This is a genomic window from Vibrio sp. Vb0888, assembly GCF_033338835.1.
Taxonomy (GTDB): domain Bacteria; phylum Pseudomonadota; class Gammaproteobacteria; order Enterobacterales; family Vibrionaceae; genus Vibrio; species Vibrio alginolyticus.
Genome location: NZ_JAWOTL010000022.1, coordinates 1 through 54,857 on the forward strand (window position 1 = coordinate 1; position 54,857 = coordinate 54,857).

Below are 54,857 nucleotides of genomic sequence, written 5' to 3' on the forward strand. Positions count from 1 at the left end.
GCGGGGTGGAGCAGCTTGGTAGCTCGTCGGGCTCATAACCCGAAGGTCGTCGGTTCAAATCCGGCCCCCGCAACCAAATACAAGACGATAGATTGAGTACTTATTTAGTATACAATTGTTAAGTCGTCTACGGATGCGCCGCTTGATTCAACGCCTGCTTCTCGCAACCAATCACATCGCTCTTTTCATAATGCTGCGAAGCATGAATCCCCAAAAGCTAAACTTTTATCCGCATCATATGATGTCGGACGATTTCGTTTGTGTTTAAAACACGATATGAATCGGCTGACGTACAGTATGATGAGGCTTCGCGTGTTTTATCTACTTTAATTAACAGAGTTATCCACATACGTCGTTCTGTGGATAAGTTGGTTGATAAAGTGTTTTTAGCTTGACTTTTTATGATGGGGAAGAAAGATCTTTTCTCTAAAATGAAGTTGAAACAACAAAGAAATACCAATTAAATCTTTGTTATATAAAGAAAAAATAAGTTTTTTGTCGGATCGAGTACGTTAAAATACGATCATTAACTGGTATTTTTTTGATCCTAGTCATTTCTCCGAGCTGTGTTTAACTTTTTTCTGTTAGCTTGTTTTTCTTGAATCTCAAATTTTTTTCCACATTACAAAATTGAGAACAAGGTCATGAATTGAACATGCAAAAGTACTTTCAATCTCTTGCATATAGACTACGCTCTATGCGTCTCTCGGCAGTCCCTTCTCGACTATCCTTATTAAGCGTTGCTTTTTCGTCTCTATAGATGAATTACTCTCAGTGGGGAGTTGATTCAGTTGCTCTGTCAAAGCCCATTTAATGTGCTCATCAAGTAATTTATTTTCACCTTGCCGACTTTCCAGCGCATCTATGATTCGCTGACTATATTCTGCATTACCAAGTGCGACAGCGATGTTACGTAGCCACTGTATATGACCAATACGACGGATAGCGGAGCCTTCCATATTTTTTAGAAAAGTCGCTTCATCCCAGTTAAACATGTCGACGAGGTCAGGGTTTTTGAAACTGTCACGACGGTGGAAATCATCTTGCTCCGTTATGTCGGCGTAGCGGTTCCATGGGCAAACCAATTGACAGTCGTCACAACCATAAATGCGGTTACCCATTGGCTTTCGAAACTCTTCAGGAATCACGCCATCGAACTCGATGGTGAGATAAGAGATACAACGCCTGGCATCGACAACTTTGTCTTCAACGATGGCTTGTGTTGGGCATGATGTAATGCATGCTTTGCATTTACCGCACTGATCAACGCTTGGCTCATCTACGGGTAGTGGTAAGTCGATAAGTAGTTCACCTAAAAAGAACCACGATCCACAGTCTTGATCTAAAATCAGGGAATGTTTCCCGGTCCAACCTAAGCCCGCTTTTTGGGCGAGAGGTCGCTCTAATATTGGTGCGGAATCAACGAAAGGTCGGTAACCATATTGACCAACCTCTTGTTCAATAAGTTTGCCGAGCTTATTTAGCTGCTTTCTGACGAGCTTGTGATAATCACGCCCTAGTGCGTAGCGGCTAATATAGGCATGACTTTTATTCGCGAGGTTTGAAGCGAATTGAGCCTCTGGTGGCAGATAGTCCATCCGGACGCTGATAACACGAACGGTTCCCGGGAGTAGCTCATGGGGTCTAGCACGCATCATGCCGTGACGAGCCATCCAATCCATTGAGCCATGATAGCCTGCATCAAGCCATTTTTGTAGTGCTGCTTCATGTTCACTCAGATCAACGTCGCAGATCCCAACTTTTTGGAAGCCGAGTTCTTTTCCCCAAACTTTGATTTGTTGTGCGAGTTGTTCGTAGTTCATGTTAACCACCGGAATAAAGGGGGGCGGATCTTAACGGATCTCTGGCTTTGGTGCTACCCAGTTAGGTACGTTTTTGATGTTGTGAATACTGCTTATTGAAGTCATTTGCATATATTCTAAATCTAGGTCGATACTAAGATGATTAAGATACCGTTTATTGGATACTTTTTTCGCACATATGACATTTGAAAGCTTGTCTCTCAAAACCAACACGGTTTACTATTCCTGTTCTTTTGATTTTTATATAGTCAACGATCATTAGTTAGAGAAGCATCAATGAGCACGAAACAATTCAATTTAAAAGATGAGCATGAAACGGTTGCACTAGGCACCGCTCTGGCTCAGCTTTGTTCCCAGCAAACCACAATTTATCTGCATGGTGATTTGGGTGCAGGTAAAACAACCTTTAGTCGTGGTTTTGTCCGTGCTCTTGGTCATCAAGGTAACGTGAAAAGTCCAACTTATACTCTAGTCGAACCGTACCAGTTGGATCAGTGGCAAGTATATCACTTCGACCTTTATCGTCTTGCGGATCCTGAAGAGCTTGAGTTTATGGGGATTCGAGACTATTTCACAGACGATGCGATTTGCTTGGTTGAATGGCCTGAAAAAGGGCATGGCTTACTGCCACAACCGGATCTTGATGTAAACATTCGCTACCAAGGTGAGCAACGTGTAGCCGAACTAACAGCTAATAATGATTATGGTGTGCAGTTACTCAGTCGATTGGAGCTATGTTGAGTTTTTCAAATTTTAGAGTGGTGGCGACGTTTGTCGCCACTTTTCTCCTTCTCATCCCCAATTTAGCATTTGCTAACGTCGTTAAGAGTTTTCGAGTTTGGCCTTCACCTGATGAAACGCGTGTTGTCATCGATTTAGGCTCGGAAGCTGACTATTCCTATTTCTCTTTATCAGGGCCGGATCGCCTTGTCGTGGATTTAAAAAGCACGACGATGCAGGCCAAACTACCTGTTACTGTTACGGATAGCCCTGTTTTAAAACTGGTACGAAAAAGCTCGCCTCCAGAGAAGGGCACTTATCGTTTGGTGTTTGAACTAAAAAAGAGCGTTCAAGCGGAGTTATTTAAATTAAGCCCAACACCAGGTGGGCAGTATGGTCACCGCTTGGTGATTGATTTACCGCACGGTAAGAAGGCATCGACCTCTAAACCGAGTAAGCCAGCTGCGGCCAGCAAAGACATGAGCTCAGTTCAACGAGCTCAAGAAGTGTTAATTGTTATCGACCCTGGTCACGGTGGGGAAGACCCTGGCTCTATTGGCCCTTCACGTCGTAAGTACGAGAAAGATGCGGTATTGAGTATCTCAAGAAAAATTGCTGCTCAGCTCGATGCGACTCCTGGTATTAAAACGCGCATGACTCGTACGGGAGATTACTTTGTAAACTTAAACCGTCGTGTCGCGATTGCTCGTGAAAATGATGCACACTTACTGATCTCCATTCACGCTGATGCGTTTACCTCACCGAAGCCTCGCGGTGGTTCGGTCTTCGTACTAAATACTCGTCGTGCAAATACCGAAATTGCTCGTTGGGTCGAGAACCATGAGAAACAGTCTGAGTTATTGGGCGGCTCGGGTAATGCGTTCTTCACGAAGACAAAAGATCGTAATGTGAACCAAACTTTGCTGGACTTGCAGTTTAGTCACTCACAAAAAGAAGGCTATAAACTGGCAACAGAAATCCTAGGTGAGATGGGACGTGTTGCGCACCTGCATAACACCAAACCGATCAACACCAGCCTTGCGGTTTTACGCTCTCCACAGATTCCGTCTGTGCTAGTGGAAACGGGCTTTATTTCTAACCCAACAGAAGAGCGTTTACTGTTTCAACGAGCGCACCAAGATAAGTTAGCTCAGGCTATCACTAAGGCGGTCGTCAAGTACTTAAAAGATAACCCACCAGAGGGTACGGTGTTCTCGCCTTCAGCGAAGCCAATGGTACATATTGTAAAGCGTGGCGAGTCATTATCGGTGATCGCGAACAAATATGGGCTTAGCTCTAAAGCGCTGATGTCGGCAAACAACTTGAAGTCGACAGGCTTGGCAATTGGTCAGAAGCTCAACATTCCTTCTGCTGGTACGATTAAAGTGCCAAGTAAACCGATTACTGTTGAGACAGAAACCATTACGCACAAGGTTAAGTCTGGTGAGTTCTTAGGTAAGATTGCGAATCACTATAAAGTGAAGGTTTCAGATATCCGCCGAGAGAATAACTTGAAGTCAGATACCTTGTGGGTAGGGCAAAAGTTGAAGATAACGGTCGCGGTAAAAGATAAACCGATTCGTAAGCACAAGGTTTCTCGGGGTGAGTTCCTTGGCAAAATAGCGTCCAAATACGGCGTTAGCGTATCGAGCATTCGTAAAGCGAATAACTTACGCTCTGATCAGCTAGCGGTTGGGCAAGTCCTGATCATTCCAAACAAGTAGGTGAGCTTCTAACTCATTATGACGATTAAAATTTTGCCAGCCAGACTTGCAAACCAAATCGCCGCAGGGGAAGTGGTCGAAAGACCTGCTTCTGTGATTAAAGAGCTGGTTGAAAATAGTCTTGATTCTGGCGCAACTCGAATCGATATCGATATCGAGAAAGGAGGCGCAAAGCTGATTCGTGTTCGTGATAACGGAAAAGGTATCGCGAAAGATGAACTCGGCTTAGCGCTCAGTCGTCATGCGACATCTAAGATACATACCTTAGATGATCTCGAAGCCATTATGAGTCTAGGTTTTCGCGGTGAAGCGTTAGCCAGTATTAGCTCAGTCTCGCGTTTGACGCTCACGTCGCGTCCTGCGGCACAAGAAGAAGCCTGGAGTGCCTACTCCGAAGGGCGTGATATGCAGGTGAAGCTTAAGCCAGCAGCTCACCCGATTGGCACTACCGTTGAGGTGTTGGACTTATTTTTTAATACTCCAGCGCGTCGCAAGTTTCTTCGTACGGAGAAAACCGAATTTGCTCATATTGATGAGTTATTGAAACGCATTGCGTTAAGCCGCTTTGATGTCACCATCAATGTGCGTCATAACGGCAAGATCATCCGTCAATATCGCGCGGCGAAAAATCAGCTTCAAACCGAAAAGCGTATTGCTGCTGTCTGCGGTAATGCGTTTGTGCGGCATATGCTCAGAATCGAGCTTGAGCATCAAGGGTTAAAGTTACATGGGTGGATTACCACACCAGAGGGAGCAAGGCAGCAAAGCGATTTACAATATTGCTATGTGAATGGCCGAATGATGCGTGACAAATTAATCAATCACGCGATTCGTCAAAGCTATGAAATGAGCTTAAAGCCAGATCAGTTTGCTGCGTATGTGCTCTTTATTGAGCTAGATCCGCACCAAGTAGATGTGAATGTTCACCCTGCTAAGCATGAAGTGCGTTTCCACCAAGCTCGTTTGGTGCATGATTTCATCTATCAAGCTTTGACGGATGCACTTTCACAAAGCGCTGTGATTGATAAACCACAGGTGAATGAATCGGCATTTCATCGCGTGGAACCGACTGAATCCGAAGAGATTGAGCATTCGCCAGAGCCTGAAAAAGTACAAGAGCCAGCATCTTCACCAGTACCAGAGCGGGTTTATCAAGCGATAGAGAGTACACCGGCTTATCCTGGACGCAGTGATTATGAAGTGAAGCCTCGTAATAGCGGTCCTAGTGAAACCTCCGTGCGAGAGGCGCGCGTAGTGGAGTCATTCAAACGTAATGATTGGGTGGAATCCAAACCTGCACCAAAGCCAAGTCACAGTAAAGAGCGCCACGTAGAACCAGCGCCAACTAAACAAGAAGTACGCGCTTATCACGAGCTGTTGAAAACGCTAGAGTTTGAGGCTCAGGCAGTCACTCCAATAGCGCCCCAAACGATAACTTCGCACACATCAATGCCATCGATTACTGCATTAGGCAAAGCGCTGATGGTGGTCGATGAACAATTTGTTTTGATGAGCAGTGACAGTGGGGCGGCGTTAGTCTCGTTACCTAGAGCAGAATTTTATCGTGTAAAAGGCCAGCTTTCTCCAAGCGATGGTGCACTCAAGGCACAACCTCTGCTTGTTCCTCTATCTATTAAGTTAGAGGCCGAATTAGTGAGACTGGCCCAAGATTATCAACAAGATTTGGCATTGCTTGGTATTCAATTGAAAGCGAGAAACGAGCACGCCTTAATGGTGATGGGCGTCCCAGCTCCGCTGCGTCAACAAAACTTACAAAATTTAGTACCAGATCTGTTATCTTACGCGCAATCTTGTGTGAACGAAGGTATAGCAGCGGCTCAGATGCTGTCTGAGTTGATAGATTGGCTCGCATTACAGGTCACGACAGTGAAGAGTCACTATACTTTTTCTGAAGCCATTCAAATTATTGCGGAACTTGAACAGCTAAGACATGGTCAATTGCCATTAGAAGATACAAAATTCGTATCCGCTGTTGATTTCTCTGCCACGATAGCCAAATTAAAACCATGACAGATAAACTACCTTTGGCGCTATTTTTAATGGGGCCAACTGCATCAGGCAAAACTGAGCTGGCGATTCGTCTTCGTCAAAAATTTCCGATTGAGATCATCAGTGTTGATTCTGCTTTGATCTACAAAGGGATGGATATCGGTACGGCGAAACCGGATGAAAAAGAGTTAAGTTTGGCGCCTCATCGCTTGATAGATATTTTGGATCCAAGTGAATCTTACTCTGTCGCCGACTTTCGTCGAGATGCATTGAAAGCGATGGATGATATTGTTGCAGAAGGAAAAATTCCACTTCTTGTGGGTGGAACAATGCTGTATTACAAGGCGTTACTTGAAGGTTTATCACCACTTCCTGCTGCAAATCCTGAAATTCGTCAGCAAATTGAACAAGAGGCATTGACTAAAGGTTGGTCAGTGTTGCACGATGAACTCAAAGAGGTTGATCCTGTGTCAGCAGCGAGAATCCATCCCAATGATCCCCAACGTTTATCTCGGGCATTGGAAGTTTTTCGCATTTCAGGTAAAACTTTGACTGAATTGACTCAAACGAAAGGTGAAAGCCTACCATACCGAGTCAAGCAGTTTGCAATAGCTCCCAAGGATAGGGCAGAGCTTCACCGTCGGATTGAACTCCGTTTCGAGAAGATGATGGAAGCGGGCTTTGAAGAAGAAATGAAAGCGTTACATTCGCGAAAAGATCTTCACCCCGATCTTCCTTCCATACGATGCGTCGGTTACCGACAGATGTGGGAGTATTTAGATGGGGAGTGTACACGTGACGAAGCGGTATTTCGTGGCGTATGCGCGACTCGTCAATTGGCCAAGCGTCAAATCACCTGGTTACGCAGCTGGGATGATTTAACTTGGTTGGATAGCGAGAACATTGAACAGGCATTAGAAACGATGTCGGAAGCAATAGCATCTGATTGACATAGCTGTGTATAATGTGATCGTTTTTGCGTGAACGCACTCTCAAAGGATCTGTTGTTGGCGGTTTTTATACTATGCTGCTAATTACTTAGAGTGCATTTTTGATTCGTTTAGCTCAGATGCAAAAGCCGTATCTTTTGCATTGCACCACTAGCTAAATAATTACAACTACAAATTAAATAAGGAAAATAAAAATGGCTAAGGGGCAATCTCTACAAGACCCATTTCTAAACGCGCTACGTCGTGAGCGTATCCCGGTATCTATCTACCTTGTGAATGGTATTAAACTACAAGGTCAGATCGAATCATTCGATCAATTTGTGATCCTGCTGAAGAATACTGTTAACCAAATGGTGTACAAGCACGCGATCTCAACAGTTGTGCCGGCTCGTCCAGTGAGCCATCACAGCGGTGAACGTCCACAAGGTGAGCGTCCACAAGAGAAATCTGAAGATTAATTCTTCATCGAGTATTTTTAAAATAAGGAGTTGATTGCTTGTTTGACCGTTATGAATCCGGTGAGCGAGCCGTACTTGTTCATATCAACTTCACGCAAGAAGGTGAATGGGAAGATCTGGCTGAGTTCGAAATGCTGGTTTCTTCTGCTGGGGTAGAGGCGCTACAAGTGGTAACTGGTAGTCGTCAATCCCCACACCCGAAATACTATGTCGGAGAGGGTAAGGCCCAAGAGATTGCTACAGCGGTACAATCAACTGGTGCCGAAATTGTGATTTTTAATCACGCCCTCTCTCCTGCCCAAGAACGTAACCTCGAAGCACTGTGCCAATGTCGAGTTCTCGACCGCACTGGTCTTATTCTCGATATCTTTGCTCAACGAGCTCGAACACACGAAGGTAAGCTACAGGTAGAGCTGGCTCAACTTCGTCATATCTCTACTCGTTTGATTCGTGGTTGGACACACCTTGAAAGGCAGAAAGGTGGTATCGGTTTACGTGGCCCGGGTGAAACCCAGCTGGAAACCGACCGTCGCTTATTGCGTGACAGAATCAAAGCCATCCTGCGACGCTTAGACAAAGTAGCGAAGCAGCGTGAACAAGGGCGCCGCGCCCGAAATCGAGCTGAAATCCCAACGGTTTCACTTGTGGGTTACACCAACGCGGGTAAGTCGACACTCTTCAACCGTATTACAGAAGCTGGCGTGTACGCGGCTGATCAATTATTTGCTACTTTGGACCCGACTTTACGTAAGATAGAGTTAGCAGATGTTGGTCCTGCCATCTTGGCAGACACGGTTGGTTTTATTCGACATTTGCCACACGACTTGGTTGCGGCCTTCAAGGCAACCTTGCAGGAAACGCAAGAAGCTGACATTTTGTTACATGTTGTTGATGCCAGTGATGAGCGTTTTCGTGAGAATATTCAAGCTGTTCATGAAGTACTAGAAGAGATCGACGCGCATGAAGTGCCGACTCTGGTTGTCATGAACAAAATCGACAATCTAGATTCGCAGAAACCACGTATAGAACGAGACGAGGAAGGCGTACCTCGCGCAGTTTGGGTTTCAGCAATGGATGGGTTGGGCATTGATGTCCTGTTTGAGGCGCTGACGGAACGTCTGGCGTCACAAATGGTCGAGCATCAGTTGCGAATTCCTCCACAGTATCAAGGACGATTCCGTAGTACCTTCTTCCAAATGAAGTGTATTCAACGTGAGGAATATGACCAGGATGGTAACTTGTTGATCGATATTCGAATGCAGCAAGTAGATTGGTCTAGACTTGAAAAAAGAGAAGGGGCAGTTTTGACTGGCTTTATAGTCACTTAAAGGACTGCTACAGTATAACGTCATATCAAATGATGGAGCTTTCTAATGGCGTGGAATGAGCCTGGAAATAACAACGGCAACAATGGCCGCGATAATGACCCTTGGGGTAATAATAATCGTGGTGGCCAGCGTCCTGGTGGCCGAGATCAAGGTCCGCCAGATTTAGATGAAGTGTTCAACAAACTGAGTCAAAAGCTGGGCGGCAAGTTTGGTAAAAAAGGCGGCGGTGGTTCTCCAATCGGCGGCGGTGGTGGTAGTGCAATTGGCTTTGGCGTGATTGCTCTGATTGCTGTTGCAGTTTGGTTCTTCGCTGGTTTTTACACCATCGGTGAAGCAGAGCGTGGTGTTGTACTGCGTTTAGGTAAATACGATCGTATCGTAGACCCAGGTCTTAACTGGCGTCCTCGCTTTATTGATGAGTACGAAGCGGTAAACGTACAAGCGATTCGTTCACTACGTGCATCTGGTCTAATGCTGACCAAAGATGAAAACGTTGTAACAGTTGCGATGGATGTGCAGTACCGAGTGACTGACCCATACAAATACTTGTACCGTGTAACCAATGCAGACGACAGCTTGCGTCAAGCAACGGATTCTGCACTACGTGCAGTAATTGGTGACTCATTGATGGATAGCATTCTAACCAGTGGTCGTCAGCAAATTCGTCAAACTACGCAAGAAACACTGAACCAAATCATTGATAGCTATGATATGGGTCTGGTACTTGTTGATGTGAACTTCCAGTCTGCTCGTCCACCAGAGCAAGTGAAAGATGCGTTTGATGATGCAATCGCAGCACGTGAGGATGAAGAGCGTTTCATTCGTGAAGCTGAAGCATACAAGAACGAAATCTTGCCTAAGGCAACGGGTCGAGCAGAGCGTTTGAAGAAAGAAGCACAAGGTTACAATGAGCGTGTCACTAACGAGGCTCTTGGTCAGGTAGCACAGTTCGAAAAACTATTACCAGAATACCAAGCAGCGCCTGGTGTAACGCGTGATCGTCTGTACATTGACGCAATGGAAGAGGTGTACTCAAGTACTTCGAAAGTGTTGATTGACTCGGAATCAAGCGGCAATCTTCTTTACCTTCCAATTGATAAGTTGGCGGGACAAGAGGGTAAAGCAGATACCAAACGTAAATCGAAGTCATCTTCAACCTATGATCAAATTCAACTTGAGTCTGATCGTACACAAGAAGACACTTCGAACTCGCAGTCTCGTTCAACAGGTTCACGTCAAGGGAGATACTAAGAATGCGTAAGTTAATGATCCCTGTACTGGTAATCGCACTGGCATTAATGTTGATGTCTTTGTTTGTGATTCCTGAAGGTGAGCGCGGTATCGTGGTTCGATTTGGTCGTGTCTTGAAAGACAACAACGACATCACTCGAATTTACGAGCCTGGTCTGCATTTCAAGATGCCTTTGTTTGACCGTGTGAAACAACTTGATGCACGTATCCAAACAATGGATGGCCGTGCAGACCGTTTCGTAACGTCTGAGAAAAAAGACGTTATCATTGATACCTACGTGAAGTGGCGTATTGAAGATTTTGGTCGCTACTACCTCGCGACAGGCGGTGGTAACTCGCTAACGGCAGAGGCACTACTTGAGCGTAAAGTGACGGACGTGCTTCGTTCTGAAATCGGTGCTCGTGAAATCAAACAGATCGTATCTGGTCCACGTAACGATGATGTGCTACCAGAAGACGCAAGTGCCGATGTTGTCGCAACTGAAGCGGCTCGTGAGGCGCTTGAGATTGATGGTGAACGCGACCTAATCATGTCTGAAGTATTGAAAGACACGCGTGAAAGCGCAATGAAAGACTTGGGTGTTCGTGTCGTTGATTTCCGAATGAAGAAAATCAACCTGCCTGATGAAATCAGTGAGTCTATCTACCGTCGTATGCGTGCGGAGCGTGAGTCCGTTGCTCGTAAGCACCGTTCTCAAGGTCGTGAAAAAGCGGAAGTTATTCGTGCTCAAGCAGAACTAGAAGTAGCAACTATTCTAGCTGAAGCTGATAAAACTGCGCGTGTGACACGAGGTGAGGCGGATGCTGAAGCTGCGAAGATTTATGCTGAAGCGTACAACAAAGACCCTGAGTTCTTTAGCTTCCTACGCTCGCTACGTGCGTATGAGAAGTCCTTCAGCTCTAAGAGCGATATTCTGGTGCTTGATCCGAAGAGTGAGTTCTTCCAATACATGAACCAGTCGAAGGGCAGCATGGAGAAATAATCTCCGCTTCTCATTGAAATAAAAGGCTCCTTAGGGAGCCTTTTTTGTATCTGATGCTAAGTGCTAGCTCATCATGATGGCGATTACGGCTCCAGCAACTACTAGGCAGCCACCGATGCGTCGTAGCTGATTGTTGGGTTGTTCACTTAATTGAGCCACCATATTCCGCCAACCGTTAGGAGCAATCAGTGGCCCAATGCCTTCCACGATCAAGACGAGCCCAATCGCCAACCATATGGATTCAGACATAGCGCTTTCCAGTCGAATAGAGAAAGCTAAATACTATCAGTGATATGCTGATTTCAAAATGAACAAAGCGGCAAGATGACATTCTGGTAGCAACTCTGTGAACAAAAAATGACTGCAAGAAGCGTGATTCGGTGCTAGAATCCATTTTTAACTAGCAATCAGACTTGGAAAGATGGGAAATAACGTAGTCGTTCTAGGCACCCAATGGGGTGACGAAGGTAAAGGTAAAATCGTAGACCTTTTAACTGAAGATGCAAAATACGTGGTACGCTACCAAGGCGGTCACAACGCAGGTCACACTCTCGTAATTGACGGTGAAAAAACCGTTCTTCACTTAATTCCATCAGGTATCCTTCGCGATAACGTAAAATGTGTTATCGGTAACGGTGTTGTACTATCACCTGAAGCTCTACTTAAAGAAATGAAGCCTCTTGAAGAGCGCGGTATTCCAGTACGCGAGCGTCTTTTCATTTCTGAAGCATGTCCGCTAATTCTTCCTTACCACGTTGCAATGGACCAAGCTCGCGAAATCGCTCGCGGTAAAAAAGCTATCGGTACTACTGGTCGTGGTATCGGTCCAGCATACGAAGATAAAGTTGCTCGTCGCGGTCTACGCGTTGGCGACCTATTCGATATGGCGACTTTCGCAGAGAAGCTAAAAGAAGTCATGGAGTTCCATAACTTCCAACTAGTTAACTTCTACAAAGCGGAACCAGTAAGCTACGAAGAAGTACTTGAGCAAGCGAAAGGCTACGCTGAACTACTAACGTCAATGGTTATCGACGTAACTGACGAACTAGACGCAGCACGTAAGCGCGGCGACAAGATCATGTTCGAAGGTGCACAAGGTACACTACTTGATATCGACCACGGTACTTACCCGTACGTAACGTCTTCTAACACGACTGCTGGTGGTGTTGCTGCAGGTTCTGGTTTTGGTCCTCGTCACATCGGTTACATCTTGGGTATCGCAAAAGCGTACTGTACTCGCGTTGGTGCTGGTCCATTCCCGACTGAACTATACGACGGTTTAGATAAGCAAGATCCAATTGGTAAGCACTTAGGTGAAGTTGGCCACGAGTTCGGTGCGACAACTGGTCGTCTACGTCGTACAGGTTGGTTCGATGCTGTTGCTATGCGTCGTGCAATCCAAATCAACTCTGTATCTGGTTTCTGTCTAACTAAACTAGACGTACTAGATGGTCTAGAAGAGCTAAAAATCTGTACTGGTTACAAGATGGAAGATGGCTCTGTGCTAGAAGTTTCTCCGATGGCTGCTGAAGCATTCGAAAAAGCAACGCCAATCTACGAAACAATGCCTGGTTGGTCTGAGAACACATTTGGTGCTAAGTCACTAGATGCTCTACCACAAGCCGCTCTTGACTACATCAAGCGTATTGAAGAGCTAACTGGCGTTCCAGTAGACATCATCTCTACAGGTCCTGACCGTAACGAAACTATCATCAAAGTTCACCCATTCGAAGCTTAATTGATAGCCGTTAAAGATTGCAAAAGCCGACCTTCTGGTCGGCTTTTTTGTATCTGAACAAAAACAGCGTGACTCTCATATGGCAAGCTTTTGCCGCTGAGCCTAAATCAGAGGCAAAAATTGTCTAAAGCTTAGCTGTTTTTTGCCGATAAGGTTATCAAGCAGAGGAGATCCTTCACCGATCTTTGGTTTCTTAGATACCTTAAGGGTACGTTTATGAAGTTACGAACAGTGGCTGCTTCACTGTTGTTGACCTTGGTTGCTACCACAGTGAAAGCCAATGTTGCTGATGTGGGGGCACCAGTTCCGATCTATACCGAAGCAGAGCTGATAAAGCTTATTGAGCAAAATAAGCACTTACAACGTGTGCGCGCTGATAACTGCCAGCTGGTGGAGGATATCGTAGCTCGTGCGACTCGAATTAACTTACCCGCTTATGAATTTCTGTACGGAGATATGTTGGCTTGGGGGGTGTGTGTCGAGCAAGATGTCGAACTGGGTCTTTACTACATCGAAAATGCAGCGCATCAGGGGTTACCAGCTGCACTAGAGCAGATTGGCCGATACTATTCGCGTGGCACTTTAGTACAGCAAGATAAAGAACGTGCAATTCCATATTTGCGAGAAGCTGCGTCAATGGGAAACCTAAACGCGCGTATTCATCTGGCCGAGTTGCTTTTACGTGATTATGGCAGTCCACTCGATTACGAAGATGCGTATCGTTGGTTATATAACTCTGTCACAGCAGATAAGCGGCAGCATAAGCGCATAACTGTATTGAGAAACGGCCTTGAACAGCGCATGCCACAAAACGTTATTGCTCGAGCTAAACGGCGAGACACCTTTTGGTAACGCTTCAATATTGCAAACAACTTCATACAACAAAGCCCACGTCACGTGGGCTTTGTTGTTTTCCCGATAGTTGGTAGCGCTTAAACCACTTTGTGTGGACCGAAGCATTCGTAATGGAATTGCTCTTCTGGTACGCCAAGTTCTAATAGCTGTTTCGCTACGTGCTGCATAAATCCTACAGGACCACAGAAGTATACCTGCACGTTATCTTGCTTTAATGCAGCTTCAATTTCATACAGATTGACAAAGCCCGTGAAGTGGAAGTCTTCGCCTAGCTTGTCTTCTGCCGTTGGTTGGTTATACCAAACGAGCGCGTTCATATTTTCTTTTTCTGCAACGAGTTGGTTTACGTGTTGCTTGAAAGCATGCTGTTGGCCATTTTCTGTTGCATGAACCCAAGTTACAGGTGCTTGATGTGCTGAGAGACTTTCTAGCATTGACAGCGTTGGAGTAAGTCCCACACCAGCAGAAATTAGAACAACGGGTGTTTGTGGTTCGGCATCCATAAAGAAATCACCGGCAGGGGCCGCAAGCTGCACTTTTTCGCCAATGTTCAGGCTATCGTGCAGGTAGTTCGACACTTTTCCGCCTTCTTCACGTTTTACTGAGATACGGTAGGTGTTCTCTTGGACCGCAGAAGACAGGCTATATTGGCGAATTTCTTGGTTTTCTAACTGGTCACTGTTGATGTAGATGCCAAGGTATTGTCCCGGTTTATACGGCGCCACTTTTTGGCCATCGGTTGGCTTGAACACAAAGCTGCAAATGTGTTCGCTCTCAATCTTTTTATCGACTAATTCAAATTCGCGTAGACCGCGCCAGCCGCCTTCCAAAGCTTCATTTTGTTGGTAAATTTGTTCTTCGCGCTGAATAAATACATTCGCAAGTACGCCGTAAGCCTCAGCCCAAGCATCCAACACTTCTTGACCTGGATTAAAAAGCTCATCGATTGTCGCAAGTAAATGCTTACCAACGATTTGGTACTGATCTTCTGTGATCAAAAAGCTCGTGTGCTTATGCGCAATTTTCTCTACTGCGCCAAGCAGAGCTGGCAAATTTTCAATATTGGCAGCATAGGCACAGATAGCGTTGAATAATGCTTCACGCTGATCGCCGTTACGCTGGTTACTCATGTTAAAAATATCTTTCAACTCAGGGTTATGAGTAAACATACGCTCGTAAAAGTGCGCGGTCAGTTTTGGTCCTGTTTCGGCGATGAGTGGTGCGGTCGCTTTGACGATCTCGATAGTTTGATTGCTGAGCATAAGGGCTTCCTACTTTAAGTTGTATTTATAATGCATGTTTAAAGTTGTATCTCAAATGTATCTTTCGATCAAGAAAAGATTTACACTTTTATCGATAGCTCAAGTTTGGGGTTTTAGCATCACCAGCGGGTTATTGAGTCGCACTTTGGGAGAGAATATGCAGTTAACTAGTTTCACTGATTATGCGTTGAGAACCTTAATTTTCTTGGCTTCGTTGCCGGAAGATGAGTTAACCAGCATTACCGAAGTGACGGATTTATTTGGTGTGTCGCGCAACCATATGGTTAAAGTTATCAATCGGTTAGGGCAGTTGGGTTATGTCCATACCGTGCGCGGAAAAAACGGTGGTATCCGGCTGATGAAGCCAGCGTCTGAAATCACAGTCGGTGGTGTTGTGCGCGATTTAGAGCCGTTAGATTTAGTCAACTGTGGTGTGGATTTTTGCCATATTACCCCTGCTTGCCGCCTCAAAGATAAATTGGCGAAAGCAAAAAGTGCCTTTCTGGCGGAGTTGGATGACTGCACGATTGAATCCTTGCTCAGTGACAATTCTGAACTTTTGATCTTGCTGGCTCGTCCTTAACTCATTTGCATGCCTAGAGTCGATCTCGATCATTCTTTTTTCAAAGCAATTCTGTAGCTTATCGAGAGACTCAGATATACTAGCCATATACCTTCCTTGCTAGATAGGCGTGCCTATGTCAGACAATATTCCAAACGATCCTTTTGCAGATCGTGAATCCAAAAATTACGAAAATCCAATTCCAAGCCGAGAGTTTATCATCGAGTTTCTAGAGCAAGCGGGCGTTCCAATGAATCGTAACGACTTGTTTGAGGCACTAAAGCTTGAGGGCGAAGAGCAATACGAAGGGTTGCGTCGTCGGCTACGTGCGATGGAGCGAGATGGCCAACTGGTGTTTACCCGCCGTCAGTGCTATGCATTGCCTGAAAAACTTGAAATGGTGAAAGGTTACGTGATTGGTCATCGTGATGGCCATGGTTGGGTACGTCCAGAAGGCAGCGTCGGCAAGGATGATGATATTCTGTTACCGCACCATCAGATGAAGAACATCATCCACGGTGATTTTGTCTTAGTGCAACCGACAGACAACAGCAAGCGCGGCCGCCGTGAAGGACGTTTGGTGCGTGTGCTAGAGGAGCGCAATGATCAAATCGTTGGTCGTTTCTTCCTTGAATATGGATACTCCTATGTTGTCCCAGATGACTCGCGTATCAGCCAAGATATCCTGATCCCAAATGAGCACAAAGCGGGTGCACGCATGGGTAACGTAGTCGTAATTGAAATTACTGATCGTGGCTCACGCTCACGCGGCATGATGGGTAAAGTGGTTGAAGTCCTTGGTGAAAACATGGCACCAGGTATGGAAACACAAATTGCGATTCGTACACACCAAATCCCTCACGAATGGCCAGAAGCCGTCGATAAACAAATCGAAAACTTAGGCGAAGAAGTACCAGAAGAAGCGAAAGTTGGTCGTGTGGATCTACGTGATTTGCCACTAGTGACCATTGACGGCGAAGACGCACGAGACTTTGATGATGCCGTTTACTGTGAAAAGAACAAAGAAGGTGGTTGGCGTTTATGGGTAGCGATTGCTGACGTCAGTTACTACGTTCGTCCTGACTCTGCGTTGGACAAAGAAGCGATCAATCGTGGTAACTCAGTATATTTCCCGTCGCAAGTTGTGCCGATGTTGCCAGAAGTACTATCGAACGGCCTATGTTCGCTCAACCCGCAAGTAGATCGCTTGTGTATGGTGTGCGAAATGACCATTTCTGATACCGGTAAGCTGTCTGGTTACAAGCATTACGAGGCGGTGATGAACTCGCACGCTCGTCTCACATATAGCAAAGTGAGCGCGATTCTAGAAGGGGATGAAGAACTACGTGAGCGCTACCAGCCGCTTGTTTCTCATCTAGAAGAGTTGCACAAGATGTACAAAGTGCTGAAAGAAGCACGAGATCAACGCGGTGCAATCGAATTTGAAACCGTTGAAACCAAATTTATTTTCAATGCGGAACGTAAAATCGAAAGCATTGAGCCAGTAATTCGTAATGACGCGCATAAGATCATCGAAGAATGTATGATTTTAGCCAACATTGCTTCGGCATCGCTGGTAGAAAAAACGAAAGAGCCCGCGCTTTATCGTATCCACGAATCTCCAGGTGAATTACGTCTGCAAGGTTTCCGTGACTTCTTAAGTGAACTTGGTCTTGAGCTAAAAGGTGGTTTAGAGCCTTCACCAACGGACTATGCTGATCTCGCACGTCAAATCTCCGGGCGTCAAGATCAAGAGTTGATTCAGACCATGCTGCTACGCTCAATGAAGCAAGCGGTATACAACGCAGATAACGCGGGGCACTTTGGGTTGGCATTGAAACGCTATGCACACTTTACGTCGCCAATTCGTCGTTACCCTGACTTGTTACTTCACCGTGCAATCAAGTATCTGATTGCTAAAGAAGAAGGTCGTAATCAAGATCGCTGGACACCAACAGGTGGCTATCATTACTCGTTTGACGACATGGATTTTTACGGCGAACAATGTTCGATGACAGAGCGCCGTGCTGATGATGCAACACGTGATGTTGCGGATTGGCTGAAGTGTGAATATATGCAAGACCACGTCGGTGACGAACTAGACGGTGTTATTGCTAATGTCACTAGCTTTGGCTTCTTTGTACGTTTAACGGATTTGCACATCGATGGTTTGGTACATATTTCTACCCTTGCGAACGACTACTATCAATTTGACCCGATTGGTCAACGACTTATTGGTGAAAGTTTCGGTAACATCTACCGCTTAGGTGATGCAGTAAAAGTAAAAGTACTGGCTGTTAACCTCGATGATAAGCAAATTGACTTTGAATTGGTCGAAACAAGTCGTAAGCTACGCGGCGAAGGTAAGACTGCGAAGAAACGCGCAGCGGAAGCAAAACGCAAAGCGAAAGATAAAAAACGCGCTGCGACTCGCTCTTCATCGAAGGAAGGTGGCGCGGCTCGTGCAGTTCCTGCGATAGAGCCAACTAAACGCCCAGAAGAAACGGGCGCAACGAGTAAGCGTAATGGCCCAAAACGTGGTGACGCTGAAGGCAACGAGAAGCCTAAAGTGAAAAAAGCACGTAAAAAGAAGCCGCACAGTAAGCCGAAGAAAACCAAGCGCACTAAAAAAGAAGCGCAGTAGGTTGAAGCGCCAACTTAGTTCAAACTTGGTTGGCGCAGGCAATACGACCAGAACAACAGGTTAAACAATGAGTAACGAATTTATCTACGGCATTCACGCAGTGAAGGCGGTATTGGAGCGCGAACCAGAGCGTTTTATCGAGGCGTACGTTTTAAAAGGTCGTCAAGATGATCGCCTAATGCCAATCCTAAATGATCTTCAGGTTTGTGGTGTTTCTATTCAGCAGATGACACGTAAAACCTTGGATGACAAAGCGCGCGGTGCAAATCACCAAGGCATCATCGCTCGTGTGAAACCAGCGAAGCAGCTGAATGAGAACGATATAGATGACATCCTGGCGCAGCACGAATCACCACTGCTATTAGTGTTAGACGGAGTGACCGATCCACACAATCTTGGTGCGTGTTTACGTAACGCAGATGCGGCAGGTGCTGCGGCGATCATCGTACCGAAAGATCGTTCTGCACCGATGAACGCAACCGTAAGCAAAGTGGCTTGTGGTGCAGCTGAAGTCGTGCCATTGATCCGAGTGACTAACTTGGCTCGTACTATGCGTACATTGCAAGAGAAAGGCATCTGGTTTGTTGGTACTGCGGGCGAAGCAACGCACGACATCTACCAAGCAAAACTGACTGGACCCCTTGCTATCGTAATGGGGGCAGAAGGTGATGGTATGCGTCGTCTGACTCGTGAAACCTGCGACGATTTGATTAAGATCCCAATGGCTGGTAGCGTTTCAAGCTTGAACGTATCTGTGGCATCCGGCATCTGTTTGTTTGAGGCAGTTCGTCAGCGTATTGCTGCAAAGTAACGACGAAACAAACAGTTACTGTAGAATCAGACATAATGATAAAAACAAAGGATGGGGTGCCATCCTTTGTCGTTTTCACCGATTTATAAATAAAAATCCTCAGGGAAGTTATGACTCAACAAGACATTAAATTCATCGCCTTCGATCTAGATGGTACTTTGCTTGATAGCGTGCCAGATCTAGCTGTCGCGGCAGACCAAGCGGTACAGGCGCTTGGCTTTCCATCGGTTTCAGAAGAACAAGTTCGTGATTATGTGGGTAACGGCGCAGACGTGCTTATTGGTCGCTCATTAAGCCAAAGCCTGAGCATCAACCCGGAGCTGAGTGAAGAGCTTCGTGCTAAAGCGCGTGTATTGTTTGATGATTACTACGAGCAAAGCGGTCACAAGCTAAGTCATCTTTACCCAACGGTAAAAGAGACACTAGCAGAGCTGCACAAAGCGGGCTTTGTTATGGCGTTGGTGACCAACAAACCTTCAAAGTTTGTGCCTGACGTTTTGGAAAAGCACGACATCGCAAAATACTTCGTTGATGTCCTTGGCGGTGATGCATTCCCAGAGAAAAAACCAAACCCAGTAGCATTGAACTGGCTAATGGAAAAACACCAAATCCAACCAAGTGAAATGCTGATGGTTGGCGACTCGAAAAACGATATTCTCGCAGCAAAGAATGCAGGCTGTGCCTCATTTGGTCTGACATATGGTTACAACCACGGTGAACCTATTTCAGCATCAAATCCAGATTTCGTCGCTGACAGTTTGGCAGAATTATTGGACGTTGTAGCGGTTTCTGCATAACGGCTACAAAAGAGCTTCCAAAATACTCGTTAATGAGTACACTGAGTAAACCGTGCACCTATTACTGCACGGTTTTTTTCATTTAATTAGATTAAGAAGTCAAAGGAATCATTCTAATGAGCAAACCCATTGTATTGAGTGGTGTTCAACCTTCAGGTGAACTAAGTATCGGTAACTACTTGGGTGCTCTACGTCAATGGCAGCAGATGCAAGACGATTATGATTGCCAATATTGTGTGGTAGACCTTCACGCGATTACGGTTCGTCAGGACCCTAAAGCGCTGCATGAAGCAACTCTAGACGCACTGGCAATTTGTCTGGCAGTTGGTGTTGACCCGAAGAAGAGCACGCTATTTGTTCAGTCACATGTACCAGAGCATGCTCAATTAGGTTGGCTTCTTAACTGCTACACTCAAATGGGTGAGCTGAGCCGTATGACTCAGTTTAAAGACAAATCGGCACGTTACGCGAATGACGTAAACGTCGGTCTATTTGACTACCCGGTGTTGATGGCGGCTGACATTTTGCTTTACGGTGCACACCAAGTACCTGTAGGCAGTGACCAGAAGCAACATCTAGAATTAGCGCGCGATATCGCAACGCGTTTCAACAATATTTACTCGCCAGAGCAGCCAATCTTCCAAGTTCCAGAGCCTTACATTCCGACAGTAAATGCGCGTGTAATGAGCCTTCAAGATGCAACGAAGAAGATGTCTAAATCTGATGACAACCGTAAGAACGTTATCACGCTGCTGGAAGAGCCTAAGTCGATCCTTAAGAAGATCAACAAAGCGCAAACCGATACCGAAACGCCACCAAGTATCCGTCATGATATCGAGAACAAGGCGGGCATTGCTAACCTAATGGGTTTGTACTCCGCGGCGACAGGCATGAGCTTCGAAGAGATTGAAGCGAAGTACCAAGGCGTAGAAATGTATGGCCCATTTAAGAAAGATGTTGGTGAGGCAGTTGTAGCAATGCTTGAGCCAATTCAAGCAGAATATCACCGTATTCGCGCTGATCGTGCTTACATGGACGAGGTAATGCAGCAAGGCGCTGAGAAAGCCTCGGCACGAGCGGCTGAAACGCTTAAGAAAGCATACGAAGCAGTAGGTTTTGTAGCTCGCCCATAGTTGCTAAGAACGAATACGAAAAAGCTCCACTTTGGTGGAGCTTTTTTTATGCCTGTATTACTGAAATGGTGTGTCTTTCATACAGCGTTCCATGTCGTAATATTCAACACGTCCTCGAGCCCCTAGAAAGGCAGACTTCACAACCATGCCTCTATCAATGAAGTAACTAAGCTGTACGCATGATATATCGTAGCTGAGTTCTTTAATTCTCGCTGGAATCCAGTAGGTTCCTGGCGTTCTTAGACGCTGAGTAAAGGTAATAACACCCTCGTCACTGACTTCTAGCTCTTCAATACCATCCAGTTCATTTTTGGCTGATTCGATGATGTCTTGATTCGCCGTAGGTTGAAGTGGCTCACTGGCGGTCAACTGACACCCCGCTATCAAGCCAAGTAGGGAGAGAGCTAGCACACTGCGTTGAATTTTTTTCATTTGTCGTTCCTGGGTTTACAGCTAATGAGATCTTATTGTCTCGCGCAGGTGTTATATCTTTTGTGTATGTTTTTGGCTAGTGAGTAATGAAAAGTTATTGAATAAATCATGAAAACTTTGAAGTATGAGGGGCCTGTATAAGAGAGAACGAAGCGAGTAATAGATTCTTGGGCTTGAACAGTGATACAAGTGAAAATTAAAGCATTCTAAATTAGTGACTAATTATATTTTTTATTTGTAACGGAACGGTTGGGTTAATAAGCAACTCAACAAGTGATGTATTTTCTACTCCTTAACATGAAGTGAAAAAGTAAACTGAGTAATCAATCTAAATTCTGACTTGTTTATCAATAGCGCTCTGTATTTATTACAAAAAATGTTTGAATGGGATGCTCTGGCATATTTTCTTATATTCACATGTGATTCATTTCACGGCTTTAATTACTCATTCTTATTTATTTCATAAATAAACCTGATAGTAGACGCAAATGGCAGGCTCTAACCAGAGCTAAGTTTGCATTTACATAAATATCAGGTATGACAATGGACACGTTAATCAAACCCTCAATACTCGCATTAACCATCGCCAGTGCACTTAGTGCAAACGCGAACGCAGAGATTATTATTTCCCAATACGTAGAAGGCGGCGCTTATAATAAAGCGGTAGAGATCGCTAATACGGGTGATACTGCGGTGACACTCACTGGCTACGAGTTGGCGAAATCATCAAACGGTGGTGGTACTTGGGGCAGCACATTCGACCTTAGCCAAGTGACGATACAAGCTAACCAAGTGTATGTACTGGCGCATGGTGACGCGAGCGATGCCATCAAAGCTGTCGCCGATATCACAGATAAAAGCGTTGCGAACTTTAACGGTGACGACCCGATCGCACTGCTTAAAGATGGTGAAGTGCACGACATCATCGGTATGATGGGTGACGTAGATTTTGGTAAAGACACCACATTAGTTCGTAACAGTGATGCACTAACCCCTTCTGCTACTTATGATGCATCTCAGTGGACGGCATTTGAGAAAGACAACATTGACGGCCTTGGTGAGCTAAATGCGACTGAGCCACCAGCACCATTCGCTTGTGAAGTCGACGGTCAGCAACCTAACTTCACTACCATCCAAGATATTCAAGGTGAAGGCGATACGTCTCCATTCATTGATGGTTACCCATACATTACTGACGAAGATCATTTCGTAACTGGTGTCGTGACTGCTGTTACCACTGGCCTAACCAAAGGTTTCTACCTACAAGCATTAGAAAGCGACAACAACGACAAGACCTCAGAAGGCTTGTTCATTCATACCGACGCGGCGGACACGGCGCTGAAAGCTGGTGATGTTGTTTGTGTGAAAGGTAAAGTTCAAGAGTATTACAGCAATACTCAGCTTGCTTCTGATGCTAACAGCTATGTGAAAACAGGCACCTCTGAAACCTCTCGAGTTACCGATCTTGTTATCAAAGAAGGTGAGACACTACGTGATGCGCTTGAGCGTCATGAAGGGATGCAAGTTGAGTTAACCTCGGCAAGTGACTTGTTTGTAACTCGCAACTTCTCTTACGACTACGATTCACGTCGTAACAATATGATGCTCTCTCATGAAGCGCCATTGTTAAAGCCGACTCAATTACACGCGGCAGAGAGCGATGCAGCCGTTGAGCTAGCAAAAGACAACGCAGCAAACCGCGTATACCTAGAATCAGATGGCAAAGCACCAAACGGCCAAATCCCATACTACCCAGATTTTGCTAAAGATGCAGACCAAGATGGCTCTTCAGAGCAGCACATTCGCCTTGGTTCTCGAGTAGAAGGTCTTCAGGGTGTCGTGGCTTACAGCTACAACGAATACCGCCTGATTGCGACCAATGAAGTCGATAACACCAACTTTGTGACTTCAGGTGAAGGCTTCGATGTGGCTCGTAAAGATGCCCCAGCGATTGCGGACTCAGATTTGCGTATTGCAAGCTTCAACGTACTGAACTACTTCAACTCCGTGGCTGACAGTGGCCATGAAAACCCAACCGGACAAAACCGTGGTGCGACTAACCTAGATGAGTTCCTGATCCAACAAGCGAAAATCGTTGCAGCGATGAACAAGATGGACGCTGACATCATTGGTTTGATGGAAGTGGAAAACAACGGCTTTGGTGATGGCAGTGCTATCCAAAACTTAGTTGATGCCCTAAATGCTGAGATTGATGACGCTGAGGATCATTACACGTATGTCGAAATCGAAGAGCAAGACAAATACCAAGACGAATACTTTGGCAGTGATGCGATCATGGTGGCGATTTTATATCGTGCTAACACAGTAACGCCAAAAGACGCTGCAAAAGTGATCATCACGCCAGAGCAGCACATTGCAGAAAACACAATTACTCGTAAAGAGGGCACAGAAAGTAACCCTGCTTACGATAAGTACCAACGCCACAGTCTACTTCAGACCTTTACGGTGAAAGAGACGGGTGAAGATTTGTCTATTGTCGTAAACCACTTTAAGTCGAAAGGCTCTGAGTGTATTGAAGAGTGGATTGCTGGTGTAGAAGATTCTGAGCCAGCGGATCTGCAAGGCAACTGTAACAACTTCCGCGTTTCTGCTGCGCACGCAGTGGGTGAAGCGTTGAAAGAGGTGAAAGGCGATGTATTGCTCATGGGCGACCTCAATGCTTATGGCATGGAAGACCCACTTCTGACACTGACTGATTACTCGAAAGAGAAATACGGCCGTGACATTTATACTGCTGCTTACACAACCATTGGTGATGGTGAACTTCAAGTAGAGAAGACCAAAATTGAAAAAGGTTACGGTCTGCACAACTTAAACACGTTGCTGCACGGCACTGATACGTTTTCTTACACCTATTCGGGCGAGCTGGGTAATTTGGACCACGCATTGGCAAGCAGTAGCCTAGCGCAAAAAGTGGTAGCAATTGAAGATTGGCACATCAACTCTCTAGAAAGTAACTTGTTTGAATACAGCAGCAAATACACGGGTGACATGCCGAAGTACAAAGATGCGTTCTCAGCGTCTGATCATGATCCAGTGATTATTGCTATTGATTTGCCAGATGATGATATCTATTTACCGAAAGCGGGTGAAAACTTAGCTATTGATGTACGTCTACCACCAACTGCGGTTGCGGGCGATATTGTGACAGTGAACTTAACAGCATCCACACAAGCGGCCGCGACAAGCAGTGATGCAAAAGTTTACTCGGCTAGCCAAACCTTGACTCAAACTGACATTGACGCACGCAGCGTGAATATTGAGTTTGAACAAGCGCCAGAACAAGGTAATTACCAGTTAGAAGAGAAAGTGACAGACTCGACAGGTAATATCGTGAAGTTTAGCTCTGTTCGTGATGTTTCAATGACGCAAACTGAAACTGGAACAGAAGGGTCGAAGGATTCAGATGGTGGTTCGTTTGGTTTTGGCGCGCTATTTGCGCTGCTAGGTCTCGGCTTATTCCGTCGTCGCCGCTAAGCGAATTTACTTCCTGACAAACAGTTCCTAAATAACTGTAAAGACCAAAGGCCAGCCTATGCTGGCCTTTATGTTCAGAAAAAATATAGAAATGGATAATCATATTGACGTATTAGTTACCAAGTTTGGGTATACTTTTTCAGCAGAGCAAAGGGTGAGACTACTAAATGGACATTAGCTATCGTCAGCTCAAAGCTTTTATCGCCTTGGCTGAGGAACAAAATTTTACTTATGCCGCTGAAAAGGTGCACATCACCCAGTCTGCGTTGAGCCAGATGATGAAAAAGCTGACCCAGCAACTTACCAGCGAACTCTATCAGCGCCAAGGCAGGAAAATCATCCTCACCGAAGCGGGCGAGCAGTTGTATCAGGAAGCGCGATTTATCGTTAATCGCTTGGATAAACTAGTTCAGCAAAACAAAGACCGCCAACACGGCTACAACAAGTCGCTGGTGGTTTCGTCGCTATATACGTTGTGTGCATCCTTAGCGCCGAAAACCCTCAATGACCTGAAAAAGCGCTATCCAGATTTTACTTTTCGCTTAATTGAAGAACGGGTTGATGACATTACCCATTCAGTACTACAAGGGCAGGCAGACATCGGCATCAACACCAATCCGAATCACCCAGAATTGAACTTTGATTTACTGTTTCGCGATTACCTGTGCTTTGTTTGCCGGCAAGACCATCCGCTCGCCGAGCATAAGCAAGTCAGTTGGGAACAAGCGCATCAATACGCGTCGATTGGTGTCAGCCCTGGGAACAGTTTACGCACACTTGCTGACGAAGCGTTTCAACGCATTGGTTTAACCTATGATCCGGAGTTGAGCGCTTCGCATACCTCAACACTATTAGGGATGATTTCCAGCGGACTAGGTTCGACGATTCTGTCTTCCACTATCGGTGAGTTGAGCAACAACGTGGAAGTTCGCTTTATTCCGATTGTTCAACCGGTTCAGTACCGCTCAGTAGGGCTCATTACACGTAAAGAAACTCATCGAGAGTTAGTCGATGAGTTCAGTTTGATTTTGAAAAAGCATGTCAGCGACTGGGGCTTTGCTGAGTTTATCCCCAGTCGTTAAGCGACGTTACATTGGCCCGACGGGTAAACCTGTCAGCATGTAAATCAGGAATAGCCCGCCCCAAACACTAAATAGCACCAGAGCGTATGGCACCATCATCGCGAGGAAAGTACCAAATTTCACTTGCGGGTTATATTTGGCGATCAGCGCCAGTACCATCGGAATATATGGATTGGTCGGTGAAATGATGTTGGTGGTGGAGTCGGCAATACGGTAGCCCATTTGCGTAATTTGCGGGTCTACGCCAAGTAACATAAAGAGTGGGATAAATACCGGGGCCATGATCGCCCATTGCGCCGAACCACTAAACACAATCATGTTCATCACGCCAGCAAGCATCATAAACAGCGCCATCATCGCCAGCTTTGGCATCTCGACAGACGAAATCCATTCCGCACCATTCACCGCAATAAAGATAGCTAAATTAGACCACTTAAACCAAGCAATGAACTGGGCAATCACAAATACCAAGACAATGTAGCCGCCAACGCCCTTGAGCGCTTTGGACATCAAGTCAGGAATATCACTGGCTTGTTTGATCGTACCCGCTTTGACGCCGTAAACCACCGCATTCATAAAGAAGAATGCCATGATGATCGGGATAATCCCTTTTAGGAAAGGTGAAGGTACCAAACCGCCGTCTGCATTACGCAGAGGTGAATCGGCTGGCAGCAGGGCGGCCAAAAGCAAAGCGATAAACACCAAAGACGCTGCTCCAGCCCATTTCAACGCACTCTTTTGCTTAGTGGTAATTTCAAAAGACGGTTCACTATCGGCGTGGTTGGTTGTCACTTTATGCGCGAATTTAGGCTCGATGTATTTGTCGGTGATGAGCGTCCCTGTGACGACTAAAATCGGAACGGAAAGCAACATAAAGTACCAGTTTGCTGCCGGGCTAACTTCGACGTGTTCAACGATGGCAGACGCTTCGGTTGAAATACCGGAAAGTAATACATCGGTGCCAGCAATAAATAGGTTGGCGGTAAACCCAGCCGCGACCGCGACAAAACCTGCGGCGATGCCGACAATTGGGTTGCGGTTGGTTGCCGCAAAAATCAGACCTGCGAGAGGGGGAACCAAAATGAACGCAGCGTCTGAGGCGAGGTTACCGATGATACCAGTGACGAAAATCGACGCGGTGACAAACTGACGCGGCGCGTTGAGCAATGATTGTTTGATTGCACTGTCGGCCAAGCCTACTTCTTGCAATAGCCCCACCGCTAGCATCATACATAAGACCAATCCGAGTGGTTTAAACGAGACGAAGTTATTCACCGTCGATTGCAGGATGTAAACCAGACCTTCACCACTGATTAGGCTCTTAACGTGCACTACTTCACCCGTAGATGGATGGGTCACGCCGCCGCCAATAAACGAGAATAGGCAAGAGAGCAGCATGACGCTGAGGCACAGGAAGATAAACAAATAGAAGGGATGAGGGACTTTATCGCCCAGTCGCTCAATGCGGTCGATCATTGACGCGCCTGAACTTGATTTTTGCGTAATTGCAGTCGACATTGTTAGAACACTCCTTTGTGTAAAAAGGGGAGTCACTTCCCCTCATTTGTTGTTATTGCTGTTCAATCAAATTGATAAAGTAAGCGGCGCCAATCGGCAGCAGCCGATCGTTAAAGTCGTAGGCTTTGTTGTGCAGGCCAACGCTGCATCCTTGCTCCTCAGTGCCGTTGCCGATAAAGCCGTAGCAACCCGGTACTTTGTTGAGGAAAAAGGCGAAGTCTTCGCTGGTTAGCATAGCTTCACAGCTTGGGTTAACGCGCTCAGCTCCAACGGTTTGAGCCGCTGCGTCGATCGCTCGCCGAGTTTCGTTTTCGGTGTTAACCGTCGGTGGGTGAGAAATTGGTCCGAGTTTAAATTCTGCTTGCATCCCGTGCGCCTTGGCGCTGTGAGCTACTAGTTGCTCGAGTCGTTCAACCAAGCTATCTCGTGTTTGTTGAGACAAAGTACGGAACGTACCGCTCATATGAGCTTGGTCGGCGATGGCGTTGGTTGTTTCTCCACAATGCAGCTGTGTGACCGAAACCACTAGTGGATCAAACGGGTCGTAGTTGCGGCTGACCATGCCTTGAATACCTTGGTAAATATGGGTCGCGACAAGTAATGGATCTTGGGTTGTGTGTGGTAAGCCAGCATGACCACTTTTTCCGTCGACAGTGACAAACAGACGGTCAGAGCTCGCCATTATTGGCCCCGTCTTAAATGCGAAATGCCCTTCAGGAATGCCCGGCATATTGTGCAGAGCGTAGCATTCGTCGATCGGGAAGCGCTCTAACACGCCGTCGGTGATCATGGTCTCGGCGCCACCGCGACCTTCTTCTGCCGGTTGGAATATCAGCACCGCTTTGCCTGCAAAGTTACGCGACTGGGCCAAGTAGCGCGCAGCGAGTAACAACATAGTGGTGTGACCGTCATGGCCACAAGCGTGCATTTTACCGTCGTGGCACGAACGGTGGGCAAATGTGTTGGCTTCATGGATGGGTAGCGCGTCCATGTCGGCGCGAAGACCGATGCTCTTTCCGTCCCCGAGCGAGCCGTGAATCACACCCACCACGCCCGTTTTGGCGAAATCAGTACAGATTTCATCGACGCCGTACTTTTCGAGCTCGGCAACCACTAACGCTTGAGTGTTATTTTCTTCAAAACCTAATTCTGGTTGTTTATGAATGGCATGACGGAGACTAATCGCGTCGGCTAACCAAGGTTCTAAGACTTCAATAATGTTCATACATCTCCCCTTTAATTGAGAATGATTTAACACTATTGAAACAATTCAAACAAACCGGATTACTACTGAAACTATTAGCGTTGCTAATAGTTGCTTGGAGAGAGGTTAAACTAAACGCCGCCCAATACTGAGCGGCTTAAATGACGATTACATCCCGTAGGTGAATGGTTTACCAAGCGGCAGCATGTCCTGATGCACTGGTGCTAATGCGCTCGCGTAATAGCTGAGCAGTTTCAAGGTGTATTGGGTGCGAGCGACAAAATCACTGTCATCGCTATTCGCATCTTGATCGATGAGTTTATCGCTGTTGCGCACAATGAGGTGGTCAGGCAAAAAGCACACGTGGTTATTTTTGCTGCCGGTCATGCGCAATTCGCTGATCGGGTAAACACCGTTGATACTCACGCTGACACTCACCAATAGTGCAGGTTTATGTGCCAGTTCGTTTGCTGTCGTCAGCAATAGGAAGTTTTTCAGCGCAGGGGTTGCCATCCCGTGCCATTCCGGTGTGATAAAGACAAACGCGTCAGACTCTTGCAGTTTTTGCGCGATTGGTGTCCAAACATCCCACTCTTGGATACCTTGCCAAACGCCTTCATTCCAAAATGGCAGGTTCAGTTCATGCAGGTCGAGGATCTCCACTTGGTCGAATTCTTGCAAACCGTGCTGTTTGAGAAAACGAGCTACGTTGAGACTTTGTGAATTTGCCCTTTGGCTGCCAGAGACAATCGTTAGTTTCATAATCATTTCCTTTTGAATTTTATATCTTGTTTATTGGAGTTATGCATTTGCAGCTTTAGGACTATGGGAGGCCAAAAAGATCGAAACCAGTATTGCTCCTGCACCTAACAATTGCAGTGGTGTGAGTATTTCATCTAAAAATACGTAGCCCAACACGCTCGCCGAGACGCTACTCAGAAATCCTAGAAACGCGACGTTTGTTGCAGGAAGACGCTCGATTCCTTTAAACCACAGTGCGTAAGCGAGTACCGCGCCCACTATGGTTAGGTAGCTGTATCCGGCCAAGTTTTTTAGCGAAATGGTCTCCGGTAGACCTTCAAACCATAGCGCTGCAGGTAATAAAAGGATGCCTCCGACGAGGAGTTGCCAGCCAGTGAACGCCAATGTCGACATATTCTCCGGACGTCCCCAGTATTTGGTGAGCACCACGCCACTTGCCATGCTTAATGTACCTAGTACCGCCAGAACAATTCCTTGCGCGCTGATCTGCACCGTTTCGTTGATGACGATAAGCGCTACACCAAGCACCCCGAAGATTGCTGCGATGCAGTGGCTCAAGGCGATCTTACTTTTTAATACCAGCCCACTGAGTAGCATCACGATGATCGGTTGGCTCGACATGACCAATGCCGCCGTTCCTCCGGGCAGGTAGCTCGCCGCAAAAAATAAACAGTAGAAAAACAGCCCGATGTTGAGCGTTCCAAGGCAAGCGAGTTTTCCCCACCATTGCTGGTTCGGAAAGCAGCGTGTATACGCGATGAGCAGTAATCCTGCAGGCAGTGCGCGTATCGCAGAAGCGAGCAGGGGACTGTCTGCGGGTAGCAACTCAGTAGTGACGATATAGGTGCTGCCCCAAACGGTGGGAGCAATCGCGGTGAGCAGTATTGCTTGAATCCTTTCTGCGCTGGTCATAATAACTCCTGTAAAAGTATCTTTCGTGAAAGATTGTTTTTTAAAAGTAATGGTGTTTTTTCTTTTGGTCAAGTATCTTTTTGAAAAGATTTTTAGTTAGTGATGATCGTGAGGATGATGTAATGGACGGTGTAGATAAGATTCTTCAGCAGTGGCAGCAAGCACGACCTGACTTAGATTGTTCTTCGATGGGCGTGGTTGGGCGAATTCGTCGCGCGGCAAACTTCTGGGAACAGGCCCATGGCCAAGTGTGCGGTGATGCTGGGATCAGCGCGATTGAGTTCGATATTCTGGCGACGTTAAGACGTAGCGTCGAACCCGTCACTCCGACAACGTTGTACAAAACGTTGATGATTTCGTCTGGTGCGGTAAGTACCCGATTAGAAGGCCTAGTACAAAAAGGTTGGGTGCACCGCGTAGCGAGCGAAAGCGACCGCAGAAGTAATCGAGTGACATTGACGGAAGACGGTGTTGCCTTTTTAGATCAGGTGCTTGAAGCGCATGTCGCGAGCATGGAACAGCACTTAACTTGTCTCGACTCTGAAGAAAGAAATGCGTTGGAAAGCCTGCTGAGTAAGTTCCTGCAAGCCGAGGTGGAATAACTGATCGTACTTGCGTTTAGATAAAAAGGCGGCACAATACTCGCTTTCAGGTTTCCACGATGTAGTCCCATGCTGTTAATTATCGATAATTATGATTCGTTTACCTACAACCTTTACCAATACTTCTGCGAGCTTGGTGCAGACGTAAAGGTGGTGCGTAACGATGAAATCGATATCCAAGGCATTGAGGCGCTCAACCCAACTCATTTGGTGATCTCGCCAGGGCCATGTACGCCGAACGAAGCAGGTATTTCACTGAAAGCGATAGAACACTTCGCTGGTAAGCTTCCAATATTGGGTGTTTGTCTTGGCCATCAAGCGATAGCGCAAGTGTTTGGGGGCAAAGTGGTACGTGCACGACAAGTGATGCACGGTAAGACCTCACCGATTCGTCACAACGGTCGTAGTGTGTTTAAAAATCTGAATAACCCACTCACGGTAACCCGTTATCACTCTCTTGTGGTGAAAAACGGTACTTTACCCGACGTGTTTGAACTGACTGCATGGACAGAACTGCCTGACGGAAGCATGGATGAAATAATGGGTTACCAACATAAAACCTTGCCAATTGATGCGGTGCAGTTCCACCCAGAATCAATCAAAACTGAGCAAGGTCACGAGTTGCTTGCGAACTTTTTAGCACGCAAAACGATCTGATCGCGATCACTTTTCTTAACAAATCATTCATCTTTTTGCTGAGGTGAGCGGATTGCAAAACTATGCGATTCTCTCGAGTCTCTTTGTCTATTCATGTCTTTTTAAACCTTCTATCCCCTGTATTACATAACATTTATAAAAAATCACTTCTCTATTTTACTTTCTTGATGCATAAATAGTCATAAGCAGTGATTAATGGAAGTTGCTTTCGAGAACGAAAAGAATAAATCACTATTGAAATGGTTAATTAAATGTAAATACAATGCCGCAATAGCTTAAATGCAAAACATTATTTGCTGGCAAAGAGAGCCGGTTAAATTCGCTTATCTGCTACGCATGCGGTATCAAGAAGGAATGTGCAATGACAACGGAAATTAAAGTAGAGCGCGGTTTATTCGATGAGGTAATGGTACCTTGCTATAACCCGATGGAAATGATCCCTGTTAAAGGTGAAGGTTCACGTGTTTGGGATCAGGAAGGTAATGAATACATCGACTTTGCTGGTGGTATTGCAGTGAGCTGTCTTGGCCATTGTCATCCAGTAATGGTAAACGCACTAACAGAGCAAGCTAACAAGCTTTGGCACTTAAGTAACGTTATGACGAACGAACCAGCCCTTCGCCTGGCGAAAAAGCTAACAGAAGTGAGTTTTGCTGAGCGTGTGTTCTTTGCTAACTCTGGCGCAGAAGCAAACGAAGCCGCTTTGAAGCTGGCACGTCGTTATGCAGCAGACGTTCATGGCACTGAGAAATCTGAAATCATTGCATTCAAACAAGGTTTCCACGGTCGTACATTCTTTACCGTAACGGTTGGTGGCCAAGCGGCATACTCTGACGGCTTCGGTCCTAAGCCAGGCGACGTGACACACCTTCCTTACAACGATATCGAAGCTTTACAAGCACACATGTCTGATCGTACTTGTGCGGTCATGATGGAGCCACTACAAGGTGAAGGCGGCATCGTGCCACCAACGCCTGAGTTCGCTCAAGCGGTTCGCGAGCTGTGTGACAAACACAACGCCTTACTGATCTTCGATGAAGTGCAAACTGGTAATGGCCGTACAGGTAACTTCTACGCTTACCAAGGTTTAGGTATCACGCCAGATATTCTAAGTACTGCGAAATCACTTGGTGGCGGTTTCCCGATCGGTGCAATGCTAACGACAGCAAAATTGGCAGAGCACATGAAAGTGGGCACTCACGGTTCTACATATGGCGGTAACCCACTAGCGTGTGCGGTTGCAGAAGCGGTTGTAAATGAAGTTACTAAGCCAGAGGTGTTGGCTGGTGTGCTAGAACGCGAAGCAATGTTCCGTGAAGGTCTAGAGAAGATCAACGCGAAGTACAACATCTTCTCAGAAGTGCGCGGTCAAGGCCTATTACTTGGCGCTGCACTAAATGAAGAATGGCAAGGCCGTGCGCGTGACGTGCTGGTTGCTGCAGGTAAACAAGGTCTCATGGTATTGGTTGCGGGTGCCAATGTCGTACGTTTCACACCATCACTCGTTATCACACAACAAGAAATTGAAGAAGGCTTGGCGAAACTGGATAAAGCGATCGCGACTTTAGTTTAAGCGCGATATCAGTTTAAACGTCAACGCAGACACCCCCGTCAAGGATCTCTGATGGGGGAATTGTTCCTACAATATAGTTAGGATCTTCTTGCATCTGGAGGGAGTATTGATGCTAGTAGTTCGCCCTATCGCGATGTCGGATTACGACGCACTGCACACTTGTGCGGTGGAGTCTGGTCACGGATTTACATCTCTACCGGTTAACGAAGAACTGTTAACCAATCGAATCAAACATTCAGAGTACAGCTTTGGTAAGCCAGATGTGGCAGAACCAGGCGATGAAGGCTACCTGATGGTTGGCTTTGACTCTGAAACGGGTGAGGTTGCGGGTACCACCGGAATCGAAGCATCTATCGGCTGGGATGTCCCATTTTACTCATATCACATTAGTAAAGTCGTGCACTCGTCGCCAAAGCTTGGCGTTAACAACGTCGTTAAACTGCTTACTTTTGGTAATAACTACACGGGTAACAGCGAAATTTGTACCTTGTTCTTGCGTGAGAAATTCCGCCAAGGTCTGAATGGTCGTCTAATGTCGAAGTGTCGTTTCCTAATGATGGCAGAGCACCCAGAGCGCTTCTCTGAAACGATCTTTGCGGAGATGCGTGGCGTTTCAGACGACGAGGGTAATTCACCATTCTGGCAATGGCTTCAAGAGCATTTCTTCTCTATCGATTTCACGCTTGCAGATTACCTGACAGGTATCGGCAAGAAAGGCTTTATCGCCGACTTGATGCCGAAACTGCCTATTTACATCAACCTGCTCAGCCCAGAAGCGCAAGCCGTGATTGGTCAAGTACATGACAACACGCGTCCAGCGCTGAAGCTGCTTGAGCGTGAAGGTTTTACCAACCGAGGCTACGTCGACATCTTCGATGGTGGCCCAACGGTTGAGTGTGATCTGCGTAATATTGAGTCGGTACGTCATTCATTCCGTGCGCAAGTCAAAATCTCTGAACATTCCAGCACACAAGACTTCTTGATGTGTAATTCATCTTTCGAGAACTTCCGTGCGACAGTCACTAAAGCGGCGTATGACGCAGAAACACAGAGCGTAATGATCGCACCAGACGTTGCGGATGCACTTTCGGTTGAAGAAGGGGATTTCGTTCGCCTTCTTCCGCAGTAACAGACGACAGAATTTAAGGATAGAAACAATGACACATTGGATTGCAGGTGAATGGGTACAAGGTCAGGGTGAAGCATTTACGTCTCTGTCGCCGTACAACCAAGAAGTGATCTGGCAAGGCAAAGGTGCAACGGCAGAGCAGGTGAACCAGGCGGTATCTGCAGCGCGTGAAGCGTTTATTGACTGGAAAAAGCGCCCATTTTCAGAGCGTGAGGCAATCGTGTTGGCTTTTGCGGAGAAAGTAAAAGAGAACAGCGAAAAAATCGCCGAAGTCATTGCCAAAGAAACTGGTAAGCCAATTTGGGAAACGCGCACTGAAGCAGCGGCAATGGCAGGTAAAATTGCCATTTCGATTCGCGCTTATCATGACCGCACTGGTGAGGCGAGCCGTGAAGCAGCAGGCAACCAAATCGTATTGCGCCACCGCCCATTGGGCGTGATGGCGGTGTTTGGTCCTTACAACTTCCCAGGCCACCTACCAAATGGTCACATTGTGCCTGCGCTACTGGCTGGTAACACGGTAGTGTTCAAACCGTCTGAGCAAACGCCATGGACGGGTGAATTGGCAATGAAGCTATGGGAAGAAGCCGGTCTGCCGAAAGGCGTGATTAACCTTGTTCAGGGCGCGAAAGAAACTGGTATCGCGCTCGCTGACGCAAAAGGCATCGATGGCGTACTGTTTACGGGTAGCGCAAATACGGGGCATGTATTACACCGTCAATTTGCGGGTCAACCGGGCAAGATGCTCGCACTAGAAATGGGTGGTAATAACCCGATGGTGATCTCTGATAAATATGGTGATTTGGATGCCACGGTTTACACCATCATCCAGTCAGCGTTTATCAGTGCTGGGCAGCGTTGTACGTGTGCTCGTCGTTTGTATGTGCCATTGGGTGAAAAAGGCGATGCGCTTATCACCAAACTCGTTGAAGCGACACGCAATATTCGCGTAGACCAACCATTTGCAGAACCTGCGCCATTTATGGGACCGCAAATTTCGGTCGCGGCAGCCAAGTTTATTCTTGATGCACAAGCTAATCTACAGTCTCTTGGCGGTGAAAGCTTGATTGAAGCGAAAGCAGGAGAGGCGGCGTTTGTTTCTCCTGGCATCATTGATGTAACGAACATTGCTGAGTTACCAGATGAAGAATACTTCGGCCCACTTCTGCAAGTGGTGCGTTACGAAGGGTTAGACAAAGCCGTGGCGCTAGCAAACGATACGCGCTTTGGCTTATCTGCTGGTTTGGTCTCAACCGACGACCAAGAATGGGAATACTTCGTTGACCACATTCGTGCAGGTATCGTGAACCGTAACCGCCAGCTCACTGGTGCAAGCGGTGATGCGCCATTTGGTGGTCCGGGGGCGTCGGGTAACTTGCGCCCAAGCGCTTACTACGCAGCAGATTACTGTGCGTACCCAATGGCATCAATGGAAGGTCAAGAGACTGTCTTGCCTGCAACATTGAGTCCAGGTGTAGCGCTATAAGTTTTAATAATAGAGTCGCAACTATGCATTGCGGCTCACCTTGCCGGCGCATCATTTAGGTATGGGTTGTAGTGATCGTTGGCAGAACACGAAAAGTGAGCAAAGACTCGGAAAAGCGTGTTGACTGACTGGCATTTACCGTCACAGGTTGATGGTTGCTCGTTCATTATTCTGGACAACTTTTGTTGTGAACGAGCAGCCAACTTCCGCTTACCTTTAAACTCTACATCTCGTAACAAGGAGTCGTTATGACGCCCGATGTGTTATTTGAATCGCTATGGCAAGATTACATTCAACGTCTTTGCCCTTCGGCTGCTAAAGTGCATCAGCTGCTTCAAGAAGATGAGCCTCTGATTAATGATCATATAGCTTTACGTACCTTCAATATCGCGCCTCTTGGTATTGAAACTCTAGCTAAGCCATTTGTAGCTATTGGTTACAAGGCGTGTGGTGATTACGTTTTCGAAAGCAAAAAGCTGGTTGCTAAGCACTATGAGCACCCAGATCCGAAGCAACCTAAAGTATTTATTAGTGAGCTAAAAGTTGAAGAGTGCTCGTCTGAGCTACAAGAGATTGTGAAAAATTTGGTGGCACAAGTCGATGCTGACAAGCTGAACGATAGCGCATTCTTACATGGTGGACGCTTGTGGGATTTAAGCTTTGCTGATTACCAAACGTTGGCTAAAGAAAGTGAGTACGCATCTTGGCTTGCGGCGCATGGTTACGGAGCAAACCACTTCACGGTGAGCGTTAACCAGCTCAATGAATATGAAGAAGTGAAGCAGGTAAACGATCATCTGCGTACCGCTGGGTTTACCATTAATGAAAATGGTGGTGAAGTGAAGGGCACTCCTGAGGTGTTGCTAGAGCAGTCATCGACCATGGCAGATAAAGTAGCGGTTCGTTTTAGCGAAGGCACTGAAATTATCCCTGGCGGGTTTTATGAATTTGCTAAGCGCTATCCGATGGAAAATGGTGATTTGTACCCAGGTTTCGTGGCCGCTTCAGCTGACAAAATCTTTGAAAGTACGAATGGCTAAGTTTTAGGGTTAACCTGTTAAGCTTACTCATTAGTGTTCGCTGCACCCTATCTCATTTGGTCATGAGTAAATAAAAAGCCACCAATGTTGCCATTGGTGGCTTTTATAATTTTGTTCGTGTCACTCTAGTTCGAGATTAACGAGTACCGTAAACCACGATGGTTTTACCGTGAGCAGAGATTAGGTTCTGCTCTTCTAGCATCTTCAAGATACGACCTACTGTCTCACGAGAACAGCCAACAATTTGACCGATTTCTTGACGAGTGATCTTGATTTGCATGCCGTCTGGGTGAGTCATTGCGTCTGGTTGTTTTGCAAGGTTCAGAAGCGTCTGAGCGATACGACCAGTTACGTCTAGGAACGCCAGGTCACCCACTTTTTGGCTAGTTACTTGAAGACGACGAGCCATCTGCGCAGAAAGACGCATTAGGATGTCTGGGTTTACTTGGATAAGCTGACGGAACTTCTTGAAAGAAATTTCAGCAACTTCACAAGGAGATTTAGCACGAACCCAAGCTGTGCGCTCTTGGTCTTCCTCGAATAGACCAAGTTCACCAATAAAGTCTCCTTGGTTTAGGTAAGAAAGGATCATCTCCTTACCTTCTTCGTCTTTGATAAGAACCGCAACAGAACCTTTAACGATGTAGTACAAAGTTTCTGCCTTTTCGCCCGCGTGAATTAGCGTGCTCTTTGAAGGGTACTTATGAATATGACAGTGTGAAAGAAACCACTCTAATGTTGGGTCGGTTTGAGGTTTACCTAGAACCATAATATCTCACTTCCTCTGCAGGGTACGCTTGCGCTATCCATATTTTAGCTAAGCCTGAATTAGGCCTACTAGAATAAGAGCACTTTTTATATGCTGCAAGCTCTCTTGTGTTTCGGTAAGAAATAGTATCCTTTTTCGAAAACGATTTCTTGATTTTAATCGTGCCATGATTGAGATTTTGTAAGCAAAACTGTGCACATGATCACGGTATGAAAAGTAAACATCTTCGCAGGCAGGTTTTTAGCCAATTTTCCCTGTTTCGATGAGCTGTTGTAGGATAGGCCGAACTATGAGCTCCATTGCAAAGCTCATCTTACCGCCGGGTACGACAATCGTGTTGTGGCGTGACATGAATGAGCCATCAATCATGGCCAGCAGATATGGGAAGTCGACATTCTTGATACCGCGTAGGCGAATCACCACAAAACTCTCATCCAAACTAGGGATGCCTTTTGCATTAAGTGGGTTGGAAGTATCAACGGTCGGTACGCGCTGGAAGTTGATGTGAGTACGAGAAAACTGAGGAGTGATATAGTTGAGGTAATCGTCCATGGATCGCACGATTGAGTCCATTACCGCTTCACGCGAATGGCCGCGATCGCGAGTGTCGCGTACGAATTTTTGTATCCACTCTAAGTTCACAATCGGCACCATGCCAATTAAGAAATCCACATGTTGAGCAACATTAACATCGCCATCGACCACGCCACCATGTAACCCTTCATAAAACAGAACGTCGCTGTTTTCGGGTAAGTCTTGCCACGGTGTAAACGTGCCTGGCATTTGATTGTAGGGAACCGCTTCGTCAAACGTGTGCAGATAACGGCGCACGCTGCCAGTGCCGTCATGCCCAAACTTACGGAAAAACTCTTCTAATCCCGGGAAGTCATTAGCTTGTGGGCCAAAGTAGCTAATGTGTCGACCTTGCTCGCGGGCTTTGCGGATTTCGATGTCCATTTCTGGGCGAGTAAAGCGATGGAAGCTATCGCCTTCAACCCATGCGGGTTTAACGTTCATCATATTGAACATTTTACGGAAGGCTTCAGATGTAGTGGTCGTGCCGGCACCGGACGAACCAGTAACCGCAATAATTGGGTGTTTAGCTGACATGACAAACCTTGTCGAAAATTACTTACCTGTAATGTGCAGTAGAGTTACTACTGCACGGTCGATATCCCACTATAGCACGTAACAATACCTTGTCATCGAGTGGGATACGGTAAAATGTGAAGGGTCTAAAATTTTGTTTTATGCTGAATATCGACGGTTTCGTGTAGCTCAGAGAACACGATAACCGCTTCACCTTTTTCCAATTGAGCTTTAACTTGATCAATTTTGTCATGCAAAGAAACCTCGACGGTTCCGTAATCCGTTCCTTCGCGTAAGACGAATTCACGAATTAAGTTTTCCAATGTTTCCGGCGCAATGTCTTGCCATGGAATGATCATAAATACCTCTAACTTTTATGATGAGCGGCTAGTTTACTGCGTTCGTTGCTTGGATACAGCAGAAAGGTAATCTGCGGCGATACTTTCGTAATACGCGGGCAGCGCTTCCTCCAACCAAAACTTAGGTTTTAACGCCGTTCCTGTCAGGAAGCCAACATGGCCACCGTGCTCAAAGAGACGGTAATCAATATTATCTGGCAGAACAAACTTCGGTATCACATCATCGGTCATGAACGGATCGTCTTTGGCATGGATGATCAGTGTGGGTAGCGTGATTTGCTGTAGTTTACTTAAGCCAGAGCATTGGTCGTAATAATCTTGTGCGTCTTTAAAGCCATGCAATGGTGCGGTAATCAAATCATCGAATTCATACAGCCGTGTGACACGTTTGATTGAGTTGTAGGACAGCGCCAGCTCGCCATGCAGTAGATGATGCTTTTGTAACGCGTTACGTTTCAGTGAAGAAAGCAGATAACGGCGATACACTTTTGAAAAGCCTTGTTCTATACGGTTCGCACACGCCGCTAGGTCTAAAGGCGCTGAGATAATAGTCGCTGCATTCAAAATAGGGTGGTCTTTATATTGGGCTAAATAATTCGCCAACATGTTACCGCCAAGAGAAATACCAACCGCAACCTTGGGGTTATCAGGAAAGCGTTGCTCAAGGTGCTCTAAGAAGTGGCGGGCGTCAGTCACTTCACCAGAATGATAGGCGCGAGCTTTCTTGTTTGGCTTACCGCTACAACCGCGGAAATGCATCATCACCGACAGCCATCCAGATTGAGCAAATGCATTCATTAGCCCATTGGCATAAGGGCTATAGAAGCACCCCTCTAATCCATGAAATAAAACAAAAATCGGCTTTTTTTGTGCAGGCTCTTGGGTTGGGTCCTCGCTCCACGCGAGATCGAGAAAGTCGCCATCGGATGTATCGAGGGTTTGCCAAATCGGCGTAAACAACGCTTTTTTGCGAATAAAACGCGGCAAAAGCGTTTGGAGATGCGGGTTTTTGATCCCGGCGGCTGCGAAAAATTGTGTCATACCTAACTGCTCTTATGCGGTCCTTCGGTGTCCGTTGAAGAACTTATTAATATAATCCTTTATAAAGATTATAGGTATTCTACAGATTTATGGGCGTTTTGGTGGTTGAATGTTTGGCACCGGAATAGCAAAGGCTTGTTGCAAATGTTCCCCACCGAGTTGACGACAGTATCTCAACGTCAGTGGGTCATCATCATTTTTGAGTAGTGCAAGTGAGTTAATGCAGTCCACCAAATCCGCTTGTTGCTGCTTTTCTAGTTGCAGCTCAAACTGCAAGGTCTCACGATACAAAGCGTCATTGACTTGAGACTTAAGGTGGCGACGAAGGTCGCGAAAGGAGTGAAGTAAAGTTTCGCTCCTACCTAGACAGTCTTGCACCAAGGGCCAGTCTTTTTCTTGGAAAATGAGTTGCTGCTCATCGAGCCATCTGAGCAGCAGGAGTAGGTTCACGTTGCCGTGATAATTGTTCTGCAATGATAAACACGCTTCTTTCACTTCTCGCACACCATAAAACTGCAGACTGAACTGCCAAAGGTGTTCTAGGGTGAGTGTGTATTCAGCGTGTTGATTACTCATTGATTAAACTCTAGCTCCATCTGCTCCAGTTCTTCCTGAGCAGACATCCATTCCATTTCAATTTCTTCGAGCTCAGCTTTACTGGAAGCTTGAAGTGCCAGCACTTGGTTAAGTTTAGCTTTATTTTCGGCCGCATACAGTGAGTTGTCCGCCAATTGTTCTTCAGCTTCGGCCAGTGCAGCACCTAACTTATCCATTTTACTTTCTAGTTGTGTCAGCGTTTTGCGAATTGGCGCTGTCTGTTTTCGAAACTCTGCATCGCGACGTTTTTGCTCTTTCTTCGCAGCTGCGCTGTTGGCCGTATCTTTGCTTGGCTGCGCAGCCTGCGCTTCTTTGCGTTCCGCTCTTTGTTGTTCGGTTAACCATTTATAATAGTCATTTAAATCACCGTCGAACGGAGCAACTTGTCGATCATGCACTAAATACAAGTCATCGGTCGTAGCGCGCAGTAAATAGCGGTCGTGCGAAACAATCACCATCGCACCTTCGAATGTTTGCAGTGCCATCGTAAGTGCTTGGCGCATGTCCAAGTCTAAGTGGTTGGTCGGTTCATCAAGTAGCAACAGGTTTGGCTTTTGCCACACAATTAAAGCCAATACCAAACGGGCTTTTTCGCCACCAGAAAACGGCGCAACTTTTTCTAGTGCTTTGTCACCTTGGAAGCCAAAGCTACCTAGGTAATCACGTAGCTGCTGTTCGGTTTGATCGGGTGCGATTTGCATCATGTGTTGCAGCGGCGTTTCTTCAGGATGAAGCGTTTCTAACTGGTGCTGAGCGAAGTAACCAATTTTCACGCCTTGTGAGTAAGTTAGGTCACCACCTTGCGCGTTAAGTTCACCAGAGAGCAGCTTGATTAAGGTCGATTTACCCGCACCATTACGGCCGAGTAGACCAATACGACTGCCAGGAACCAAGTTTAAGCGGATCTTCTCTAAGATGAGGTTGTCACCGTAACCTGCAGATACTTCATCCATCATCATGATTGGGTTTGGCAGCGCAGCTGGCTCACGGAATTGAAAGCTAAATGGGTTATCGAATTGAGCTGGCAGTACTTTTTCCATGCGCTCCAAAGCTTTGATACGGCTTTGGGCTTGGCGTGCTTTTGATGCTTTGTAACGGAAGCGGTCGATGTAGCTTTGCATGTGCGACATCTGCTTCTGTTGCTTTTCAAACATCGCTTGTTGCAACACCATCTTTTGTGCGCGTTGGTTTTCGAATGACGAGTAGTTACCCGTGTATTCGTTCAGCTGCTGATTCTCGATGTGAATGATGCGACCAACAATTGGATCAAGGAAGTCTCGGTCGTGCGAGATCAGAATCAGCGTGCCAGGGTAGTTTTGTAGCCAACGCTCTAACCACATTACCGCGTCCAAATCCAAGTGGTTGGTTGGTTCGTCGAGTAGCAGTAGATCAGAACGACACAATAGCGCTTGAGCCAAGTTAAGACGCATACGCCAACCACCCGAGAATTGGGTCAAACTCCAACTCATTTGCTCTTGGCTGAACCCTAAACCATCGAGCAGTTCTGCCGCGCGAGCGCGAATGCTGTAACCACCAATGGTTTCAATTTTACCGTGTATCTCGGCAACTAGGGTTCCGTTGTCTTGTGTTTCTGCTTCAGCTAACTGCTTTTCGAGAGCGCGGTACTCGCGATCACCATCAATGACGTATTCCAGTGCAGTGCGCTCTAGCGCAGGCGTTTCCTGTGCGACCCAGGCCAACTCCCAGTGTTGAGGTTGGCTAAATGAGCCAGCATCAATTGACAGTTCATCTTTCAGTAGGGCAAACAGCGTTGATTTACCGCAGCCGTTTTTGCCCACAAGACCGACTTTATCGCCAGGGTGAATAGTCGCAGAAGCTTGGTCTAAAAGAGGTTTACCGCCACGCAGTAACTGAATATCAGAGAAGGTAATCATAAAGTTTTCATTCACTTTGCGCAGTGCGCGTTGCTTGGTTACATAGCGAAGTGGTTTCAATCGTTTTTAAAGCCACTTGGGTATATATCTAGCGGTGAATAGTAGGGGTATTGGCCGGAAAAGTCGATTGATTCGCTTTAATTGCATTATGCTGTACAAAAAAGTATAACAATTTGATAACGGATAAAAATAACCACAAGGACGACCATTTGGCTGTTGCACCGTCTATTCTCCCAAAAGTTCTGGTCATTTATGCTCATCCAGAGCCACATAACTCGATTGCCAATCAAGTGATGATAAAAAAAGCTCAGTCGCTTGATCACGTCACTGTGCACGATCTTTACGGTGTTTACCCTGATTTCTTTATTGATGTGAATTACGAACATGAGTTGTTGCTCGCTCACGATGTGATTGTATTTCACCACCCACTTTATATGTATTCATGTCCAGCCCTATTAAAAGAGTGGCTAGACCGAGTGTTAGGTAAAGGCTTTGCGTTTGGCGGAGGTGCGGCGCTAGAAGGAAAATACTGGCGCAGTGTCATTACAACAGGTGGTAAAGAAGAAGCCTTCAGCGCGAAGGGGTACAACAAATACCCACTTGAGCAAATCTTGCAACCGTTTGAACTGACGGCAGCCCTATGCCAAATGCACTGGATTGAACCTCTGGTGTTGTATTGGTCAAGAAATGTTTCGGATATTGAACGCTACGAACATGCTGAGTTATACCGTGGATGGCTGAGTAACCCACTTGAAAACTGGCAAGCGGCAGATCGAGGAGGTCAGTATGGCGATCACCAGTGAGTTTCTTCAAAGCAGTGTGGTCTTTCTTTCGGCTGCGGTTATTGCGGTGCCGATTGCTCAGCGCCTTGGGCTTGGCTCGGTTTTAGGTTATTTACTCGCTGGTGTGTTGATTGGCCCATGGGGGCTTGGCTTAATTAGCGACGTTGATGCCATTTTGCATTTTGCCGAGCTTGGGGTTGTGTTGTTACTGTTTTTGATAGGGCTGGAATTAAACCCTAAAAAATTGTGGCAGATGCGAGGGCCGATTTTAGGTTTAGGCGGTGCGCAGGTTGTGGTCACGACCGCCGTGATTGGTAGTGTCGTCAGTATGTTTGGCGTAAGCATGCAAGTGAGTTTAGTGATCGGGATGGGGTTGGCGCTGTCCTCGACGGCGATTGCGCTTAAAGTCATTGAAGAGCAAGGGCTTAATGGTACCGAAACGGGGCAATCTGGTTTTGCGGTGCTGCTCTTTCAAGATATTGCAGTGATCCCGATGCTGGCGATGTTGCCCTTGCTAGCAGGCGGGCATAGTGGTGGAAGTTGGTTGGATGTCTTCACTATTTTAGGCAGTGTGGTAGCACTGTTGATTGGTGGTCACTTTTTACTACGTCCGCTATTTCGTTTTGTCGTGATGAGCGGCGTTCGTGAGCTCTTTACCGTTGCTGCACTTTTAGTCGTGCTTGGCATTTCGGTCGTGATGCAAAAGCTTGGCCTTTCGATGGCATTGGGGACTTTTTTAGCAGGCGTTTTGCTGGCAGAGAGTGAGTATCGCCATGAGCTGGAAATCGCTATCGAGCCATTTAAAGGTCTGTTGTTGGGGTTATTCTTTATTGCGGTGGGCATGGCGGTAAACTTGGGGTTATTGGCATTACACCCTTTAGAGATTCTCGGTGCGGTGGTGGCTTTGGTCGTGGTTAAGGGTTTGGTTTTGTATGCATTGGCGAGAGCTGCCCGTGTCGGAGCCAAAGCGAGAAGCCGTATGGCTGCAATTTTGAGCCAAGGCGGTGAGTTTGCCTTTGTCATATTTACCGCGGCGAGCCAAGAGGGCATTTTGTCCAAAGAGCAAGTGGCGTTTCTGTTGGTGGTGGTCAGTCTATCCATGGTGACGACTCCTCTTTTGCTGATGGGACAAAAGAAGTGGTTTGCTCATACCCTGAATCAAGAAGAAGAGGGCATGACCACGAAAGTCGTGGATCGCCGACCACGCGTTATCATTGCAGGCTTTGGACGTTTCGGTCAGATCGTCGGACGTTTAATGTATGCCAATAAAATCAAAGTGACAGTATTAGAAAGTGATGCCAGCCAAATCCACCTATTACGTAAGTATGGTTACAAAGTGTTTTATGGCGATGCTACACAAATTGACCTATTGAGGGCTGCTGGCGCTGATAAAGCGGAAGCATTGATTATTTGTACTGATTCACCTGATGAGGTGATGGCCATCGTGGACATTTGTCGCGTGCACTTCCCGAAACTTAAGTTGTTAGCCCGAGCAAGAAGCCGTGTCGAGGCTTACCAGTTAATGAGTCATGGTGTAGAGAATTACTCTCGTGAAACATTTTTAGGGGCGCTAGATCTCGGTCGCCAAGCGCTCGTAGAACTGGGTATGCATCCTTATCAAGCAAAGCGGGCAGAAGCACATTTTCGCAAGTTAGATAATGCTATGCTTAAGGACTTATTGCCTCAACACAATGAAGATAAGAAATTAGCTCAAAGAGCGAAAGAGGCCCGCAAAGAGCTAGAAGAAATATTTGGTCGTGAAATGGAGAGCGACCATCAGTCACCTAATCATTGGAAGTAGTACTTGAGCCAAGACTCAAGCTAAGGAAATAGCGTGAAAATCAAGAAACGTTTTATTGCCGGCGCTAGTTGCCCAAATTGCAGCCAGCAAGATACCCTGCGCTGGTGGATTGAAAATAACATCGAATTAGTTGAGTGTGTCGAGTGTGAGTTTACAGAGCAGCGTAAACCACAATCTGTAGAGAAAAATAAACACTCAGATCAGGAAATGATCGGAATTTTTAAGCCGGAGTAATTGAACTTCGATAATTGATCCCCATAATACACCCAGATATCTCAGTACTTAACCCCATTCAGGTTAAGTCAATTAATCTCCCTGGAGTTAGTATGAAAATTGAAAAGAACGTTGTTGCAAGCCTTGCATACAAAGTAATGATGGAAGACGGTGTCGTTGTTGATCAATCAACAGCAGAAGCACCTCTAGATTACCTTCACGGTCACAACAACCTAATCACAGGTCTTGAAAAAGAACTTGAAGGTAAAGTGGCTGGCGACAAGTTCTCAGTAACGGTAGCTCCTGAAGAAGCTTACGGTGAGCACAACGATGCGCTAGTACAGCGCGTTCCTGCGGACGTGTTCCAAGGCGTTGAGCAAATCGAAGTGGGCATGCGCTTCCTAGCTGACACTGACCAAGGTCCAATCCCTGTTGAAGTAACAGAAGTTGACGGCAACGAAGTGGTTGTTGACGGTAACCATATGTTAGCTGGTCAAACACTAACTTTCGAAGTAGAAGTTATGTCTACACGTGAAGCAACAGCAGAAGAGATCGAACACGGTCACATCCACCAAGGTGGTGGCTGTTGTGGTGGTCACGATCATGACCACGATCACGAAGAAGAAGGCGGCTGCTGTGGCGGCGGTAGCTGTGGTTCTCACTAATCATAAGCTCCTTCACTAGATAATCTTATCTAGCAAAGCTTTGAAAAGCGCAAGTTGAGTTTTCAACTTGCGCTTTTTGTTTATCTAAGGTGTAGTGCCAACCATACAAGGAATAACAGTTGGACAAAGTGATGACGAAACCTTTCTCGATTGCCATTCATGGTGGTGCGGGCACCATCTTGCGTGAACAGATGAGCGATGAGCTGCAACAATCCATCTTGGCGGATTTAGAAGCTGCGGTAAAAGCGGGACATCAAATTCTAGACACGGGCGGTGAAGCCTTAGATGCCGTCGTAGCGGCAGTGAAAGTATTGGAAGACTCTCCTAACTTTAATGCGGGTAAAGGCTCAGTGCTGACCAACAACGAAATGGTCGAAATGGACGCTTCTGTAATGGATGGTAGAAACCAAGCGGCAGGTGCTGTTGCCGGTGTTCGTCATATCAGAAACCCAATTGAGCTCGCTCGTGACGTGATGCGAAACAGCAATCATGTGCTGTTGGTGGGTGAGGGCGCAGAGAAGTTTGCTTTTGAGCAAGGCCATGAGTATACCGAGCAAGATTACTTCTTTACTGATCGCCGTTATGAGCAGTTGCTGTCTATGCGTGAGAAAGGACTGTTTGCTTTGTCGGAATCTCGTTACCCAGATGACCGTAAGCACGGTACGGTTGGTGCGGTGGCATTGGACCAACAAGGCAACTTAGCCGCTGCCACCAGTACGGGTGGCGTGACGAATAAGAAATACAACCGAGTCGGAGATTCTGCTCTTATTGGTTGTGGTACGGTGGCCGAAAATGGCGTCGTGGCAGTTTCCACTACGGGTGTCGGCGAGTTCTTTATTCGTAAACGTGTTGCGGAAGACGTTGCAGCACGTATGCGTTACTTACAAGAAGATATTCATACGGCTTGTGAACACATTATCCAAGGTGATCTCAAACAGATGGGCGGAGAGGGCGGTTTGATTGCCATTGATGCTAAAGGTGAGATGCACTTTGCGATGAACAGTTCTGGCATGTACCGAGCAGGCATTAATACGCAAGGCGAGCTGAGCGTTAAAATCTACGCCGACGAATAGCTTCCTCTTGAGTACCTTCTTAAGTAATTAATACAACAAAGCCCAGAACATGTTCTGGGCTTTATGCTATTTGAGCCTGCATTTTAATAATGCGGTGGTGGGGTTTCTTCTGACGGATCGGCTAAATTCGACGAGTCCATATTTTTTACTTTACCTACCACATATTTCATCTGATCGAGCATCTTGGTAATTTGCAGTTGTTGCTGCGATAAAGCGCCGTTCAGATCTTCAATAGTCTGTTCTTGGAACGCAAGCTGACATTCTAAGTCATTAATGCGTGCTTCCAATTGCTGAATGATTTTTTCTGTCATGATCCGTTCTCTAACTGCCAAGCTTGGGCAATACCTGCTGAAGTAGCAGTAATTACGCGTTGTTTTGAATCAAAAGCTGCATCATACACGACCGCACGGGGAGGGCGAGTGTCTTTTTTGGGCTCCACTTCAAATCCACTCATTCGTTTTCCGGTTTGAGTATCCCATATCGACACACGGCCAGAAGGGCTTCCTGTGACTAGTTGAGTCCCGTCGTCAGAAAATCGTGCGGTAGAGAAAATTAATTGGCGTGACCAACTGCTCAACTGTGTGACTTCTTGTCCAGTTTTTAAATCCCAAACAATCGCTTGGTTTCCGCCATCAGATGTCATTGCTAATTTTCCATCTCTTTGCAGGGCCACGCGAACAATTCGTTGTTCATGTTCGAAGGTTCGTAGTACTTGTCCGGTTTCGGTGTCCCACAGATACGCTTTATAGTCATTACCTCCGGTTAGGGCGAAGCGCCCATTAGGAGAAATGGCCACGGAATTGACTTTTTCACGATGCGCAAGGAACTCCATGCGACGCCCGGTGACTAAGTTGACATAAATTGCTTTACCGTTGGATAACCCAAGCAGAACTTGTTCACCATTACTGGTGATATCAACGTCGCGAATGAGCGCATCAGAGATAGACCAAAGGCCTTCGGATTGCGTCCAGCCTAGGTCCCAAACTGCGAAGTTCATTTGGCTTGCTGTAATTGCGTAGCGACCATTGTCAGATATGCGGATATGGGAAACCACATTGGCATCGGCATCGAGTTCACCCAGATTGGCTAGTTGTTCATTTTGCTCTAGGTCCCACAACATCAAATGACGTTGTTGAGAATAGAGCAGAGCAAACCGTCCATCTCTGCTAAGTGCGAAGCTCGTCGCACCTTGAGGTTCTATCGGCCAACGCTGCACTTCACGCTCGGCGAAAAAGCAACCATTTAACGTGGTGATGACAATTAAATATAGGAATAAATGAAAAATTCTTTGCATCACATCTAATAATCCGGTTTGTGTCTTAAGACATATAGCTAGTATATTGGTATAACGATTGTCTTCACTAGTCTCATAGAAGATTTGTGCACAACAACCAATGGCAGAGCCATTATTGGGAGAATTTAATGAAATCAGTTTTAAAAGTGTCGCTACTTGCTGCAACAGTTATGCTAGCGGTAGGTTGTCAGAAAGAAGAAACTAAAACAGAAACCGCACCTCAAGCAGAACAAGTTCAAGCAGAAACCGGTAAAGCGGTTCACTTTAAAACCGACGACGACAAAGCGGCATACGCAATCGGTGTTTCATTTGCTAACTACCTAAGCACAAGCATCGACAAGCCAAGCGAAATCGGCATTAATCTTAACAAAGATTTGGTACTAAAAGGTATCGAAGACGTCTTCAAAGGCAATGCTGAATTGAATGAAGAAGAAACACGTGCAGCACTAGAATCTCTAGACAAGCGTGTTGCAGAAAAGATGCAAGCACAAGCGGCTGAGAAAGCAGCTGAAGCGAAAAAAGCTGGCGATGATTTCCGTGCTGAGTTTGAGAAGCAAGAAGGCGTAGTGAAGACAGATACAGGTCTTCTATACCAAGTAATGACACCAGCTGAAGGTGAGAAGCCAAAAGACACTGATACGGTTCAAGTACACTACAAAGGTACTCTGATCGACGGTACTCAGTTCGACAGCTCATACGATCGTGGTGAACCTGCAACGTTCCCACTTAACCGTGTAATCCCAGGTTGGACAGAGGGTGTTCAGCTAATGCCTGTGGGTTCTAAATTCAAATTCGTTATCCCGCCAGAGCTAGCATACGGTGACCAAGACACACCAAGCATTCCTGCTAACTCAACGCTAGTATTTGAAGTTGAGCTGCTAAAAGTTGAGAACGACAACGCAGAGCAATAACAATAAGCTGCGATAAGTTATTGAAAAAGGTCCGTTTAACGGGCCTTTTTTGTTCTAGGTCACTAGTTGGTGAGTTTGCTAGGTTGCTTTTCAAATTTTCTGATAAACTTACACCAATTTGTTGATTTTTCGCTCGAAGGCTTATGACAACTACAGAAACAATAAACGCGGAGATGTTGCTCGAAATGGAATCCGTTAACGTGATGCCGTTTACCGAGCACGACAAAATCATTTTAAGATCTTATGAGGCGGTCGTGGATGGTATCGCCAGCCTGATAGGTCCATTTTGTGAAATCGTTCTTCACTCTCTAGAAGACTTAAATACCTCTGCAATTAAAATCGCTAACGGTGAAAACACGGGGCGCCAAGTCGGCTCACCAATCACTGATTTAGCGCTTAAGATGCTAAAAGACATCGAAGGCTCGGAGCGCAACTTCTCACGTTCGTACTTTACCCGTGCAAAAGGTGGCGTGTTGATGAAGTCGATTACTGTCGCCATTCGTAATGGCGAAAATCGCGTGATTGGTTTGTTGTGTATCAACGTCAACTTGGATGCGCCTTTCTCGCAAGTCCTTCAGTCTTTCATGCCGACGCAAGAAGCGAAAGAAGCGGCTTCCTCGGTCAACTTTGCTAGTGACGTAGAAGAGCTGGTGGACCAAACTGTTGAACGCACCATCGAAGAGATCAATGCGGATAAATCCGTGTCTAACAACACCAAAAATCGCCAGATCGTGATGGAGTTGTACGACAAAGGTATCTTCGATATTAAAGATGCCATCAACCGTGTCGCGGATCGCCTTAATATTTCAAAACACACCGTTTACTTGTACATTCGTCAACGTAAAACCGAGGATGATGAAAGGTGAGTAAACTGACTTACACGTTAGTGGTGAATGGTCCCGTTTATGGCAGCCAGTCAGCGCGCAGTGCTTATCAGTTCGCCAAAGTGGTGATAGAGCAAGGCCATCAGCTAGTGAGCGTCTTCTTTTATCAAGATGGTGTGACTAATGGTACTGCTTTGAGTGTGCCAGCCAACGATGAATTTGATCTCAATAAGGCGTGGCAGTCTTTGGCTAAAGAGCATGGTGTTCGCCTAGAAACTTGTGTCGCGGCCGCTTTGCGTCGCGGGATTGTAAGTGAAGAAGAAGCGAATCAACATGGTTTGGTTCAGAACAATCTAGCCGATGGTTTTGAACAAGCAGGCTTAGGTAGCCTAGCTGAAGCGATGTTAACCCAAGACAGAGTGGTACAGTTTTGAGTCAGTTAACTTATCTATTTCGTAGTGCGCCACATGGCAGTGCAGCTGGTCGTGAAGGTGTGGATGCACTGTTAGCCGCGTCGGCTTACTGTGAAGATATCAGCGTCATTTTCATGGGTGACGGGGTATACCAGCTTCTACTCGGACAAGACCCCAACAATATTTTGAGTAAAGATTACGCGCCGATGTTAAAGCTTTTCGATTTATACGACATCGAACAAGTCTTTGTGTGTTCAGAGTCGTTAACCCAGCGAGGTTTGGCGCAAGCGGATTTAGTCATTGAAGCCCAAGCGTTAAGCTCAGAACAGCTCAAAGATAAGTTACAACACGCTGGCAAGCTACTGTCTTTTTGAGGAAGTTATGTTACACATCATAAAAACAGTCTCTGCTCTAGAAGACGCCATGCCCTTATGCAGTGAACAGGATGACATCTTACTTATAGAAGATGCAGTGTACGCTGCTAACTCGCAACATAAAGCATGTTCCCACCTAAAAAACCGCAGCGTATTTGTGTTAGAGAGCGATGCGCAAGCTCGCGGTATTGCAAATCGTATCAGTCCATCGCTGACGATTGTGAATTACTCAGGCTTCGTTGAACTAACAGCAAAACAGGATAAATCCCTAACTTGGGATTGAACAAGATTTGCTGTCGACAAAGCTTTACGGATGAATTGTTCTAATTGAACAAAAAAGATCCGTATATTTCTTGACACACCTCTCACTGCTGCATAGAATTTTGCGTCCCTAACTGCATTGGCAGTTGGGGATAGATTTTTCACAAAGCTTACTTTCAAGTAAATCAGGAGCTAGTTAATGGCAACTATTAACCAGTTGGTACGTAAGCCACGTGCAAAGCAAGTTGTTAAAAGCAACGTGCCTGCACTAGAAGCGTGCCCACAAAAACGTGGTGTATGTACTCGTGTTTACACTACTACACCTAAAAAACCTAACTCAGCACTTCGTAAAGTTTGTCGTGTACGTCTGACAAACGGCTTCGAAGTTACATCGTACATCGGCGGTGAAGGTCACAACCTTCAAGAGCACTCAGTTGTTCTAATCCGTGGTGGTCGTGTTAAAGACCTTCCAGGTGTGCGTTACCACACTGTTCGCGGCGCACTAGACTGTGCTGGCGTAAATGACCGTAAACAAGGTCGTTCTAAGTACGGTGTGAAGCGTCCTAAGTCTTAATGGATTCCGTTAAGTAAGGCCAAACACTAAATTATTTTTAATTTTTTGAAAAAACTGAAAAGTTTTGGATAAAACCTGAAGAAGACAACGGAGATAAATCCATGCCACGTCGTCGCGTCATTGGTCAGCGTAAGATCCTTCCAGATCCAAAATTCAAATCTGAATTGCTGGCAAAATTCGTTAACATCCTAATGGTTGACGGTAAAAAATCTACTGCAGAGAAAATCGTTTACACTGCACTAGATGCTATGGCTGAAAAGTCTGGTAAAGACCACTTAGCTATTTTTGAAGAAGCTCTTGAAAACGTTCGCCCAGCGGTAGAGGTTAAATCTCGCCGTGTTGGTGGTTCAACTTACCAAGTACCTGTAGAAGTACGTCCGGTTCGCCGTAACGCACTTGCTATGCGTTGGTTGGTTGAAGCTGCGCGCAAGCGTGGTGAAAAATCTATGGCTCAACGCCTAGCTGCTGAAATGCTAGACGCGTCTGAGAACAAAGGTACTGCGGTTAAGAAACGTGAAGACGTTCACCGCATGGCTGACGCAAACAAAGCGTTCGCTCATTACCGTTGGTAATACCTTCTGTGCTGCGAGGTTCTCTCGCAGCACTTTTCTACACTCTAAGGTACACCTTAGTAAGAGGATACAATCGTGGCTCGTAAAACTCCTATTGAGCTATACCGTAATATCGGTATCTGTGCTCACGTAGATGCAGGAAAAACAACCACAACTGAGCGTATTCTGTTCTACACTGGCCTTTCTCACAAAATCGGCGAAGTTCACGATGGTGCAGCAACCATGGACTGGATGGAGCAGGAGCAGGAGCGTGGTATCACTATCACATCCGCTGCGACTACTACATTCTGGCGTGGTATGGAAGCACAGTTCCCTGAGCATCGCGTAAACATCATTGATACCCCTGGACACGTTGACTTTACTATCGAAGTAGAGCGTTCTCTTCGTGTACTTGATGGTGCTGTGGTTGTGTTCTGTGGCTCATCTGGTGTTGAACCTCAGTCTGAAACTGTATGGCGTCAAGCAGACAAATACCACGTTCCACGTTTGGTATTTGTAAACAAGATGGACCGTGCGGGCGCAGACTTCCTACGCGTTGTGAACCAAATTAAGAATCGTCTTGGTGCGACTCCTGTTCCAATCCAGCTGAACGTTGGTGCGGAAGATGAGTTCAGAGGTGTCATCGACCTTATCAAGATGAAAATGATCAACTGGAATGATGCCGATCAAGGCACTTCGTTTACTTACGAAGACATCCCAGCTGACATGATTGAACTTGCTGAAGAGTGGCGCAACCACATGGTTGAATCCGCTGCTGAAGCTAGCGAAGAGCTGATGGACAAGTACCTTGAAGAAGGTGAATTGACTGAAGCTGAGCTCAAACAAGCTCTACGTACTCGCACACTAAATAACGAAATCGTACTGGCTACTTGTGGTAGTGCGTTTAAGAACAAAGGTGTTCAAGCGGTACTGGATGCAGTAGTTGAGTTCTTGCCATCGCCTGTTGACGTACCTGCAATTAAAGGTGTCGACGAAAGAGAAAATGAAGTTGAGCGTCATGCTGACGACAACGAACCTTTCTCAGCGCTAGCGTTTAAGATTGCGACTGACCCATTCGTGGGCACGTTAACTTTCATGCGTGTTTACTCCGGTGTTGTAAACTCGGGTGACGCTGTTTACAACTCAGTAAAAGAGAAGAAAGAGCGTTTCGGTCGTATCGTTCAGATGCATGCGAATAAGCGTGAAGAAGTGAAAGAAGTTCGCGCTGGTGATATTGCAGCTGCTATCGGTCTGAAAGACGTAACCACAGGTGACACGCTGTGTGATCAGAACCACAAAGTGATTCTAGAGCGCATGGAGTTCCCTGAACCAGTTATTCAGATTGCTGTAGAGCCTCGTTCTAAGGCAGACCAAGAGAAAATGGCTATCGCGCTAGGTAAACTAGCAGCGGAAGATCCATCATTCCGCGTGGAAACGGACGACGAATCAGGTCAGACTCTGATCTCAGGTATGGGTGAACTTCACCTAGACATTATCGTTGATCGTATGAAGCGTGAATTCAGCGTTGATTGTAACGTTGGTAAACCTCAGGTTGCTTACCGTGAAACCATTCGTGGTAAAGCGGAAGTTGAAGGTAAGTTTGTTCGTCAATCAGGTGGTCGTGGTCAATACGGTCATGTTTGGGTCAAACTTGAGCCTTCAGAGCCTGGTGAAGGTTTCGTATTCGTAGACGAAATCGTGGGCGGTGTGATTCCTAAGGAATACATCAGTTCGGTATCGAAAGGTATCGAAGAGCAAATGAATAGTGGTGTTCTAGCGGGTTACCCTGTACTAGATATTAAAGCTACACTATTTGATGGTTCTTACCACGATGTAGACTCAAGCGAGATGGCGTTTAAGATCGCTGGCTCGATGGCATTCAAGAAAGGTGCACTAGAAGCACAACCTGTGATTCTAGAACCTATGATGAATGTCGAAGTAACCACTCCGGAAGACTGGATGGGTGACGTTGTTGGTGACCTAAACCGTCGTCGCGGTATCATTGAAGGCATGGACGAAGGTGTGGCTGGTCTTAAGATCATCCGTGCTCAAGTACCACTATCCGAAATGTTCGGTTACGCAACTGATCTACGTTCTGCAACTCAAGGCCGTGCGTCTTACTCTATGGAGTTTCACGAGTACGCTGAAGTGCCGAAAAACTTCGCAGATAAAATTATTGCAGAGCGTGGTTACTAATTGACGATTGAACTGCAAAAAGTTTACGACTTTTTGCGAGATCAGGGCGTCCAAATATTGCGCTAACGGGCGTTGGCGCATAAAATAACAATTTCTGGCGCGTCGTCGATCAATAATGATCACGACGAATCATAACTAGGAAGGAACACGATCGTGTCTAAAGAAAAATTTGAACGTACGAAACCGCACGTTAACGTTGGTACTATCGGCCACGTTGACCACGGTAAAACA

52 protein-coding genes are annotated in these 54,857 nt (G+C 46.3%); 36 read left to right on the forward strand and 16 right to left on the reverse strand.

Going from position 1 to position 54,857, the window contains the following annotated elements:
- Positions 1 to 695: 695 nt before the first annotated feature.
- Complete coding sequence (gene queG / locus R7P72_RS20640; protein WP_005381370.1) at positions 696 to 1,823, reverse strand: tRNA epoxyqueuosine(34) reductase QueG; 1,128 nt, start codon at positions 1,821 to 1,823, stop codon at positions 696 to 698.
- A 276-nt stretch (positions 1,824 to 2,099) separates the two neighbouring features.
- Between queG and tsaE the strand changes: the two genes are divergently transcribed.
- The 8 genes from tsaE (at position 2,100) to hflC (ending at position 11,247) form a co-directional block, all read left to right on the forward strand.
- Complete coding sequence (gene tsaE, locus R7P72_RS20645; protein WP_005381372.1) at positions 2,100 to 2,564, forward strand: tRNA (adenosine(37)-N6)-threonylcarbamoyltransferase complex ATPase subunit type 1 TsaE; 465 nt, start codon at positions 2,100 to 2,102, stop codon at positions 2,562 to 2,564.
- Positions 2,558 to 4,267 (forward strand): N-acetylmuramoyl-L-alanine amidase, encoded by a 1,710-nt coding sequence (locus R7P72_RS20650; RefSeq protein ID WP_005381374.1) that lies wholly within the window; start codon positions 2,558 to 2,560, stop codon positions 4,265 to 4,267. Before tsaE ends, R7P72_RS20650 begins: the two co-directional genes overlap by 7 nt.
- 18 nt (positions 4,268 to 4,285) lie before the next feature.
- On the forward strand, positions 4,286 to 6,298 hold the full coding sequence (gene mutL / locus R7P72_RS20655; RefSeq protein WP_005381376.1) for a DNA mismatch repair endonuclease MutL: 2,013 nt from the start codon (positions 4,286 to 4,288) through the stop codon (positions 6,296 to 6,298).
- The gene (gene miaA / locus R7P72_RS20660; protein WP_005381378.1) at positions 6,295 to 7,227 is read left to right on the forward strand and encodes a tRNA (adenosine(37)-N6)-dimethylallyltransferase MiaA; all 933 of its coding nucleotides are present in this window, start codon (positions 6,295 to 6,297) and stop codon (positions 7,225 to 7,227) included. The genes mutL and miaA overlap by 4 nt, the downstream gene beginning before the upstream one ends.
- Before the next feature lie 194 nt (positions 7,228 to 7,421).
- A complete protein-coding gene (gene hfq / locus R7P72_RS20665) occupies positions 7,422 to 7,685 on the forward strand; it encodes an RNA chaperone Hfq (protein ID WP_005381379.1) in 264 nt (87 codons plus the stop codon).
- Positions 7,686 to 7,723: 38 nt separating this feature from the next.
- Positions 7,724 to 9,013, forward strand: coding sequence for a ribosome rescue GTPase HflX (hflX, locus tag R7P72_RS20670; protein ID WP_005381380.1), 1,290 nt, complete (start codon positions 7,724 to 7,726; stop codon positions 9,011 to 9,013).
- A gap of 45 nt (positions 9,014 to 9,058) precedes the next feature.
- Complete coding sequence (hflK, locus tag R7P72_RS20675; RefSeq protein ID WP_005381381.1) at positions 9,059 to 10,264, forward strand: FtsH protease activity modulator HflK; 1,206 nt, start codon at positions 9,059 to 9,061, stop codon at positions 10,262 to 10,264.
- A 2-nt stretch (positions 10,265 to 10,266) separates the two neighbouring features.
- Positions 10,267 to 11,247 carry a protease modulator HflC gene (hflC, locus tag R7P72_RS20680; RefSeq protein ID WP_005381382.1) on the forward strand — a complete coding sequence of 327 codons (981 nt, stop codon included), beginning with the start codon at positions 10,267 to 10,269 and terminating at the stop codon, positions 11,245 to 11,247.
- A 63-nt stretch (positions 11,248 to 11,310) separates the two neighbouring features.
- On the opposite strand, the gene R7P72_RS20685 is transcribed toward hflC, so the two are convergent.
- Positions 11,311 to 11,496, reverse strand: a complete 186-nt coding sequence (locus R7P72_RS20685; RefSeq protein WP_005381383.1) for a DUF2065 domain-containing protein — start codon at positions 11,494 to 11,496, stop codon at positions 11,311 to 11,313.
- A gap of 172 nt (positions 11,497 to 11,668) precedes the next feature.
- Between R7P72_RS20685 and R7P72_RS20690 the strand changes: the two genes are divergently transcribed.
- Both R7P72_RS20690 and motX read left to right on the forward strand, forming a co-directional pair.
- Complete coding sequence (locus R7P72_RS20690; RefSeq protein ID WP_005381385.1) at positions 11,669 to 12,985, forward strand: adenylosuccinate synthase; 1,317 nt, start codon at positions 11,669 to 11,671, stop codon at positions 12,983 to 12,985.
- 216 nt (positions 12,986 to 13,201) lie between these two features.
- The gene (motX, locus tag R7P72_RS20695) at positions 13,202 to 13,837 is read left to right on the forward strand and encodes a flagellar protein MotX (protein ID WP_005381388.1); all 636 of its coding nucleotides are present in this window, start codon (positions 13,202 to 13,204) and stop codon (positions 13,835 to 13,837) included.
- Between the two features lie 80 nt (positions 13,838 to 13,917).
- Here the strand turns inward: motX and hmpA are convergent, their stop codons facing one another.
- A complete protein-coding gene (gene hmpA, locus R7P72_RS20700) occupies positions 13,918 to 15,102 on the reverse strand; it encodes an NO-inducible flavohemoprotein (protein ID WP_005381390.1) in 1,185 nt (394 codons plus the stop codon).
- Positions 15,103 to 15,259: 157 nt separating this feature from the next.
- Here hmpA and nsrR point away from each other — a divergent pair, with 157 nt between their 5' ends.
- From nsrR to trpS, 5 genes are all read left to right on the forward strand, one after another.
- Positions 15,260 to 15,685, forward strand: coding sequence for a nitric oxide-sensing transcriptional repressor NsrR (nsrR, locus tag R7P72_RS20705; RefSeq protein WP_005381392.1), 426 nt, complete (start codon positions 15,260 to 15,262; stop codon positions 15,683 to 15,685).
- Positions 15,686 to 15,800: 115 nt separating this feature from the next.
- Positions 15,801 to 18,308 (forward strand): ribonuclease R, encoded by a 2,508-nt coding sequence (gene rnr, locus R7P72_RS20710; protein WP_005381394.1) that lies wholly within the window; start codon positions 15,801 to 15,803, stop codon positions 18,306 to 18,308.
- A 67-nt stretch (positions 18,309 to 18,375) separates the two neighbouring features.
- Entirely contained in the window at positions 18,376 to 19,119 is a 744-nt protein-coding gene (gene rlmB, locus R7P72_RS20715; protein WP_005381395.1) for a 23S rRNA (guanosine(2251)-2'-O)-methyltransferase RlmB, read from the forward strand.
- A gap of 110 nt (positions 19,120 to 19,229) precedes the next feature.
- The gene (locus tag R7P72_RS20720; protein ID WP_005381396.1) at positions 19,230 to 19,916 is read left to right on the forward strand and encodes a phosphoglycolate phosphatase; all 687 of its coding nucleotides are present in this window, start codon (positions 19,230 to 19,232) and stop codon (positions 19,914 to 19,916) included.
- Between the two features lie 116 nt (positions 19,917 to 20,032).
- A complete protein-coding gene (trpS, locus tag R7P72_RS20725; protein ID WP_005381398.1) occupies positions 20,033 to 21,049 on the forward strand; it encodes a tryptophan--tRNA ligase in 1,017 nt (338 codons plus the stop codon).
- Between the two features lie 57 nt (positions 21,050 to 21,106).
- Here trpS and R7P72_RS20730 read toward each other — a convergent pair whose 3' ends face one another.
- A complete protein-coding gene (locus tag R7P72_RS20730) occupies positions 21,107 to 21,481 on the reverse strand; it encodes a hypothetical protein (protein ID WP_005381401.1) in 375 nt (124 codons plus the stop codon).
- Positions 21,482 to 22,024: 543 nt separating this feature from the next.
- Between R7P72_RS20730 and R7P72_RS20735 the strand changes: the two genes are divergently transcribed.
- Both R7P72_RS20735 and R7P72_RS20740 read left to right on the forward strand, forming a co-directional pair.
- Positions 22,025 to 24,979, forward strand: coding sequence for an ExeM/NucH family extracellular endonuclease (locus R7P72_RS20735; protein WP_213907343.1), 2,955 nt, complete (start codon positions 22,025 to 22,027; stop codon positions 24,977 to 24,979).
- A 167-nt stretch (positions 24,980 to 25,146) separates the two neighbouring features.
- Positions 25,147 to 26,061, forward strand: a complete 915-nt coding sequence (locus R7P72_RS20740) for a LysR family transcriptional regulator (RefSeq protein ID WP_005381405.1) — start codon at positions 25,147 to 25,149, stop codon at positions 26,059 to 26,061.
- 6 nt (positions 26,062 to 26,067) lie between these two features.
- Here the strand turns inward: R7P72_RS20740 and R7P72_RS20745 are convergent, their stop codons facing one another.
- The 4 genes from R7P72_RS20745 to R7P72_RS20760 all read right to left on the reverse strand — a co-directional run bounded on the left by R7P72_RS20745 (position 26,068) and on the right by R7P72_RS20760 (position 30,457).
- Complete coding sequence (locus R7P72_RS20745) at positions 26,068 to 27,579, reverse strand: AbgT family transporter (protein ID WP_053303039.1); 1,512 nt, start codon at positions 27,577 to 27,579, stop codon at positions 26,068 to 26,070.
- 52 nt (positions 27,580 to 27,631) lie between these two features.
- A complete protein-coding gene (locus tag R7P72_RS20750) occupies positions 27,632 to 28,804 on the reverse strand; it encodes a M20 aminoacylase family protein (protein WP_005381411.1) in 1,173 nt (390 codons plus the stop codon).
- 147 nt (positions 28,805 to 28,951) lie between these two features.
- Positions 28,952 to 29,545, reverse strand: a complete 594-nt coding sequence (locus R7P72_RS20755; RefSeq protein WP_005381413.1) for an NADPH-dependent FMN reductase — start codon at positions 29,543 to 29,545, stop codon at positions 28,952 to 28,954.
- Positions 29,546 to 29,584: 39 nt separating this feature from the next.
- Positions 29,585 to 30,457 (reverse strand): EamA family transporter, encoded by an 873-nt coding sequence (locus tag R7P72_RS20760; protein ID WP_005381415.1) that lies wholly within the window; start codon positions 30,455 to 30,457, stop codon positions 29,585 to 29,587.
- A 122-nt stretch (positions 30,458 to 30,579) separates the two neighbouring features.
- Between R7P72_RS20760 and R7P72_RS20765 the strand changes: the two genes are divergently transcribed.
- The 6 genes from R7P72_RS20765 (at position 30,580) to R7P72_RS20790 (ending at position 36,944) form a co-directional block, all read left to right on the forward strand.
- A complete protein-coding gene (locus tag R7P72_RS20765; RefSeq protein ID WP_005381417.1) occupies positions 30,580 to 31,059 on the forward strand; it encodes a MarR family winged helix-turn-helix transcriptional regulator in 480 nt (159 codons plus the stop codon).
- Positions 31,060 to 31,128: 69 nt separating this feature from the next.
- Positions 31,129 to 31,716 (forward strand): aminodeoxychorismate/anthranilate synthase component II, encoded by a 588-nt coding sequence (locus tag R7P72_RS20770; RefSeq protein WP_005381418.1) that lies wholly within the window; start codon positions 31,129 to 31,131, stop codon positions 31,714 to 31,716.
- A gap of 361 nt (positions 31,717 to 32,077) precedes the next feature.
- Complete coding sequence (locus tag R7P72_RS20775) at positions 32,078 to 33,289, forward strand: aspartate aminotransferase family protein (RefSeq protein ID WP_005381420.1); 1,212 nt, start codon at positions 32,078 to 32,080, stop codon at positions 33,287 to 33,289.
- Between the two features lie 109 nt (positions 33,290 to 33,398).
- Positions 33,399 to 34,418 (forward strand): arginine N-succinyltransferase, encoded by a 1,020-nt coding sequence (gene astA / locus R7P72_RS20780; RefSeq protein ID WP_005381422.1) that lies wholly within the window; start codon positions 33,399 to 33,401, stop codon positions 34,416 to 34,418.
- A 28-nt stretch (positions 34,419 to 34,446) separates the two neighbouring features.
- Positions 34,447 to 35,904 (forward strand): succinylglutamate-semialdehyde dehydrogenase, encoded by a 1,458-nt coding sequence (gene astD, locus R7P72_RS20785; protein WP_005381424.1) that lies wholly within the window; start codon positions 34,447 to 34,449, stop codon positions 35,902 to 35,904.
- A 248-nt stretch (positions 35,905 to 36,152) separates the two neighbouring features.
- On the forward strand, positions 36,153 to 36,944 hold the full coding sequence (locus R7P72_RS20790) for a DUF1338 domain-containing protein (RefSeq protein WP_005381426.1): 792 nt from the start codon (positions 36,153 to 36,155) through the stop codon (positions 36,942 to 36,944).
- Positions 36,945 to 37,080: 136 nt separating this feature from the next.
- Here the strand turns inward: R7P72_RS20790 and crp are convergent, their stop codons facing one another.
- The 6 genes from crp to R7P72_RS20820 form a co-directional block, all read right to left on the reverse strand.
- On the reverse strand, positions 37,081 to 37,713 hold the full coding sequence (crp, locus tag R7P72_RS20795; RefSeq protein WP_005381432.1) for a cAMP-activated global transcriptional regulator CRP: 633 nt from the start codon (positions 37,711 to 37,713) through the stop codon (positions 37,081 to 37,083).
- A 240-nt stretch (positions 37,714 to 37,953) separates the two neighbouring features.
- Positions 37,954 to 38,823 (reverse strand): phosphoribulokinase, encoded by an 870-nt coding sequence (locus R7P72_RS20800; protein WP_005381434.1) that lies wholly within the window; start codon positions 38,821 to 38,823, stop codon positions 37,954 to 37,956.
- Positions 38,824 to 38,948: 125 nt separating this feature from the next.
- Complete coding sequence (locus R7P72_RS20805) at positions 38,949 to 39,161, reverse strand: YheU family protein (protein WP_005381436.1); 213 nt, start codon at positions 39,159 to 39,161, stop codon at positions 38,949 to 38,951.
- Between the two features lie 33 nt (positions 39,162 to 39,194).
- Positions 39,195 to 40,202 (reverse strand): hydrolase, encoded by a 1,008-nt coding sequence (locus R7P72_RS20810; RefSeq protein ID WP_017633737.1) that lies wholly within the window; start codon positions 40,200 to 40,202, stop codon positions 39,195 to 39,197.
- An 87-nt stretch (positions 40,203 to 40,289) separates the two neighbouring features.
- The gene (locus R7P72_RS20815; RefSeq protein ID WP_017633738.1) at positions 40,290 to 40,778 is read right to left on the reverse strand and encodes a TIGR02444 family protein; all 489 of its coding nucleotides are present in this window, start codon (positions 40,776 to 40,778) and stop codon (positions 40,290 to 40,292) included.
- The gene (locus R7P72_RS20820) at positions 40,775 to 42,694 is read right to left on the reverse strand and encodes an ABC transporter ATP-binding protein (RefSeq protein ID WP_017633739.1); all 1,920 of its coding nucleotides are present in this window, start codon (positions 42,692 to 42,694) and stop codon (positions 40,775 to 40,777) included. Before R7P72_RS20820 ends, R7P72_RS20815 begins: the two co-directional genes overlap by 4 nt.
- A 209-nt stretch (positions 42,695 to 42,903) precedes the next feature.
- Here R7P72_RS20820 and kefG point away from each other — a divergent pair, with 209 nt between their 5' ends.
- The 5 genes from kefG (at position 42,904) to R7P72_RS20845 (ending at position 47,228) form a co-directional block, all read left to right on the forward strand.
- Positions 42,904 to 43,497, forward strand: coding sequence for a glutathione-regulated potassium-efflux system ancillary protein KefG (kefG, locus tag R7P72_RS20825; RefSeq protein WP_005381444.1), 594 nt, complete (start codon positions 42,904 to 42,906; stop codon positions 43,495 to 43,497).
- Positions 43,481 to 45,277, forward strand: a complete 1,797-nt coding sequence (gene kefB / locus R7P72_RS20830; protein ID WP_017633740.1) for a glutathione-regulated potassium-efflux system protein KefB — start codon at positions 43,481 to 43,483, stop codon at positions 45,275 to 45,277. The genes kefG and kefB overlap by 17 nt, the downstream gene beginning before the upstream one ends.
- A gap of 33 nt (positions 45,278 to 45,310) precedes the next feature.
- The gene (locus R7P72_RS20835; RefSeq protein ID WP_005381449.1) at positions 45,311 to 45,511 is read left to right on the forward strand and encodes a YheV family putative zinc ribbon protein; all 201 of its coding nucleotides are present in this window, start codon (positions 45,311 to 45,313) and stop codon (positions 45,509 to 45,511) included.
- 92 nt (positions 45,512 to 45,603) lie between these two features.
- The gene (slyD, locus tag R7P72_RS20840) at positions 45,604 to 46,155 is read left to right on the forward strand and encodes a peptidylprolyl isomerase (RefSeq protein ID WP_005381451.1); all 552 of its coding nucleotides are present in this window, start codon (positions 45,604 to 45,606) and stop codon (positions 46,153 to 46,155) included.
- A 131-nt stretch (positions 46,156 to 46,286) separates the two neighbouring features.
- The gene (locus R7P72_RS20845; RefSeq protein WP_186584613.1) at positions 46,287 to 47,228 is read left to right on the forward strand and encodes an isoaspartyl peptidase/L-asparaginase family protein; all 942 of its coding nucleotides are present in this window, start codon (positions 46,287 to 46,289) and stop codon (positions 47,226 to 47,228) included.
- An 83-nt stretch (positions 47,229 to 47,311) separates the two neighbouring features.
- On the opposite strand, the gene R7P72_RS20850 is transcribed toward R7P72_RS20845, so the two are convergent.
- Together R7P72_RS20850 and R7P72_RS20855 are read right to left on the reverse strand one after the other, a co-directional pair.
- Positions 47,312 to 47,539, reverse strand: coding sequence for a SlyX family protein (locus R7P72_RS20850; RefSeq protein WP_005381455.1), 228 nt, complete (start codon positions 47,537 to 47,539; stop codon positions 47,312 to 47,314).
- On the reverse strand, positions 47,536 to 48,522 hold the full coding sequence (locus tag R7P72_RS20855; RefSeq protein WP_005381457.1) for a WD40 repeat domain-containing protein: 987 nt from the start codon (positions 48,520 to 48,522) through the stop codon (positions 47,536 to 47,538). The genes R7P72_RS20850 and R7P72_RS20855 overlap by 4 nt, the downstream gene beginning before the upstream one ends.
- A 128-nt stretch (positions 48,523 to 48,650) precedes the next feature.
- On the opposite strand from R7P72_RS20855, the gene fkpA reads away from it, so the two are divergent.
- From fkpA to fusA, 8 genes are all read left to right on the forward strand, one after another.
- On the forward strand, positions 48,651 to 49,433 hold the full coding sequence (gene fkpA, locus R7P72_RS20860; RefSeq protein ID WP_017821751.1) for an FKBP-type peptidyl-prolyl cis-trans isomerase: 783 nt from the start codon (positions 48,651 to 48,653) through the stop codon (positions 49,431 to 49,433).
- Positions 49,434 to 49,576: 143 nt separating this feature from the next.
- A complete protein-coding gene (locus R7P72_RS20865) occupies positions 49,577 to 50,299 on the forward strand; it encodes a transcriptional regulator (protein ID WP_005382804.1) in 723 nt (240 codons plus the stop codon).
- Complete coding sequence (gene tusD, locus R7P72_RS20870; protein WP_047104026.1) at positions 50,296 to 50,691, forward strand: sulfurtransferase complex subunit TusD; 396 nt, start codon at positions 50,296 to 50,298, stop codon at positions 50,689 to 50,691. Before R7P72_RS20865 ends, tusD begins: the two co-directional genes overlap by 4 nt.
- Positions 50,688 to 51,044, forward strand: coding sequence for a sulfurtransferase complex subunit TusC (gene tusC, locus R7P72_RS20875; RefSeq protein WP_005382801.1), 357 nt, complete (start codon positions 50,688 to 50,690; stop codon positions 51,042 to 51,044). Before tusD ends, tusC begins: the two co-directional genes overlap by 4 nt.
- Positions 51,045 to 51,051: 7 nt before the next feature.
- Complete coding sequence (tusB, locus tag R7P72_RS20880) at positions 51,052 to 51,327, forward strand: sulfurtransferase complex subunit TusB (RefSeq protein ID WP_213907345.1); 276 nt, start codon at positions 51,052 to 51,054, stop codon at positions 51,325 to 51,327.
- Between the two features lie 177 nt (positions 51,328 to 51,504).
- On the forward strand, positions 51,505 to 51,879 hold the full coding sequence (gene rpsL, locus R7P72_RS20885) for a 30S ribosomal protein S12 (protein ID WP_004399892.1): 375 nt from the start codon (positions 51,505 to 51,507) through the stop codon (positions 51,877 to 51,879).
- Between the two features lie 101 nt (positions 51,880 to 51,980).
- A complete protein-coding gene (gene rpsG, locus R7P72_RS20890) occupies positions 51,981 to 52,451 on the forward strand; it encodes a 30S ribosomal protein S7 (protein WP_005382796.1) in 471 nt (156 codons plus the stop codon).
- 75 nt (positions 52,452 to 52,526) lie between these two features.
- Positions 52,527 to 54,626, forward strand: coding sequence for an elongation factor G (gene fusA, locus R7P72_RS20895; RefSeq protein ID WP_005382794.1), 2,100 nt, complete (start codon positions 52,527 to 52,529; stop codon positions 54,624 to 54,626).
- Positions 54,627 to 54,857: the final 231 nt, after the last annotated feature.

Bases quoted from the DNA above. Each gene is read 5' to 3' on its own strand.
- queG (WP_005381370.1), bottom strand. From the start codon at position 1,823: ATGAACTACGAACAACTCGCACAACAAATCAAAGTTTGGGGAAAAGAA.
- tsaE (WP_005381372.1), top strand. From the start codon at position 2,100: ATGAGCACGAAACAATTCAATTTAAAAGATGAGCATGAAACGGTTGCA.
- R7P72_RS20650 (WP_005381374.1), top strand. From the start codon at position 2,558: ATGTTGAGTTTTTCAAATTTTAGAGTGGTGGCGACGTTTGTCGCCACT.
- mutL (WP_005381376.1), top strand. From the start codon at position 4,286: ATGACGATTAAAATTTTGCCAGCCAGACTTGCAAACCAAATCGCCGCA.
- miaA (WP_005381378.1), top strand. From the start codon at position 6,295: ATGACAGATAAACTACCTTTGGCGCTATTTTTAATGGGGCCAACTGCA.
- hfq (WP_005381379.1), top strand. From the start codon at position 7,422: ATGGCTAAGGGGCAATCTCTACAAGACCCATTTCTAAACGCGCTACGT.
- hflK (WP_005381381.1), top strand. From the start codon at position 9,059: ATGGCGTGGAATGAGCCTGGAAATAACAACGGCAACAATGGCCGCGAT.
- hflC (WP_005381382.1), top strand. From the start codon at position 10,267: ATGCGTAAGTTAATGATCCCTGTACTGGTAATCGCACTGGCATTAATG.
- R7P72_RS20685 (WP_005381383.1), bottom strand. From the start codon at position 11,496: ATGTCTGAATCCATATGGTTGGCGATTGGGCTCGTCTTGATCGTGGAA.
- R7P72_RS20690 (WP_005381385.1), top strand. From the start codon at position 11,669: ATGGGAAATAACGTAGTCGTTCTAGGCACCCAATGGGGTGACGAAGGT.
- motX (WP_005381388.1), top strand. From the start codon at position 13,202: ATGAAGTTACGAACAGTGGCTGCTTCACTGTTGTTGACCTTGGTTGCT.
- hmpA (WP_005381390.1), bottom strand. From the start codon at position 15,102: ATGCTCAGCAATCAAACTATCGAGATCGTCAAAGCGACCGCACCACTC.
- nsrR (WP_005381392.1), top strand. From the start codon at position 15,260: ATGCAGTTAACTAGTTTCACTGATTATGCGTTGAGAACCTTAATTTTC.
- rnr (WP_005381394.1), top strand. From the start codon at position 15,801: ATGTCAGACAATATTCCAAACGATCCTTTTGCAGATCGTGAATCCAAA.
- rlmB (WP_005381395.1), top strand. From the start codon at position 18,376: ATGAGTAACGAATTTATCTACGGCATTCACGCAGTGAAGGCGGTATTG.
- R7P72_RS20720 (WP_005381396.1), top strand. From the start codon at position 19,230: ATGACTCAACAAGACATTAAATTCATCGCCTTCGATCTAGATGGTACT.
- trpS (WP_005381398.1), top strand. From the start codon at position 20,033: ATGAGCAAACCCATTGTATTGAGTGGTGTTCAACCTTCAGGTGAACTA.
- R7P72_RS20730 (WP_005381401.1), bottom strand. From the start codon at position 21,481: ATGAAAAAAATTCAACGCAGTGTGCTAGCTCTCTCCCTACTTGGCTTG.
- R7P72_RS20735 (WP_213907343.1), top strand. From the start codon at position 22,025: ATGGACACGTTAATCAAACCCTCAATACTCGCATTAACCATCGCCAGT.
- R7P72_RS20740 (WP_005381405.1), top strand. From the start codon at position 25,147: ATGGACATTAGCTATCGTCAGCTCAAAGCTTTTATCGCCTTGGCTGAG.
- R7P72_RS20745 (WP_053303039.1), bottom strand. From the start codon at position 27,579: ATGTCGACTGCAATTACGCAAAAATCAAGTTCAGGCGCGTCAATGATC.
- R7P72_RS20750 (WP_005381411.1), bottom strand. From the start codon at position 28,804: ATGAACATTATTGAAGTCTTAGAACCTTGGTTAGCCGACGCGATTAGT.
- R7P72_RS20755 (WP_005381413.1), bottom strand. From the start codon at position 29,545: ATGAAACTAACGATTGTCTCTGGCAGCCAAAGGGCAAATTCACAAAGT.
- R7P72_RS20760 (WP_005381415.1), bottom strand. From the start codon at position 30,457: ATGACCAGCGCAGAAAGGATTCAAGCAATACTGCTCACCGCGATTGCT.
- R7P72_RS20765 (WP_005381417.1), top strand. From the start codon at position 30,580: ATGGACGGTGTAGATAAGATTCTTCAGCAGTGGCAGCAAGCACGACCT.
- R7P72_RS20770 (WP_005381418.1), top strand. From the start codon at position 31,129: ATGCTGTTAATTATCGATAATTATGATTCGTTTACCTACAACCTTTAC.
- R7P72_RS20775 (WP_005381420.1), top strand. From the start codon at position 32,078: ATGACAACGGAAATTAAAGTAGAGCGCGGTTTATTCGATGAGGTAATG.
- astA (WP_005381422.1), top strand. From the start codon at position 33,399: ATGCTAGTAGTTCGCCCTATCGCGATGTCGGATTACGACGCACTGCAC.
- astD (WP_005381424.1), top strand. From the start codon at position 34,447: ATGACACATTGGATTGCAGGTGAATGGGTACAAGGTCAGGGTGAAGCA.
- R7P72_RS20790 (WP_005381426.1), top strand. From the start codon at position 36,153: ATGACGCCCGATGTGTTATTTGAATCGCTATGGCAAGATTACATTCAA.
- crp (WP_005381432.1), bottom strand. From the start codon at position 37,713: ATGGTTCTAGGTAAACCTCAAACCGACCCAACATTAGAGTGGTTTCTT.
- R7P72_RS20800 (WP_005381434.1), bottom strand. From the start codon at position 38,823: ATGTCAGCTAAACACCCAATTATTGCGGTTACTGGTTCGTCCGGTGCC.
- R7P72_RS20805 (WP_005381436.1), bottom strand. From the start codon at position 39,161: ATGATCATTCCATGGCAAGACATTGCGCCGGAAACATTGGAAAACTTA.
- R7P72_RS20810 (WP_017633737.1), bottom strand. From the start codon at position 40,202: ATGACACAATTTTTCGCAGCCGCCGGGATCAAAAACCCGCATCTCCAA.
- R7P72_RS20815 (WP_017633738.1), bottom strand. From the start codon at position 40,778: ATGAGTAATCAACACGCTGAATACACACTCACCCTAGAACACCTTTGG.
- R7P72_RS20820 (WP_017633739.1), bottom strand. From the start codon at position 42,694: ATGATTACCTTCTCTGATATTCAGTTACTGCGTGGCGGTAAACCTCTT.
- kefB (WP_017633740.1), top strand. From the start codon at position 43,481: ATGGCGATCACCAGTGAGTTTCTTCAAAGCAGTGTGGTCTTTCTTTCG.
- slyD (WP_005381451.1), top strand. From the start codon at position 45,604: ATGAAAATTGAAAAGAACGTTGTTGCAAGCCTTGCATACAAAGTAATG.
- R7P72_RS20845 (WP_186584613.1), top strand. From the start codon at position 46,287: ATGACGAAACCTTTCTCGATTGCCATTCATGGTGGTGCGGGCACCATC.
- R7P72_RS20850 (WP_005381455.1), bottom strand. From the start codon at position 47,539: ATGACAGAAAAAATCATTCAGCAATTGGAAGCACGCATTAATGACTTA.
- R7P72_RS20855 (WP_005381457.1), bottom strand. From the start codon at position 48,522: ATGCAAAGAATTTTTCATTTATTCCTATATTTAATTGTCATCACCACG.
- fkpA (WP_017821751.1), top strand. From the start codon at position 48,651: ATGAAATCAGTTTTAAAAGTGTCGCTACTTGCTGCAACAGTTATGCTA.
- R7P72_RS20865 (WP_005382804.1), top strand. From the start codon at position 49,577: ATGACAACTACAGAAACAATAAACGCGGAGATGTTGCTCGAAATGGAA.
- tusB (WP_213907345.1), top strand. From the start codon at position 51,052: ATGTTACACATCATAAAAACAGTCTCTGCTCTAGAAGACGCCATGCCC.
- rpsL (WP_004399892.1), top strand. From the start codon at position 51,505: ATGGCAACTATTAACCAGTTGGTACGTAAGCCACGTGCAAAGCAAGTT.
- rpsG (WP_005382796.1), top strand. From the start codon at position 51,981: ATGCCACGTCGTCGCGTCATTGGTCAGCGTAAGATCCTTCCAGATCCA.